This is a genomic window from Corynebacterium sp. MSK195 (genome assembly GCF_030228885.1).
Classification (GTDB): Bacteria; Actinomycetota; Actinomycetes; order Mycobacteriales; family Mycobacteriaceae; genus Corynebacterium.
This window is the reverse complement of record NZ_JASPGT010000001.1, coordinates 230686-288356: the sequence shown is the minus strand read 5'-3', so window position 1 is coordinate 288356 and position 57671 is coordinate 230686. Positions and strand designations below refer to the sequence as shown.

The following is a 57671-nucleotide window of genomic DNA, read 5'->3' as shown; positions in this document are numbered from 1 at the left end:
TTTTTCTCATTGGATAGCGGCCACCAATTCCTTAACAATTTTTTCCGGAGCCCCGTGAGCGGTATAGCCCGCGGCCGGTACATGTCCGCCGCCCCCGAAGGTAAGCGCTACCGAAGAACAATCAATGCGAGAAGAACGCAAGGAAACCGCCCACACCTCCGGAGCTTGTTCCTTAAACACCACGCCGACGGTGGTTCCTTCAAGCGCGCGAACGAACTCCACCAAAGATTCAACGGCCGAATCAGAGTGTCCCTGGATATCTTCCAGCCGCGCGACGAGAATGCCTAGGGTGTGCTCCCCTGCTTCTTCGAGGCGCAAACCGGCCAATACCCTACCGATCATCTGAAGATCGTCCGGCGTGGTGGAATCTAAAAGGTCAGCTGCGATCTGCTTGGTATCGAGATCGTAGTGCATGAGGCGGGTGGCAATATCGTGCATAGCCGGCCTGCCCCAGCGGAAGCTGCCAGTATCGGTCATCAAACCGGCATATAAGCAGTGCGCAATATGACGGTCAATCTGAATCTCCAGTGAATCCAGGATGCTCAGCAACACCACGGTGGTGGATTCACATTCAGTGTCCACCACATTGATGGCACCAAACCCTGGATTAGAAGAATGATGGTCAATGCACAGAACTCGGCCCTGCTGGGCTAGCTGCTCAATCCGGTCCGCAAAAAAGCCCGTCCGGTCTAAAGAACCACAATCAACGGTGACGTAGAGGTCATAGCCTTCCGGCAGCTCACGACTAGTGGTGACGTCGTCGGCGGCAGGAATGGTGTACAGATTACGGGAAATCTCCCGCTCCTGGCCCACAACGGCACACACATCTTTGCCCCGTTGGCGCAGCGCGAGCAGCAACGCCGCAGCAGAGCCGATGGCATCGGCATCCGGCCGCAGGTGCGTCACAATGCAGATGCTATGCGCATCATGCAAAGCGGCAACTGCCGGCTGGTATTGCTTCTTAGTCACTTAAGCCTCGTCTTCATCGGAGGTCTTATACGGGTTCGCATCCCCTGCCGGCTGGGCGTTTTCCTTCAGCTTTGCCAGTTCTTCATCGCGGGCGCGAGCACGAGCCAGAAGCTCTTCCATATGAGCAGAGGCCTCCGGAACGGTATCGACCTCGAAGGTTAGCGTCGGGGTAAACCGCACCGAGAGCTGATCGCCCACAATCTTGCGCAGCTGACCTTTAGCGCGCTTGAGGGCTTCTTCTGCTTGTGCAAAGTCCGGCTCTGAATCAATGTCCTTTCCGCGCACGGTATAAAACACGGTGGCATCGTGCAGGTCGCCCGTGACTCGAGTATCCGTAATGGTCACCAGCTCGAGGCGGCGATCCTTAATCTGGCGTTCGATGGCGCTCGCCACGATTTCCTGAATGCGCTTGGCCATGCGCGCTGCGCGTGCGTGATCGACCATGTGAACCTCCCAGCTCAATAAGAATCTATCTCTAAAATTACCGCCAACCGGTACAAGAAACCACCAGTTTAGTGCCGAATCCCGGACAATGAAAACCCGTCGCGGCAGCGCCTGTAGGTAGCGGCGCCCACGGTGCCCCCAACTCACAGACGCAGAAAAAGCACAAGGCCCGCTTCCAATCTCCCCGGGCCTTCCCTACTGAGTGCTGGCAGCACATTCAGTGGGGACGGCGGGAGCGGAAGCGGGCCTTGAGACGGCGACGTTTAGTCGCGCGGAACCTCGACCTCTTCGTAGGCCTGGATGATGTCGCCTACCTGGATATCCGGGTAAGAGAGCACCATACCGCACTCGTAGCCGGCCTTGATCTCGGTTGCGTCGTCCTTTTCGTGACGCAGGGACTCAATCTTGGCGTCGGCAGTGATGACGTTGTTATCGCGCAGCAGGCGAACCTTGCCGTTGCGGACAACCTTGCCCTCGGTAACCATGCAGCCGGCGATGGTACCCACCGCGGAGGACTTGAACAGGGCGCGGATTTCGGCCGCACCGGTGTCGCGCTCCTCGTAAATCGGCTTGAGCATGCCCTTGAGCGCAGCCTCGACCTCTTCGATGGCCTTGTAGATGATCGTGTAGTAACGAATATCCACGCCCTCTTGGGTGGCCATCTCCGTCGCCTTGCCTTCCGCACGAGTGTTGAAGGCAATAATGACGGCGTCGGAAGCCGCTGCGAGAGAGACGTTGGTCTCGGTCACAGCGCCCACACCACGGTCGATGATGTTGAGCTCGACTTCGTCCTCGGTCTTGATATCCAGCAGGGCATCTTCCAGTGCCTCGACGGAACCGGCGTTGTCGCCCTTGAGGATGAGGTTGAGGGTCGAAGTCTCCTGCAACACCTTGTCCAGATCCTCCAGGGAGACGCGCTTGCGCTGCTTTGCCTGCAGGGCAGAGCGCTTGCGAGCATCACGCTGGTTAGCAATCTGGCGGGCAACGCGGTCATCTTCCACCACGAGCAGGTTATCGCCTGCACCCGGCACACCGGACAGACCCTGGACCTGCACCGGACGGGATGGGCCCGCCTCTTCGACGTCTTCGCCAAACTCATCGAGCATGCGGCGGACACGGCCGTGCGCATCGCCAACGACGATGGAGTCACCCACGTGCAAGGTACCGCGCTGAACGATAACCGTTGCCACCGGACCGCGACCGCGGTCCAGGTGAGCCTCAATGGCCACGCCCTGTGCGTCCATGTCTGGGTTAGCGGTCAGCTCCAAGGCCGCATCCGCGGTGAGGATGACCGACTCAAGCAGCTGGTCAATGTTCTTGCCCTGCTTCGCGGAGATATCCACGAACATGGTGTCGCCGCCGTACTCTTCCGGAACCAGGCCGTACTCGGTGAGCTGGCCACGGATCTTATCCGGCTGAGCTTCCGGCTTATCCACCTTGTTCACAGCCACGACGACCGGAATATCGGCAGCCTTGGCGTGGTTGATGGCCTCCACGGTCTGTGGCATGACGCCGTCATCGGCAGCAACCACGAGGATGGCCAAGTCGGTGGACTTAGCACCACGGGCACGCATGGCGGTAAAGGCCTCGTGACCCGGGGTATCCAGGAAGGTGATGGTGCGCTCGCCGTCCACGTCCACCGTGGTCTGGTAAGCACCAATGCCCTGGGTGATGCCGCCTTCCTCGCGGGCGCCCTCGTTGGTCTTACGGATGGCGTCCAACAGGCGGGTCTTACCGTGGTCAACGTGACCCATAACGGAGACGACTGGAGGACGATTCTCCAGTGCTTCCTCGCCGCCTTCGTCCTCGCCGAACTTCAGGTCGAAGGACTCGAGCAGCTCGCGGTCCTCGTCCTCAGGGGAGACAACCTCGACGTTGTAGTTGATCTCGGAGCCGAGCAGCTGCAGCGTATCTTCCGATACGGAAGCGGTTGCCGTCACCATTTCACCGAGATTGAACAGTGCCTGCACCAACGATGCTGGATCCGCACCGATCTTCTCGGCGAAGTCAGACAGGGATGCACCACGACGCAGGCGGACGGTTTGGCCCTTGCCGTCTGGCAAGCGCACACCGCCTACTACATGCTTCTGCTGCTCCTCGTACTCATGGCGCTTCTGACGCTTGGACTTCTTGCCCTTACGTGGAGCGCCACCTGGACGGCCGAATGCACCCGCGGTGCCGCCACGACGTCCGCCGCGTCCACCGCCGCGGAAACCGCCTGGACGGCCGCCACCTGGGCCACCGTGACCCGGTCCGCCGTGACCGCCGCGACCGCGGCCGCCACGTCCACCACCGCTCGGTGCCTTAGACGGCATCGACGCAGGGTTCGGGTGGGACGGCATCATGGCCGGGGATGGACGGCGACCGCCGCCACCCTGGATATTGCCACCCTGGCGGTTATTTCCGCCCTCGTTCTGGCCGCCGCGCTTACCGCGGTTATCGCCTGGCTTATTTCCGCCACGCTGACCCTTGGAGCCACCTGGGCGTGGGCCCGGACGGTTGTCGCCACCACCCGTGGAGAACGGGTTATTGGCTACGCGACGGGAACCGCCTGGCTTCGGCATTGGACGAGGCATGGAATTGCCTGGGGTCGGACGCTCGCCCGACTTCTTGCCGCCAGCCTGGCCTGGTTTCGGTGCGCCCTGGCCAGGCTTCGGTGCGGCAGCCTTAGCACCAGGCTTCGGCGCCTGAGCACCCGGCTTCGGGGCAGCTGGCTTTGCACCGGGCTTAGCAGCACCCTGTCCCGGCTTCGGTGCGCCCTGGCCTGGCTTCGGTGCAGCGGCCTTCGCGCCTGGCTTTGGCGCCTCTGCGCCCGGCTTGGGGGCAGCAGATTTCGCACCCGGCTTAGGGGCGCTCGCCTTTGCGGTGCTCTTAGCGGCACCCTTGGCAGGCTTATTTTCTTGCTTCTTCTCGGCGGCGTCATCGCCGCCGGACTGTGCTTCATAATGTGCTCGCATCTTCTTAACCACCGGCGGTTCGATGGTGGAAGAAGCAGTCTTTACGAACTCACCCTGTTCCTTCAGCGTGGCGAGCAGTTCCTTGCTGGTTACTCCGAGCTGCTTTGCGAGCTCGTGAACACGTAGCTTTCCGGGCACTTGTCTCCTCTTGGTATCGACTAGGAGTCAAGGCCTCGGAAACTGGCCTGACCCCTAGTTAGGTGTGTAGGACTTTCATCGCTGATGCTTCATCGTTGTGCGCTCATCAGTGTTCGGTCTTCCTTTGTAACTCTGGTTCGTACGAATCTAACGCGGCGTTTTCCGCGCTAGGTACCTGTCCGCTATGTGCTTCCAAGTACTGCCGTACCTGACCTGTGTCCACGGGTGCGGACGTGCGAAGCGCGCGCTTGAAGGCGCGTTTGCGCTCCGCTAGCTCGAGTGCAGATAGTGTGGGGCTAATCCACGCCCCGCGGCCGGGAAGCCGGCGGTGTGGATCTGCTACCAGACGGCGGCCGTGCGGATCATCACGGTCGATGACCACCCGTAGCAAGTCCGTATCTGGCAGGCGGCGGCGAGTAGCGATGCAGGTCCGGAGTCGTTGCCTCTCAGACATTCATCTCCTTACTTTTCGCGTCGCCAATATGCCCCAATCTGCAACTGGGCCGTTTACTAGCCTACGCTACAAAAGCGCAGATCCTTAATTAGCGTCAGCGTCCGAGTGAATATCGATCTTCCAACCGGTCAAACGGGCAGCAAGACGGGCATTCTGGCCCTCTTTACCAATAGCCAGGGACAGCTGGTAATCCGGCACCACCACGCGTGCGATCTGCGCCTCGTTGTCCACAACGGTGACCTTGACCACCTTCGAGGGAGCCAAGGCATTGCCTACGTAGACCGTGGGATCCTCGCTGAAGTCGATGATGTCAATCTTTTCACCGCCGAGCTGGCGCATGATGTTATTGACGCGCTGACCGCGCGGGCCAATGCAGGCTCCCTTGGCATTCAGGCCCTTGGCATGGCCCACAACAGCCACCTTGGAACGGTGGCCTGCCTCGCGGGCAATGGCAATCATTTCTACGCTGCCATCGGCAACTTCTGGAACTTCGAGCTCAAAAAGGCCACGCACCAGCTCCGGGTGAGTGCGAGAGAGATTGATCTGTACCTGGGCGCCATTGCGATTAACGCCTACGACATAGGCCTTAATGCGGTCACCGTGCTCGAGCTTTTCACCCGGAATCTGCTCGGCAGGCAGCAAGATGCCATCCTGGGACTCCAGCTCGGAGCCCAGCTGGACCACAACGATGCCGCGGGCATTAGCGCGCGCATCGCGCTGGACGATGCCGCTGACAACACGGCCGGTGAGCTCAGAGTAGGAATCATAGGTACGCTCTGCCTCGGCCTCGCGCAACTTGCGCAGAATAGCCTCGCGCACGGCCTGTGCGCCCACGCGTCCAAAGTTTTCCGGGGTGTCATCGTATTCGGTGGTTACTTCCCCAGTTTCTGGGTCGCGCTCCGAGACAATGACGCTGACTGCACCGGTGGTGGCGTCGATATCGACGCGGGACTTGGCGCCTTCTACCTTGCCGCCAGCGTTAGACTCGCGGTAATCCAGGTAGGAATACAACAAGGCACCCGCAATCGCTTCCAGCAAGTCCTTTACGGGGACGTTGCGCTCGGACTCGATGGTACGAAGTGCCTGTAGATCAATATTCACTTGTCATTCCTCTCGGTTGCCGGTTAGTTCTCGGCTTCTTCAAACGTCTTGCGCACTGCCTCTAGCTCCTGTTCGGACGGCTGTGCAAACTCAATTTCTACCACTGCCCTGGCAATGTTTTCCAATCGTTCGGCGCGCGCCTGCACGTCCTTTTTGCTTGCCGTGATGAGGATTACGGAATCGGCGGCGTCGTTAAGCGCGCCAATACGCGCCGATTGAGTCTTGCCATCGCCAAGGTCGAAGGAGACCTTGCGCCCCCGATTGCGGCGCCAGTGGCGCGGGGCGGTGAGCGGCAAGTCCACGCCGGGGGTGGAGACCTCCAAGGTATAGCCGGCGCCGAAGTTCAGCTCTCCTTGCGCTTCCTTGTCATCAAAGAAGGCAGAAATTTCGTTGGAAACTTCCTCCAACACATCGGAGCTAGGGCGCTTATCGCCATCAATACGGATAATGACCTGGGATTTCTTTCCCGCCTTGGTGGTTTTAATGTCTTCTACGTCCAATCCCCGCTCAGCCAGTTTGGGTTGCAGGAGATCGGTCAATTCTTGTGCATCTGGGAAAGCCATGTGCACTAGCCTACGTGCTACGGGGTACAGTCTTTTGCGTGAACCGCCGACGTATAGCTTTAACCCTCGTAGCCACAACCGCCACCCTGCCCGGCTTGGCTGGGTGCCAAGCGGTTGATTCCGTCGTCGACTATTTTGGCCCGCGGCCAGAAAGCAGGCTGCTGGCGCTTGCCGACGCCGCCGCCACCGACGCCTTGTCCCTCAGCGGCGTCGATGACCATGCCGCAGGGCTGCGCAGCTCCCAGGCGGACGCCCTGTATGCCGAAATTACACGGCTATGCGGCACGGACGATGCCGGCAATCCCCCACGCTCCTGCGAGGTAGAGCGCCCTACCGAGGCCAATCACGCGGCAGACTCTGGTGAAATTATGGAAAATGCCGCCTCGGCTACCACCGAGGCAGCCGATGAGGTCACTGTTGAATCGCGCACCCTAGTTACCGAGCAGGCCATCGCGCTCAATGCTTGGCTGCCTGGCGATGCCCCCGACATTCCCGAGCTTTCCCAACCAGAGCAAAAAAGCGCTGCTGATCTCCTGAGCTGGGAGTATGAGCAGGTATACGGTCTAGATTTCGCCCGCGCCTACGTTGGCCCCGAGCACGAGGACAAGGTGGATCATCGCCTAGCGGTTCATCATCGCCGCATCGACGCCCTCCAGGATGCACTAGCCCGCTACGGCAACATTCCGCAGCCGGAGTCGGCCTATACTTCCGGAGAGCAAGAACTACCCCACGATTCTGCTTCCGCGCTGGGCTTTATCGATGGCCTTGCCGAACACGACGGCCGCAAGTGGTCCGCCGCCGCCACAGGTGCAGCGCAAGAAGAATCCCCGGATCAGGAATGGGTTACTTGGCTCATTGGTATCGCGGCGGAGTCCCACGGAATGCGATAATTCAGGCTGACCGCCTGTAAATCCCCTGAAGACCAGTCAGCGAAATTGCAGCGACCTTTACGGCATGATGCATTGCTTTCGCTCCGCAAGCGTGCGTAGGTTGGGTCACCATGAGCTTGCAGGAGATTCCGCAAGCTAAACAGACACAAAGAGAAGGAGTTTCCTCTCAATGCGTTTTAAGAAGACCATGTTGACCGCATCCGCCGCAGCACTCGGCCTTGCTGGCTTGGCCGCGCCTGCTGCTACCGCCGCACCGGCTAGCGCCTGGGATCAGGTAGCCGCCTGCGAGTCCGGCGGTGATTGGCACATCAATACCGGAAACGGTTACCAGGGCGGCCTGCAGTTCAACCCGCAGACTTGGGCCGCCAATGGCGGCACCCAGTACGCCCCGACGGCTGACCAGGCGACCCGCGAGCAGCAGATTGCCGTGGCCGAAAGCGTCCTAGCCACCCAGGGTGCTGGCGCTTGGCCTAACTGCGGCGGCCCCGTCGCCGGCTAGTTTTTGCCTCGGCATTTAACACGAAACCGGCCTCCTCCCCATCCCGCGAAACCCCGCGGAGTAAGGGAGGAGGCCGGTTTTGTGCTTGACCTAGCTGGCTAGCATGCAGCCAAGGCGGCTTTAGGCCTCATGCTTGGCGATATTCCAGGCATACATCATCAACAGCACCTGCAGCGGCTGGCGGATGATGTGGTAGAGCTTCTTTGGCCACCCTGCCTTGCGCTCAATCCAGGCGTGGTACATATTGGCCGGCCACACCACAGCAAAGAGTGCGAGTGCGGAAGCACCGCCGAAGCCGCGGGTGGCGCGGCGGCGAAGCAAAGCACCGGTGGCGATCTCCCACAGGCCCGAAGCAAAGTTATAAAAGCGCGCAGGGCCTGGCAGTTGCGGCGGAACAATGGATTCGAAAGTCTTCGCCTTCACAAAGTGCAGTACGCCCATTGCTGAAAGCACCGTGGAAAGCCCATTCTTTTGAAAGTTCATGCCTTCCACGGTACCCCGCCGCGCAGAGTTGGGTCCTATTTAGCCATGCACGAGCTCGAGGATCTTGTCCACGATGTCCTCGGCTGGAACCTCGAGGGTCTCTCCACCGCGGATGCGCAGCTCAATCTTGCCTTCCTTGAAGGCACGGCCCAAGATGGCTACGAAGGGCATGCCAAGGAGCTCTGCATCCTTGAACTTCACACCTGGGGAGACCTTTGGGCGGTCATCGAAGAGCACCTCGAGCCCCTTGGCGGACAGCTCCTCTACCAGCTTATCGCCGGCCTCCATGGCGGCGGCGTCCTTATTAGCCACGGCTACGTGAACCTGGTAAGGAGCAACGGCAACCGGCCAGTTGAGGCCCTTGTCATCATGGCGCTGCTCGGCCAGAACAGCCAGCATGCGGGTAATGCCAATGCCATAGGACCCCATGGTAGGAACGGCACGCTTGCCGTTTTCATCCAAGATTTGCACGTCGAAGGCCTCGGTGTACTTGCGGCCCAGCTGGAAGATATGGCCAAGCTCAATGCCGCGCTCCAAGGTCAAGGTGCCTTGGTTATCAGGAGCCAGGTCGCCTTCTTTAACCTCTGCAGCCTCGATGAACTCATCCACGGTGAAATCGCGGCCAGCCACGCAGCCCACCACGTGGCGCTCGCTCGCATCGGCGCCGATAATCCATTCCGTACCCTTGACCACGCGCGGATCGGCCAGGACCTTGATGCCATTGGCGTTCAAAGCGCGCGGGCCAACATAGCCCTTGACTAGGAAGTCATTGTCTGCAAAGTCCTTGTCCCCTGCCAACTCAAACTCCACCGGCTCGAGTGCGGCCTCAAGGCGCTTTTCATCCAGCTCGCGATCGCCAGGAATGAGAACGGCCGCCAACTCGGACTCGCGTTCTTCGCTCTCCACTGCCGGGTGGAAGAGCTTTATCATCATGCACTTGAGGGTATCTGCAGCGGTAACCTCGCGGCCGTCGACAGTAATGCCTGCACCCTGGGCCCATTCGACCAGCTTCTCAATGGTCTCTGCTCCCGGGGTGTCATACTCCTGTGCCTCTGGCTGGCCCTCAACATCCTTCTCCGCCGGTGCTGGGGTCACCACGGCCTCGACGTTGGCTGCGTAGTCGCCCTCGGTGGAGCGCACAAAGGTATCCTCGCCCACCTCAGATACGGCGAGGAATTCCTCGGAGGCGGAGCCACCCATGGCACCAGAGGTGGCCTTGCAGATGGCGTAATCGATCTCGAGGCGGTTGAAGATATTCTGGTACGCCTTGCGGTGGCGGCCGTAGGACTCATCCAAGCCCTCATCGGTCATGTCGAAGGAGTAGGAATCCTTCATCGTGAATTCGCGGCCGCGAAGCACACCAGCGCGGGGGCGCTCCTCATCGCGGTACTTGGTCTGAATCTGATAGAGCGTGACCGGGAAATCCTTATAGGAGGAGTACATATCCTTGACCGCGCTGGCAAACATTTCCTCGTGGGTAGGGCCAAGCAGCATATCTGCGTTCTTGCGGTCCTTGAGGCGGAAGAGGTTATCGCCGTATTCAACCCAGCGGTTGGTCTTTTCATAAGGCTCGCGCGGCAGCAGAGCAGGAAATAGCATTTCCTGGCCGCCAATGGCGTCCATTTCCTGACGGACTACATCTTCAATCTTGCGCAGGGTGCGCAAACCCAACGGCAGCCAGGTATACACGCCCGGCGCGACGCGGCGTACATAACCGGCGCGGACGAGCAGCTTGTGGCTAGGGACCTCGGCATCGGCGGGGTCCTCACGGAGGGTACGGAGAAATAGTTCAGAAAGGCGGGTAATCATGCACAAAAATATACCCCGCTACCCTGTATATATGCTCATTATCCTCCCTCCTTCAGAAACTAAAGCCCACGGCGGTACGGGACAGCCCCTTGACTTCGGCCAGCTTTCCTTTCCGCAATTGCATGCCACCCGGCAAGAAATTGCCGCTGAGCTGCAGTCTCTTCCGGTAGACGAGGCCATGGAGGTACTCAAGCTCTCGGAAAAGCTGCGCGGTGAGGCCGAATCCAATCAGGGGCTTTTTACCACCCCCACCATGCCGGCCGTGTTGCGCTACACCGGCGTGCTTTTTGATGCGTTGGATGCCCCTTCCCTGCCCACGTGGGATCGCCTTGCTATTGGCGACGCCCTCTTTGGCGTCCTCCGCGCCAGCGACCCCATTCCGCATTACCGGCTTTCGGGTGGCTCCAAGCTCGGCGGCCGCACCATGAAGTCGCGCTGGGGCACACAGATTACCCAGGCGCTCGAGGGGGTAGACGAGCTTATTGTGGATCTGCGCTCGGGCACTTACCAGCAGCTCGGCCGCGTAAAGGATGCGGTAACGGTACGGGTGGAAAGCGTGCAGGACGATGGATCGCGCAAGGTGGTCAGCCACTTCAATAAGCACTACAAGGGCCTTTTAGCCCGCGAGTTGGCGCTCTCGCCTGCCGACGCCTATAGCGCCGCCGACGTTGCCGCCATCGCGCGCGCCGCGGGTATGACCGTTGAGGAGCCAGGGCCGGGATCGAGTGAGCTTACGCTCGTCGTCAAGCGCTAAGCCCAACGCTGCCCGCTTAGCGCAGCTGTGGGTTATACAGCAGGCTATTGCGCTGTACCGAGCATTCGGTAGCCACGCGGATCGAGCGGGCAACATGCCCGGACTCGCGCAGGGGATAAAGCTGGCTTACTACCCTATCGCGCAGATCCCAGGGCGAGATAGTGTTGAGGTAGATCTTGGTACCGCCTTCGAATCCGGCAAGGGTAGAAATGCGCAGCTTGATGAGGATGCGCCATGGCTGAGCAACGTCGACGTCGGCCGGCTTGTGGTGCCACTCCTCATTGCAGGGAACCTCGCGGCCGACAGCAGCGTGGGCGGCATGGACGAGGTCGCTCATGGCGCGTATTTCCTCTTCCGACTGCCGCCAGGGCTCACAGGTCGCGGACTTGGAGTAGACCTCCAAGGTGGGATAGCGATGCCCAAAGCCGGCGAAGAGAACAGCATGGTCATTTTCTGCAACGATGAGGTTGCGGCTAGCGGCATAGTCCACGGCCCACTCGTTGTACATGTTCATATTGCTGCGCAGCATCTGTACCTCCCGGTGGGAGGCCATGCCGCGGTCATCGATGGCAACGAGTTGCTTGTGCAGGTGCTCAAAGGAGGCGCCGGCTGGCTGCAGCCAGTTTTGGAAGGCCACCACATAGGGGGCGTAGCGGTTGCGCTCGTAGAGGTCGCGCATGGCGTCGATAGTCAGCTTCATAAAGAGCAGGTGCTCTTCGGCACTCAAGGTGCCTGAAGATACCACGTGGGAATCATCTTGTGCACCGCGCTCAAAATGGCGGCCGGCCACGATGACGTCGTGGCCTCCTGCGAAAAAGCCCGCCGCCTGTTCTAAAAGTTCCTCTTCGCTGGCCTCGGGCAGGTGCGCCGCCTTCCGCTTCGTGCGCACGATCTTGAGCACATGTTCCCGGCCGACAGGATCGGCAAGGTAGTTGTCCATGCGTTGGCGGGTCTCCGCATCCATGTCGAAGCCGTAGTTGGCGTGCCAGTAGTCATAGGAGACGATTTCAAACAGATTGGGAATGCGGCGAAAGGCCGGGACGGTGTGGCCGTATTCGTTCAAGGGCAATCCACGCACAATCCCGCCGGATGGCAGGATGCGGGCCTTTTCCGGCGGGGTATCAGTCATGCGCCCAGAGCAAAAGGCGCAGCGGTGGGTGAAGTCTTCTTCGTGCAGAGGCTGCGGGTTAGCCACCGGTGTGGACAGGGGGCGGTTGCCGCGACCTGGCACGGTCCATACCTCGGTCCCGGAGAACGGGTTGACCTGCTTGACCGTGCCATCCCGCATGGTCTGGATGGGTTCTATGCGGGCAAAAAGTGCATCACTCATGCCCACCAGCGTAGCTAGTTCTGGGCGCTATTTGGCGACAGACCGGCGGCGGGATACTACGCACGCGCCGCCGACGCAGACTGCCAGCGTTACGCCCAGAATCAAAGCAGACACAGCGCGGGAATGATCCAAGGGACCTGAATCGCTACCCACGACCAAGGTCTGCATATTGACGAAGGGCAGGCAGCTCAACAACGTTTCTGCCCACGAGGCGTCAAATGCCATAAGCGCAGTTTCAAGGACAAAGAATTCCACCACTAGGATCATCGCGGCAAATGTGCCGCTACGCAAGAGGTAAGCCAACCCCATAGCCAGCAGGCTAAAGCCGGCCCATTCCAGGTAAGCAAACACTACTCGGTTGCAGTCCGGCCACTGATAAAAGCTCGCGAAGTTGATATCGCCGCCGAATGCTGCAATCAGCAAGGTTCCCACAGCCATGCCCAGCGTGGCCGCAAGCAAGAGTGATACCAAGATGACAACGAATTGGCTAAGCACTATGCCAACGCGGCGATTGGAGGAAAGATAAGACCATGCAACGGTTCCCTTTCCCAGGTCACCTCCGACCATCATCGCGGATGCAAAGATCATCACCACCATGGCGAGTTCACTAGCTGATAAGACATCACTGGATTGAAACTTGCCGTCCGCGGTGCCGTTGAAGTCATAGCCCCAGGCCGTAAGCACGCCGCCGGCGGCCATGCCGAGTGCCACGATGGCGAGGTAGACCCAGGTAGAGCGCAGGGAAAAGAGTTTGCGGGATTCTGAAACCACAGTATTCATAGAAATCTGTCCTTAAAGGTTGGGTTGTGCGTTTAGGCGGAGCGGTAGGCCACGTGGTCGGCGGTCGCGCCGAGGTAGGCTTCTTCCAGAGAGGGCTGTTTGCGTTCCAAGCTGGAGATAAGAATGCGGTTATCCAGGCAGATGCGGCCGATGTCGGAGCCTTCGAGGCCGCGCACGCGCAGGACTTCACCGTCAAAGGAGGTTTCCGCATCGGTGCCGTGCAATAGGCGCAGGAGTTCATCGGGCTGGTCAACGATGACTTCGAGGCTTGCGCCTCCCGTGCCGTTGACGAACTCTTCCACGGTGCCCTCGCCCAGCAGCTTGCCTTTGCCGATGACTACGAGGCGGTCGGCGGTGAGCTGCATTTCCGAAAGTAGGTGGGAGGAAACCAGCACGGAGCAACCGGCCTCAGCGAATTCACGGATACGGGCACGCATCCAGTGCACGCCTTCGGGGTCGAGGCCGTTGACGGGTTCGTCGAGAAGCAAGTGCTTCGGCTCGCCGATGAGCGCACAAGCAAGGCCCAGGCGCTGCTTCATGCCTAGCGAATAGCCGCCCACGCGCTTAGTGGCTACCTGGGTAAGGCCGACGCGGTCCAGGGTGTCATCCACGTGGTTCATGGACACGCCCTGCAACGCGGCCATGTAGCCCAGGTGAGCACGGGCGCTGCGGCCCGGGTGAAACCAGTTGACATCCAGCAAGGTGCCCACCGTGGTAGCGGGATTGGATAGTTCGCGGAAAGGCGTGCCATCAAAAGTCGCGGTGCCGGAAGTCGGATTCTCCAACCCCACGCACATGCGCATGGTGGTGGATTTGCCAGAACCATTCGGTCCGAGGAAGCCGGTGACTTGACCGTCTGGAACCTCAAAGGAGAGGTCATCTACTGCTTTAAAGGAACGGAAATTCTTGGAAAGGTGTGAAACTTTGAGCATGGTTTCCATCGTGCCGCCTGACCGGCACGAAGTAACCATCCTTGGGAGTGATTTGGCAGGTCATACCTAGGGATGAGACAGCAGCTCCTCCACCGAGACCACGCCATGAGTAAGGGCGTAGAGCACAGCATGCACGCGGTCGCGCGAGCCGGTTTTCGTCAAGATATGGCGTACGTGGGTCTTGACCGTGGCCATGGAGACAAACTCGCATTCCGCGATTTCGGTATTCGAATACCCCAGTGCCATTAGCTTGAGGACGTCCAGCTCGCGTGGCGTGAGATCTTCAGCCGGAGGGGCGGTAGCTGCTGCCGCAACGGGGGTGGCATGTGAATCGGGCTGTGACGCGGACTGCTCGCTGCGCAATTGCTGCAGTACCTGTGCGGTAATGCGCGGTGAAAGGACGGCCTCGCCGGAATGTACGGTGCGAATGGCGGCGAGGAGTTCCTCCGGTTCGACGTCTTTGAGCAGGAATCCGGAAGCCCCGGCGGAAATCGCGCCATGGACAAAGTTCTGGTCATCGAAGGTGGTAAGCATAATGACCTGGGTCTCCGGAAACTCTGGCAGCAGCCTTTCGGTGGCGGCGATGCCATTGACGCGGGCCATCTGGACATCCATGAGCACAATATCGGCAGGCTGCGCGCGGGCAAGGTCGAGGACTTCATCGCCATCGGATGCCTGCCAGGCAACGTCCAAATCCTCTTGGGAACCGAGGAGCATGGCGAACCCAGCGCGCACGAGGGGCTGGTCATCAACCAGGCCGATACGGATGGGGCCAGCAGGCGCAGCTGTTGGCTGCTCAGGGTTAGTCATTGGGTACCTCCACGGTAATCAAGAAGTGTCCGTCCTCTGTGCGGGTAGCAACGCTGCCGCCATAGGCCCTAACGCGCTCGCTCATCCCGATGAGCCCGTAACCGGGCTCGTGATTGTCCGGCGTGCGTGCGGCCGGGTTATCGGCGCTCAATACTAGGCCGTTTCCAGTAGAGCGGAAGCGCAGCACTCCCCTTTTATCGCGGGAATGCTTGAGCATATTGGTCAAAATTTCTTGCACCACGCGGTAGACAGTGAACTGATAGAGCTCGTCGCTTTCGGTCGGCAGGTCCTCCAGCCCGTGCACGGTGATATCGAAGCCGCTGCGGCGGGCTTCCGAGATAAGGCCGGCAATATCGCTCGCGCCAGGCGCTTTGGTATCGGCGCGGGAATCGCCATCTCGCAGCACGGAGAGCAATCCGCGCATCTGCTTGAGGGAATCGCGGGAGGTAGAGGCGATGGTTTCTAAGGCTTCTGTGGCCGCTGCGGGATTTTTGGCAGCGGCGAACCGGGCGCCGTCGGCAAGAGCGATAACGCCCGCCAAGTTATGCGCGACAATGTCATGCATTTCGCGGGCAATGCGGTTGCGCTCTACCGCGCCGGCCATTTCCGCGCGTTCTTTCAGCAGTTGCTGGTCTTCGCGCTTTTTGCGGTCATTGGTGCCTAGCAAGAAGAAAAAGCCCATAACGGGCCACGCGATGATGACGACGGAGGCGAAGGCAGGAAGCGGGCCAACAGTGGTGTCTTCGAGGCCAAAATCGATGCCGCTGATGATCCTCCGGCCGTATAGGTCCGCTGCGGTGGCCGCCAAGGAGCCTAAGGCAATCCACCCTATCCAGATTCGCTGTAGTCGTTTGGGTGAATGTGCGCCTATCAGAAATACGCAGTAGGCCAAAGGGAAAAAGTGAGCGTTGCCCATTGCAGCAAGCGGGGTAAAGATGCACACCGTTAGCGTGATAGCAGTGAACCCGATGGCATATTCCCTGAGCTTGGGGTGTAGCCAGAGTGCTAGTGGAATACCGACTGCATAAACTACGAGAACCAGCTCCTGGAAAAGCGAGGTTCTATCAATAACACCTTCTGCCGCCGGCACCGAAGAACCCCAGAAAAACAGCGGAATGATAATTCTCCACGGTGGGCCTACCCACGCGCGAAGTGCATCGGGCCATAGCTTCTTCATGGCTTTCTAGGCTAGCGCAGGCTCTAGGCCATAGTCCTCATCCCTGGGGCTGACTAGACTGGCGAGCATGCAGCACGAGTTCTTTGAGGTTGATGTTTTTGCCACGGGTGCCTTTAACGGTAATGCCTTGGCGGTGGTTGCGGGCGCCGATGGCCTAAGTACCGAGCAGATGCAAGCAATCGCGAACTGGACCAACTTTTCTGAGACTACCTTTTTGCTCGAACCTAACGACGCCCGCGCGGACTACCGCGTGCGCATTTTCACCGCGTACGAAGAGTTTGATTTTGCCGGCCACCCCACCTTGGGCAGCGCTGCCGCGTGGCGGGCACTAGGCAATCAGCCACGGGAAGAGGGACGCATCGTCCAAGAATGCGGCGTGGGCTTGGTAACCGTCCGCCAAGAGGGCGAAGTCTTGTCCTTTGCTACCCCGCCGCTGCGCCGCGATGAACCGCTAAGCCCGGCGGATCTGAAGGAGGCCTGCGGTGGGCTGGGGCTAGATAGCGCGGATATTGTTGACCATGGCTGGGTGGACAATGGCCCGGGCTGGCGCCTGCTTCAATTACGCGATGCCGCGGCGGTGCGCGCGGTTGAGCCTCGATCCGAGCGCCCCAAGGTCGGCGTAGTGGGCCTTAATCCCAACGCCGCAGAGGGCGAGTCGGCCTATGAGGTTCGGGCCTTTACCACCCAATTCGAAGACCCAGTCACCGGTTCTTTCAACGGCGGCGCCGCGCAGTTTATGCGCTCGCGCAACTTGGTGCCGGCACGCTATACCGCAGCACAAGGCAGCCAGATTGGCCGGGCAGGCGAAGTTTTTATCAACGATGACGGCACGGATATTTGGGTGGGCGGTCGCGCCCAGATTCGCGTGCGCGGAACACTGGAGGTTTAGGTGCAGCTACACCACGATTTTGCCCAGAAGCTTCCCCACTTGGTTCGCCCCACCGAGGGCGAGGAGCAGCCGAACCCAGAGATGGTCATACTCAACGAGGAACTGGCCAGGCAATTGGGCCTTGACCCGAGCTGGCTGCGCTCCTCCGAGGGCATAGATTTCCTTACCGGCCGCGCGGGCGGCCACGCCATGGCCTATTCCGGCTTCCAATTTGGTGCGTTTAACCCGCAAATGGGAGACGGCAGGGCCATGCTCTTGGGCGAGGTGGAAAAGGACGGGCGGATGTGGGATCTCCATGCCAAGGGAACTGGGCTTACTCCCTTTTCCCGCCTCGGGTCCGATGGCCGTGGAACGCTGTCTTCCATGTTGCGCGAGTACCTAGTCTCTGAGGCTATGCATGCCTTGGGTGTTCCCACCACCCGGGCGCTGGCGGTTATTTCCACCGGACGGCCCATTCAGCGCGGGCACGTGCAACCGGCCGGCATTGTGGTACGCGTAGCGGCCAGCCATATCCGCGTCGGCACTTTCCATCTTGCCGCGCAGACGGATTACACCCGACAGTTGGCCGACTATGCCATTGCGCGCCACTACCCTGGAGCGGACTACCAGGAGTTTTTCACCCAGGTGATGGATGCGCAGATCCGCACCGTGTCCCACTGGATGCGCTTGGGCTTTATTCACGGCGTGATGAATACGGATAACACCACCATCTCTGGCGAGACCATTGACTATGGCCCCTGTGCCTTTATGGAGGCCTATTCGCCATCAACGGTCTTTTCCAGCATCGATAGGCAGGGCCGTTATGCCTTTGGCAATCAGCCCTCCATTCTGGGATGGAACCTGGCCCGCTTGGCGGAATCCCTCCTGCCGCTTTTTGATATGGACATGAATAAGGCCATGGACTTTGCCCAAGAATCCATCAACGGCTTTAGCGACCGCTTTGAGCACCAGCACAGGGCAGATTTGGCACAGGCTTTGGATACCTCTCGAGAGGTCGCTTCTTCTTATGCGGCTGCCATGCAGCTCAATGGCCCAGATATCACGCTGGCTCACCGCGCTCTTGCCGACGCCGCCGCGGGCCACCCCACCCACGCCCGCGAGCTCTTTGCCAAGGGAGACTTCTTGGATGACTACCTTGCGTCCTCGCCCGATCCTTCCCGCGTCGATAACGCCATGCCGAGGGTTATCCCGCGCAACCTCGCCGTAGAATCCGCACTGGATGCTGCCGAACGCGGGGAGTTGGGCCCGTATCAGGAGCTCCTCCACGCGGTCACCCACCCGTGGGAGCCCCACCCAACGTTCGAATCGCCGGATCCTAATGGTCTCGAGGGCTACCTCACCTACTGCGGAACCTAGGGCTGCCATTACCGGCCTAGGACGCACGAAACCCTCGCACCGTCACAAAGGCGGTGCGAGGGTTTGTGAGGCCGAAAGCTAGCTCTTAGCGGTCCAGCTTCAGGGTCTTCTGGGTGTACTCCCACATTTCGTCGTACAGCTTCTCATCGTTGCGCAGCTTGATGCCATAAGACGGAACCATCTCGCGGATCTTGTCTGCCCAATCAATCATGTGCTCGCCGAAGCAACGCTCCAGCAGCTCCAGCATGACGGCCGGGGCAATGGATGCACCCGGGGAAGCGCCGAGCAGGCCGGCGATATTGCCCTCCTGGTTGTTCACCAAGGTGGTGCCGAACTCGAGGGAGCCGAACTGCGGAGCACCAGCAGGCTTAATCACCTGGACGCGCTGGCCAGCGATAACAGTCTCCCAGTCGCTTTCCTTTGCTTCCGGTACGTACTCGCGCAGGGCTTCCACGCGGTCCGAGAAGCTCTTGCGCACCTCATCCACCAGGTACTTGGTTAGGCCGAACTCCTGCACGGCAACGCCGAGGTAAGAGGTGATGTTGTCTGGGCGGATGGACTTGAACAGGTCCAGGTAGGTGCCCTTCTTCAGGAACTTCGGGCTCCAGCCACCGTAAGGACCGAAAAGCAGGCCCTTCTCGCCGTCGATAACGCGGGTATCCAGGTGCGGCACGGACATTGGCGGCGCGCCCACAGCAGCCTTGCCGTAGACCTTTGCCTGGTGCTGCTCGATAAGCTCCGGGTTCTTGGAGCGCAGCCACAGACCAGATACCGGGAAGCCTGCGTAACCGGCAACTTCCTTCACCTTTGCCTTGCGCAGCAGGTCCAGGGCGTAACCGCCGGCACCAACGAAGACGAACTTTGCCTTAACTACGGTGATGTCGCCGGTGTGCTTGTTCTTGGAGTACACCTTCCACGCGGAACCATCACGCTTGATGTCGATGACCTCATGTCCATAGCGGATCTCGGTGCCGGAAGCCTTAGCCGCGGTCAGGAACTGCTTGGTCAGTGCGCCAAAGTTGACGTCGGTACCAGCGTCGGTCCAAGAAATAGCCACCTTATTGGAGAAATCACGGCCCTTCGCCATCAGCGGCAGCTTCTCAGCAAAGTCGGAATCGTCTGCGGAGAACTGCATGCCCGGGAACATATGCTTCTCGCTCAGCACATCATAGCGGCGCTTGAGGTAATCTACCTGGATTTCACCCTGTGCGAAGGACACGTGCGGAACCGGATTAATGAATTCGCTCGGGTCGGTGAGAATACCGTTGTTGAGCTGGTGGGACCAGAACTGGCGAGACTTCTGGAACTTCTCGTTGATGCCCAGGGCCTTGGAGATATCAATGCGGCCATTCTTCTCCGGGGTGTAGTTCAGCTCGCACAGTGCGGAGTGGCCGGTACCGGCGTTATTCCACGGGGAGGAGGACTCCAATGCGGGGCCATCGAGGCGCTCAAAGACCATTTGGGTCCAGCTGGGCTCCAACTCGCGGAGCATAGCACCCAGGGTGGCGCTCATGATGCCAGCACCGATAAGTGCTACATCGACCTCGTCTACAACCTGTGCTGTCTTCTTAGCGGAGGACACTGTGTTATTACCTCTTCGAATTGAAAATAGATATCCATCGGCGCGGTCTACGCCTTGATTTTTAGCGCTTAGCGCCCCGCGCCACCATCGCTGCACTATGACAACCTGGCGGTGCGTCACGCATTAAGGCCTTACTCTACGCTTTTCTCATCCAATTTGGGATTTCTCCCCCAGACCAGTGGCGAAAATGTGGGAATTTCCGCCCCCACTATTTACACCCCACCGGCAACACCATAAATTCTTCATTGCACCTAGAATCGAGGCATGGTTACACACTCCCCGGTATGGGGCCCAGACAAACTTGGCCCTGACTATGAAGCTGCCACCATTGACTTGGGTACAGACCCCGATGGCGAGGGCGACGTGGTCACCACGCTGGTGCACTACGCGCCGGAGCACGCGGGTGGTACTGCACGTGAATCAGCCGCCCCGTCACGCCCGGCGGTGGTGTGGCTACACGGTATGACCGATTATTTCTTCCACACTCACGTAGCCGAGCACTTTTCCGCCGAGGGTTATGACTTTTATGCCATCGATCTGCGCAAGTGCGGCCGCTCGCGTCGCTCGGGCCAGTCGTGGCACTATGCTTCGGACCTGGCGCTGTACTTTACAGACCTCACCGCCGCACTTGATGCGATCCCCAATGAGGAGGTCATCTTCATCGCCCACTCCACCGGTGGCTTGATCGCTCCGCTGTGGATGGATCATCTGCGCCGAACCGACCAAGAACGCCACCAGCGCTTGGCGGGCCTCATCCTCAATAGTCCGTGGCTCGACATGATGGGCGTACCCGGCCAGGTTCTCACTCCCCTCAAGCCATTGCTCTATGCTCTAGGCCGCAAGGCTCCCATGATTCCCCTGCCTGGTGGCAACCTCACTGCTTACGGCGAGTCCGTACACCGAGACTTTTACGGCGACTGGGATTTTGATCTTCGCTTTAAGCCATTGGCCGGCCATAAAAAATATGTCGGCTGGATAGCCGCGGTATTCCATGGCTTTGATGCTATCCACAGCGGCCGCGTTGATGCCGGCGTACCGATCTTGACCTTGCAGTCCACTCGCACTCAATTGGGCCAGCCCTACTCCGACAGCGTGAACCACGCAGATGTCATCATCGACGTTGCGCAAACGCGGCGCTGGGCAAAGGAACTTAGTGCCCACTACACCTTGCATCCCATCAAGGGCGCTAGGCACGATGTATTCCTATCGCTTCCGGACCCGCTCCAAGAAGCTTTTGACGCCTGTGACGAGTGGCTGCCCACCGTCCTAGATTCTCCACAATCTACTCAGTAATTTAGTCCCTATATATAAGGAATAAACGTGACTACTTCACACCAGTCCCACACGCCCGCTGCCGAGGAACATTTCGACCTCATCATCATCGGCACCGGCTCCGGAAACTCCATCCCTAGCCCGGATTTTGATAACCAGAAAATCGCCATCATTGAAAAGGGCACCTTCGGCGGCACCTGCCTCAACGTAGGCTGCATTCCCACCAAGATGTATGTCTATGCCGCCGATATTGCCCTAGCGGCGCGCGAGGCCGGCCGGCTGGGCCTCGATGCTCAGGTCACTAGCGTGAATTGGGGCTCCATCGTGGACCGGGTCTTTACCAACCGCATCGACCAGATTGCCCAGGGCGGCGAGCAGTACCGCCGCGGTGAAGAAACCCCTAATATCACCGTGTACGACGAGCACGCCCGTTTTGTCGGCCCGAAGACCATCCAGACCGGTGAGCATGTCATCAGCGGCGACCAGATCGTCATTGCCGCCGGCTCCCGTCCGGTGATTCCGGAGGTCTATGCCAACTCGGGCGTGAAGTACTACACCAATGAAGACATCATGCGCATGGACCACCAGCCAGAAAGCCTCATTGTGGTAGGCGGTGGCTATATCGCCATGGAGTTTTCCCATGTCTTTGACGGCCTCGGCACCCAGGTGACCGTGGTCAATCGCTCCGAGACCTTGCTGCGCCACTTGGATGATGACCTGTCCAGCCGCTTCAACCAGATTGCGCGCGATCGCTTCGACGTGCGCATAGCCAATGGCACCAAGCTCGAAAAGACCGACAATGGAGTGCGGTTGGAGCTCGACAACGGTGACTCCGTGGAAGCAGAAGCGATTCTAGTTGCTACTGGGCGCACCCCCAATGGCGACCAGATGGATGTGGACAAGGCTGGCATTGAGCTACTTGCCGACGGCCGAATTGCCACCGATGAATTTGGCCGCACCGCCGCCGAGGGTGTTTGGGCGCTTGGCGATGTCTCTTCTCCATATATGCTCAAGCACGTAGCCAATGCGGAGACCCGCGCCGTGCAGCACAACCTGCTCCACCCAGAAGATCTCCGCCCACTGCCCCACGACAATGTCCCCGCCGCCATCTTTACCCACCCACAAATCGCCACAGTGGGCCTAACTGAAAAGCAGGCACGCGAGGAAGGCTTCGATGTCACCGTCAAGGTGCAAAACTTTGGCGACGTTGCCTACGGCTGGGCTATGGAAGATACCACTGGCATCTGCAAGCTGGTAGCAGACCGCGGGACTGGGCAGCTTCTCGGCGCTCACCTCATGGGCCCACAGGCCTCTACCTTGATCCAGCAATTGATTACCGCGATGGCCTACAAGTTGGACATGCGGGAGTTCACTCGCAACCAATATTGGATCCACCCTGCACTGCCAGAAGTAGTGGAAAATGCCCTTTTGGGACTGGAGTGGAATAAGTGAACTGTTACGTGATCCTTCTCACATCCTTCCAGTTTATTCCCAGGTTTTAGGACGTTTTCCCACTTCACGCCAAGGAAGGGATATTCACAATTTCAGGAAAATTACCGCCATAAAGGGGTCCAAATTAATTTAATCGCTGAAATTCCGGTCTTTGACGTGCAAAAGGACGGGAGTTTTACTAAATTCACTTGGGACACCGGCTCGAGCCGATACGAACACGGCTACCGCGTGTTTATGAATACCGCCTGTGTATTCAATAACACTTTGGTTTCCCAGTGCGGAAGCCTTGCAAGTACGACTTTTAAGGAATTTTGATATGCGTATCCGCAATGCAGCAATCGCTGGCGCAACCGCTCTCGCCGTTGCTTTCGGCGGCACCACCGTTGCCGTAGCAGCTGAGGGCTCTTCCGACGCCGCTCAGACCGCCCCTGCAACCAACGAGGGCTCCTCCCAGCAGGGCTCCTCCTCCGAGGGCCAGAGCTTCCCTAACAAGGTTGACCAGGACCTGGAGCTCGAGGGCGAGAAGGAAGCTGACGGCACCAAGATCTTCGGTTCCTCCAAGGACTTCTCCGAGCAGCCGGTATGGGCTAAGGTTCTGTACTCCCTGACCATCCTGGGCGGCATCGGTGCTGTTCTGGGCGGCGTCATCGGCCCAGTCTTCAACTTCATCAACCACGGCCCTTCCTTCTAAGCAACAGCCATACGGCTTCATCAAAACTTCCGAAAGGTAATTTTCACAATGCGTAACTTCCGCACTGCAGCCGTTGCTGCTGCTACCGCTGCTACCGTCGCTTTCGGCGGCGTCGCTGTCGCTTCCGCTGAGGACACCACCAACGAGCGTGCTTCCCTGGGCGAGAACCTCTCCTCCGTTATCAAGGACACCAAGGCTGACGAAGGCGAGTACCCGACCCTGTCCTCCAAGATCGGTGCTAACGCTGACAAGGATAAGAAGGTAACCGGCCACGACCTTCTGGGCGAGAAGAAGGGCGAGAACAACCCTCGCTGGGGCGAGATCTGGCGCGACGGCACCGTTGCTCTGGGCATCACCTCCGCTATCGGCGCCCTGATCGGTGCTTACAACTACGCCGTATACAACGGCTTCATCCCTCACGTTCTGGACCCAATCTTCCGCTAATTGCTAGCTAAAGATTGGCTCTAGATAGCTAGGGCTTGCACAGGGCCTCGTTCTTAGAACGAGGCCCTTTTGCTATACGCCGGTTCACTCCTGAGACAGAAGGATTGCCTCACACGGGGCGTCGTCAAGCATGCACAAGGCCGCCTCCACTTCCCTGCCTAGAGTCGTGTGGAGGCGGCCTTTGTTAAATAGTTCTAGTCCTCATCTGGAATGGTAAGGATTTCATTGCCATCTTCGGTGATAACGAGGGTGTGCTCAAACTGGGCGGTGAACTTGCCGTCGGTGTTTTGGACGGTCCAGTCATCATCCCAGATCTCGTAATCCAGGGAGCCAAGATTAATCATCGGCTCGACAGTGAGCGTCATACCAGGCTCAAGGATGTCGCGGTACACGGTCGAGTCATGGTGAAGGACAACAAGACCGTTGTGGAAGGTTGGGCCGACGCCGTGGCCGGTGAAATCGCGCACGACGTTGTAGCCGAAGCGCTTGGCATAAGACTCAATAACGCGGCCGATGACGTTGATCTCGCGGCCCGGCTTTGCGGCCTTGATGCCACGCATCGTGGCCTCCTTGGTGCGCTCTACTAGCAGGCGGTGTTCCTCGGAGACATTACCGGCGAGGAAGGTGGCGTTATTATCACCGTGGACGCCATTCTTATAAGCGGTGATATCGATATTGACGATGTCGCCATCCTCAATCACCGTGGTATCCGGGATGCCGTGGCAAACAATCTCATTGAGGGATACACAGCTGGACTTGGGGAAGCCGCGGTAGCCCAGCGTGGACGGGTAAGCGCCGTGGTCGCACATGTACTCGTGCGCAACGCGGTCTACATAATCAGTGGTTACGCCCGGCTGTACGGCCTTGCCAGCCTCCTTGAGGGCGTTTGCCGCAATCTTGCAGGCCTCACGCATCTTCTCGATGACCTCTGGGGACTGGACGTAGGGCTCGCCAATGCCCTCCTGCACCTCGTCCTTCCACGCGTACTCTGGGCGCTCGATGCTCTCCGGCACGGTGAGGATCGGAGTGGGCTTGCCTGGCTTTAGCTTTCCTCGATTACTCATGGTTTCCCATGGTAGTCCTCTGCGCCCATAATGCAGCAGCCGGGGTCAAAAGACAGGGCCATAGCTCCAGCTCTGAGTCTACGTCTACCCTTCGGCCGGCGGAGCCGCACCCTCGTGCGGTCCGGACCGGTAGTCATCGACCTTCTGCAAGAAATTGCTAGTGATATTGACCGAGACATCGGAGCCGCCGCCCAAAACCACGAGGGTGGCAAAGGCGATATCGTCTTCTTCCCGGTAGCCGGTAAACCAGGCGTGCGAGCCTTCGTTAATCTCGGCCTCACCGGTCTTGCCGTAAATCGTGCCGCCAGCCGCCATGCTGCGGGCAGTACCGTTGGTGACCACTTGGCGCATCATGCTGCGGACGTTATCTAGCACGGGCTTGGAAATCTGCTGCGGCTTATCGGAGGCTTTGGTCTCATGGCCTTCAATCAGCGTAGGTGTTGGCGTTTTGCCATTGGCTACCGTGGCAGAGACCAGCGCCATGCCGAAAGGGCTCGCCAAGTCGTAACCCTGTCCATAGCCAGCTTCAGTGCGCTCCAGTGGTTCTTTGCCCTCCGGAATGGAACCGGTAATGGTAGTAAGGCCTGGGATTTCGTATTCCACGCCGAAGCCAAACTTTTTGCCCATATCCTTCAACTCACCAGGCTTAAGCTGGGTGGAAATATCCGCGAAGGTAGTGTTACAGGACTGTGCGAAGGCTTGGCTGAGCGGAACGCTGCCTAGGGCGAAAGCATTGTAGTTGGTCACCACGCGGCCAAAGATATCCATGGTGCCAGGGCACGGAACGATGGTATCGGTATTAAGCCCCTGCTTTTCTACGCCGGCCGCGGCGGTGAGAATCTTAAACACCGAGCCCGGAGGGTACTGACCTTGGAGGGCTACGTCGCCATCTTCATCGGCCTTCTCGGTTTGGGCGACGGCCAAGATATCGCCATTGGAGGGACGGATGGCTACGAGCATAGCCTGGGAGTCTGCGCGCTCATTGACCGCCTCTTGCGCGGCACGCTGCACATCGTAGTCCAGACCTACCTTGATCGACGGCGCCGCATCAGGGTCGTGCTTTTCCACATCAGAGAGCGCCGCACCATTTTCATTGACCACAGAAATGGACCAGCCGGTTTGGCCATCGACCTCATCTTGGACCGCAGATCGCACGCGCGACATCAGATCGGGTGCCAGGCCACGGTCGCGGGTGACCAGAGCCGGTTCTTCATTGAGGCGCACGCCGTCCATGCCTTCCACCTTGGGGCGCACAGCCTTGGCTTGATCCTCCGTAAACATGGTGACGGAAAAGGAGCCGTCTGCATCCTCCAACTCTTTGGCCAGATCCTTGGCATCCATCTCCGCAATGGAGTCATCCTGGCGGTGAGCGGCAGCTAGTGCGCCGCTGATCTTGGAAGCGGTGGGATGCACATCATCCAGCGAGCTGGTATCTACCACCAGCCGGTAGTTCAGCCCCGGGCTCATCAATTCCACCCCATTGGAAGAAACCACGCTGGCGCGCTCTGCTTCCAGTGCGCGCAGTTCCAGGTGCTGATTTGCTCCCAGGTCGGGGTGGATTAAGCTCGGCTTCCACCGCACCGTCCACTCATCCTCAGTCTTGGTCAGCGTCATCTGCGTGTCATAGCTCAAGGTACGTTCCTTGGGCAGGTCCCAGGTGACCTTGTAGTTGGCCGTGGCGAGGTTCTCATCTTGGTCCACGCCTTCAAGCTCAATGTCGAGCCCCTCGGCCTGCAGGCCGGAGTAGGTGGCATCGAGGGCGGAGGTGGCGTCGGAGGGGGCGTCGGTAAGCGCGGCTAAACCGTCATTATTGCGGGACTCCATCCCCTGGAGGAATTCTTCTGCGACCGGTTCCGCAGAGACCGGCTTCGGTGTACAGGCAACCACGCTGGTGGAGGCGAGCGCGATAGTTGCAACCAGCGCGACCAACTTCTTCATGTCTTGGCACTCTAGCAGCGCAAGCGTCAAAAAAGACTGCCCCACACCGAAGTGCGGGGCAGTCTGCTCAAAGTGGGCAAATTACTGGGTTACGCGAACCTCAGCCTTGGCGCCTTCTACGGCTTCCATACCCTGCTCATCGGCAATGCGCATGGCCTCTTCAATGAGGGTCTCCACGATCTTGTCTTCCGGCACGGTGCGAACGACCTCGCCCTTAACAAAGATCTGACCCTTGCCATTGCCGGAAGCAACGCCGAGGTCGGCATCGCGGGCCTCACCCGGACCGTTGACAACGCAACCCATCACGGCAACGCGCAGCGGGAACTCCATGCCGTCCAAGCCGGCGGTAACTTCCTCCGCCAGCTTATAAACGTCCACCTGGGCACGGCCGCAGGACGGGCAGGAGACGATCTCCAGTTTGCGGGGGCGCAGGTTGAGCGACTGCAGAATCTGGTCGCCCACCTTGATTTCCTCTACCGGCGGAGCGGACAGGGACACGCGAATGGTATCGCCAATGCCCTCTGCCAGCAGTGCGCCGAAAGCCACCGAAGACTTGATGGTGCCCATGAACTTCGGACCAGCCTCGGTCACGCCGAGGTGCAGCGGGTAATCAGTCTTTTCCGCCAGCTGGCGGTAGGCCTCCACCATCAAAACCGGATCGGAGTGCTTAACGGAAATAGCGATATCGCCATAACCGTGCTCCTCAAAGAGGCCAGCCTCCCAGATAGCGGACTCGACGAGTGCTTCCGGGGTGGCCTTGCCGTATTTTTCCAGCAGGCGCTTGTCCAAGGAGCCACCATTCACGCCGATGCGAATGGGAATGCCGGCATCGCCGGCTGCCTTAGCAACTTCCTTTACGCGACCGTCAAACTCGCGGATATTGCCCGGGTTCACGCGGATGGCGGCGCAGCCCGCGTCGATGGCCTGGAAGATGTACTTTGGCTGGAAGTGGATATCCGCAATCACCGGGATCGGGGACTTCTTGGCAATGGCCGGAAGTGCCTCCGCATCAACAGGCTTAGGGCAAGCCACGCGCACGATATCGCAGCCGGAAGCCGTCAGCTGCGCGATCTGCTGCAGCGTGCCGTTAATGTCGTGCGTCTTGGTATTGGTCATCGACTGCACCGAGATGGGTGAGTCAGAGCCGACGCCGACCGGGCCCACCTGCAGCTGACGAGTCTTGCGGCGCGGGTGCAGGACTGGTGGTGGGCCGTCTGGGATTCCTAGACCGATGGGGGTCGACATGAATTCTCCTTGTTGAAGCACAGTAAATACATACGGTGGGTGATTAACGCCCCCACTCTAGCACTGCTTGCTTTATGCCTGAAGTGCGCGCAGCGGGGGCTGCGTCGGCTAGCCAAATAGCCGTATGGGGTTGACCACATCGGCGACGATGACGATGGCGCCGACGCCCATCAGCAGCGCGGCCATGACATAAGTCACCGGCATCAACTTGGTGTAATCGGCCGGCCCCAGAGCTGGCTTGCCCGCCAGTTTGCGGATGCCATCGCGCAGCTTTTCATAGATGATGACGGCGATATGTCCGCCGTCGAAAGGCGGCAGCGGAATCAGGTTAAAGAGTGCGAGGAAGAAGTTCAGCGTGGCCAGCATCATAAAGAACATCGACCACAGGGAACGCTCCGCCAATTCGCCGCCCACGCGAGAAGCGCCGACGACGGACATCGGGCCATCGGCCTCGCGTTCGTGGCCGAAGATGGAGGCCACCACACCCGGAATTTTGCCCGGGAATTGCTTCAGCCCGTCGACCGTTGCGTCCAACGAGTAGGTGCTAAAGCGCCAGGTTGCCGGTAGGGCGTCGACGGCGCCGTGCTTTTCGACGACATCGATAAGCTGATTGCTCAGCCCGATTGAGCCAGCATCCACCAGCTCGCCGTCTTGGTTCAACCGCTTGACCGTATCGAGGTGGACTGTGAAGTCCCTGTCTTCCCCACCGCGCTCAACCGTCAGCGTGATGGTCTCGCCGGGGCGCTGCATTACCTCATCGCGCAGCTGGGTAAAAGAATCCAGCTTCTGACCATCGAGAGCCACAATAATATCGCCCTCCTGCACGCCGGCCTTTCCAGCGGGGCCTTTACCCGTGCACGCCTCTAGCTCTTGGTTCGGCTTCTGATTGGCCGAGCACGTCACCTCACCCACGCGCGGGCGCACATCAGCATCCGGGTTGGGCAAACCAGCCGTCATCGCCACAAAGTAGAGGATGACAAAGCCCAGAATCAGGTTGACACCGATGCCGCCGGCCATCACGATTATGCGCTGCCACCACGGCTTTTTATACATCGCATGGGGCTCTTCTTCCTCGGTGAGGAATTCATCCTGCGCGGTCATGCCAGCGATATCGCAAAACCCGCCTACCGGGAAGGCCGCAAGTCCATATTCGGTGTGGCCCTTCCGGAAGGAAAATAGGCGCGGCCCAAAGCCAATAAAATAACGGCGCACGCGCATGCCAAAGGCACGCGCGGTGAGCATATGGCCTGCTTCGTGCAACGCTACGGTAAGCCCGATGCCAAAGGCGAAAAACACAATGCCCAGCAAGTTTGCCATGATGTGAAAGCTTTCTAGTCAGCCAGCGAATCAATCAGCGCATTCGCGCGCCTGCGCGCCTCGCCTTCTACCGCGAGGATTTCATCGAGGCTAGAGACTACACCAGCAAACTCGGATGCGGAATCAAGGATCGTGCCCACGACGTCCACAATTTCCGGGAAATGGATGCGCCCGGACAAGAACGCGGCCGCAGCTTCCTCATTAGCGGCATTATAAATGACCCCTGTTCCCTCGGCCGCGGCCCGGCGGGCGAGGCTGACGGCGGGAAAGGCGGCATCGTCAAGCGGCTCAAAACGCCAATCATGCGCCTGCGCAAAGTCCAAGGCCGGCTGGGCGCCTGGTACGCGGTGCGGCCAATTCAGTGCCAGCGAAATAGGCAGTTTCATCGATGGCGGCGAGACCTGAGCGATAGTGCAGCCGTCTTTGAAGGTGGCCATGGAGTGAATGATGGACTGCGGGTGCACGGTGACGTCGATGCGCTCCGGGGCGATGTCAAAGAGGAGCGTTGCTTCAATCAGCTCGAGGCCCTTGTTAATGAGGGTGGCAGAGTTGAGGGTATTCATCTGCCCCATGGACCACGTAGGGTGCTGCGCTGCCTGCTCAGGGGTCACGTCCCACATCTCTTCGCGTGACCAGCCGCGGAAAGGGCCACCAGAGGCGGTAAGGACCAACCTATTCAGCTCCCCTTCCTCGCCGGCACGCAGGCACTGCGCCATGGCGGAATGTTCCGAGTCAACAGGGATAATCTGGCCAGGGCGCGCCTTTTGCGTAACCAGCGTGCCGCCCGCGACGAGGGATTCCTTATTGGCCAAGGCTAAGTACTCGCCCATTTCCAGTGTGGCCACGGTGGCCTTGAGCCCCAAAGAACCCACCAAGGCATTGAGTACCGTATCGGCCGGGGTCGAGCGCACTAGGTGCTCTGCAGCGTCGGCGCCACTCAAAACCGAACCGCCTAAAGCGGCCGACACCTCGGCCGCGGCGGCCTCGTTGGCCACGGCAACGTGGTCAAACGAAAGGTTGAGGCTACGGGCTTGTTCGATGATGAGCTGCGGGTTAGAGCCACCCGCAGCGATTCCCACGACGTCGAATTTATCAGGATTATCCGCAATGACTTCCAGAGCCTGCGTGCCGATTGAACCGGTGGAACCAAGAATGAGTATTCGCTGAGTAGTCACGCCTCCACCCTAGCGCCCACCACCATTGCGCGGGCGCGGCAGGTACGCCGCACTGCGACGGGGGTGTTTAATCGCCATCTCAGGTGCGATGTTTTAGAATGTGTAGCAGACAAATGGCATTGGTGTGCCCGCATGCCCATCGCGCAGACGGACACACGCAGAAGCGAAGGAGAACAAGTGTCTTCCCACAAGCCGGTACCGCAGGTATTTGACGGTGTTTCTACTGAGGACGTTCCATCCGCAGGATTCGGTTGGTCCCGCATCAGCCGCTCTGGCGTACAGATCGCCGGTTGGATTTCTGTCCTGTTCCTGCTTGCCTACAACTTTGGCAACCACCACGGCCACGTTGAGACCATCTGGCTCATTGCCTTGGCTATCTTGATCGCCGTTGGTCTGCTCATCCACGCCTTCCAGCCTAAGTTGCACCAGGTTCGCACCGTAACCGCCCGCAACCAGCCGGTGGGCCACCAGGAGCCGGACTGGGTCTACGACCAGAAGACCAACACCGGCGTATACGCCGAGCTGACCGATTCCCAGCTGCGCGCCCTCAACATTGAGCCTTCCCGCGTTTCTCACCTGCGCGTTGAGCCAGGCACTAACAACGCCACCCCGGTTACCTCCGGCAAGCACGCGCTCTAAGCTTTTAGTACGCTTTAGCGGGTTAAGGGTCAAAATGTGTGTCTGGCTCGGCGTGTCGCGGGGGTTAGATTTGGCCTTTTTGAATGCCGATTGAGTGGGTGTAGTCGGTGTCGATAGCGTTGTCGTAGAGGGCTGGGCGTCCTGTTTCGTGGTCGGCTTGGTTCTCGGTTTGGGTCAGGGTGGATACTTTGGCGAGTTGGCCCTGGCCCCAGTCGGACTGCCTGGCGATTCGTACTGGATCGTCAGGCAGTTCCGTTTTTAAGTAGAGCCACCAATCCAGCATGCGGCGTTGTCGTTCGCCTGATCTGCCGCGGTGGGTTCTGGCGAGCAGTTTGAGCTGGGCGTTGATGCCGCCTTCTAAGCTGTTGGTGGTGGATTTGATCCGCTCGGGCGCAAGGACTCCTGCTGGCGGGTTGAGGTAGACAAACAGCATCTCGGACCGCCAAAGATGGTTGAGGCTGTTGTAGGCCTTGCGCACGTTGTGGTGGGTCCACACGCGGGTCCATGCACCTGTTTTGGGGTCTTTGATCATGGTTTTCTCGTTCATCCATTCCCGGTAGATCGTTGAAAACTCGTGCAGTTGCACACCCCACGCGGCGGCTTCATCCAGTGTGGTGATCCGGGTCAGTTTCAGCGCAAGTCGGTAGATGGTGCGCCCGGCATCGGTGCGTGGGTTGGTGGTGGTGTAGCGGCGGACCACGCGTTGGGCGTGGACGAGGCAGCGTTGAATTTTCGTAGTCGGCCAGCACTTTTTGATTGCGCTGTATGCGCCTTGGCCGCCGTCGATGACGGCGATGAGTGGGGCTTCGATGCGTTCAAGCAGCAGTTGGTAGTCGCGGGTGGTTTCGTGTTTGCACCAGTGCCAGGCGATCACGTGGTCGATGGTCGCCGCGACGATCAGGCAGCCACCGGCGGTGTAGGTGCCATCGAGAAATACCTGGTCGTAGATCCGCTTGTGGTGGCCGGCGGTGGGGTCAGGCACATCAACGAGCCAGCACCACTTGAAGCGCCGCTTCATGGTGGCGCGGCTAACACCGTTTCGTTTGGCTAGGTCGTCGAGTGATATTGCGGTGGTGCAATGCTCGATGAACTGGGTGAACACTGCCGCGTTGGTGATGTCGTTTCGACGTTTGACGCTGGAGGCGCCGCATTGTTTGCAGCGCCATCTGGTGGTGCCTTTGCTGGTGGTGCCGTTGCGTTTCATTTCACCGCCGCAGTGGCAGCGTGGTTGGTTCTTCGACATTGCGACACCACACCACGCCGCGCATAGCACATCACGGCTGCCACACCGAGGATTTCCCGTCGGGGGCTAGATATATGCTTCCGGAGCATATACTTTCCGGAAACCTACAGGTCAATCCGTGAAAATCCGCGATTCCGGACACACTTTTTGACCCTTAACCCAGATTGCACGCGTGGGGATTGAGGGTGTGAATCCCACTGTCGTGGGTTTGATGAGGTAGTCGATGTTGCGGAAGCTTTGGCATCGGCGTGCGTTGTGCTCCGTACGTTGTTTCAAAAACGGGTTTCATCAAACGGAACAAAACCTGGGACACTTCATATCCCACCCCAGGCCTAATGACTTGGGTGCAGCGGCAACGCTCATCCGATTTAGGCAGAGTCGTTGCAGGATCCAGTGGGTCACCTGGTCCGTGGTCTTTGAATTGTCGGGCGCGCAGGCAAGGCCAGCACGGAAGATCTTCTGCAAGCAACGCTTGTTGGTGCACCGGTAGCGTGGAAGGCGCACATGAAGTTGTTGGGTGGCCGACGATGGGCAGATCGACCAGGCTGCGGATGACGTGGTCGCGGAATACTCCAGGCTGCCCGCAGGTAGGGCATTCATTGATCGGCTCGACGGGTTCGGCTTCAATAACAGTGACGTCACCGTTTTCTGTGGCACCGGTGATAGTAGTTCCTAGTTTTGCGGTGCGGCAGATGGTATCGACGATGACATTTCCGTTAGGCTGCACAGTAGGTCCTTAGTTTTGTACGGATGGATTAGATACCTTTTTCCTACAAAGCCAAGGACCCCAATATCTTGTGCCACGCCCGAACCCCCGGCGAACTAATCAATGCACTCTAAAACCGGAAGAGCCCTTTTAGTACTACTGGTGGATTTCGGTTTTGGTGGGGATTAACGCCGCCGGCTTCGGTTTTTCCGTTGAGGAGGTCGTTGACTACTTCCCGATGGTGAAATGGGTCGATGGTGAGGTAGAGAGGAACCAGTCACCTGGAAGAGATCGATCCAGTCGTTGGTGTGCAATCTGGGAGGTAGGGTCGCGGGGTCGATTCCTCGCGAGCGCAACCATGATTGTGTTTCTGAACGTGATGAAAACAACCCTGCCCTTCGGAGAATTTCCCCTATCCCGCGTCCCCGGGCAGTGAAAACGGTGTGCACCATCGCCTGAAAGGCTTTGCGCTGCCCTATCGGAATCTTCGGGTCACCCACCCGGCGGATCACTAAGATCCCCCCGTCAACGTTTGGCTGTGGCCGGAAAGCAGTCCTTGGTACCCGAGAACCCAGGTGAAATGTGAACCATGGGGACCACTGAGCCGTCATCATCGTGCTTGCGCCTACCCCGGCCCGGCGGCGAGCGACTTCCCACTGCATGAGGAGTACAGCGTCAGTCCATGCTGGCGCATGCAGCAACTTTCGAAGAATGGCAGTGGTGAGGTGAAAGGGAATGTTTCCCACAATGACGCAGGGAGTGGCGGGTAACCGGAAGTTAAGGAAATCATCATGGACCACTTCGACCGCCGCCGAGGAGGTTTCTTGTGTGATTTTGGCAGCTAGTTTTGCGTCCACTTCAACTGCCGTTATCGCCCTCCCCAAGTGGGCCATCGGGTGAGTGAGGGCACCGCTTCCTGGTCCGATCTCAATGATGGGGCCGGAGGTTTGTTTCACAAGGTCGATGATGGAGTTGATGATCTTGTGGTTGGTGAGAAAATTTTGGCCATGCTCGTGACGGCCGTGTCCGTATGCAGACATCAGGTGTGCTCCTTGGATTTGAAAGGGAGCCGGGCATGACAAATAGCCGCCCGGCTAAAGGACCGGAGCGGTTTTTAACCTACGGGGTAGGAAACCGCCTTAGCGGTTGGTGCGCAACCGCAAGAAAGCGGTACCTGAAATCAACATGGGTCTAATTATATCCATTTAAAGGGTTAAGGGTCAAAATGTGTGTCTGGCTCGGCGTGTCGCGGGGGTTAGATTTGGCCTTTTTGAATGCCGATTGAGTGGGTGTAGTCGGTGTCGATAGCGTTGTCGTAGAGGGCTGGGCGTCCTGTTTCGTGGTCGGCTTGGTTCTCGGTTTGGGTCAGGGTGGATACTTTGGCGAGTTGGCCCTGGCCCCAGTCGGACTGCCTGGCGATTCGTACTGGATCGTCAGGCAGTTCCGTTTTTAAGTAGAGCCACCAATCCAGCATGCGGCGTTGTCGTTCGCCTGATCTGCCGCGGTGGGTTCTGGCGAGCAGTTTGAGCTGGGCGTTGATGCCGCCTTCTAAGCTGTTGGTGGTGGATTTGATCCGCTCGGGCGCAAGGACTCCTGCTGGCGGGTTGAGGTAGACAAACAGCATCTCGGACCGCCAAAGATGGTTGAGGCTGTTGTAGGCCTTGCGCACGTTGTGGTGGGTCCACACGCGGGTCCATGCACCTGTTTTGGGGTCTTTGATCATGGTTTTCTCGTTCATCCATTCCCGGTAGATCGTTGAAAACTCGTGCAGTTGCACACCCCACGCGGCGGCTTCATCCAGTGTGGTGATCCGGGTCAGTTTCAGCGCAAGTCGGTAGATGGTGCGCCCGGCATCGGTGCGTGGGTTGGTGGTGGTGTAGCGGCGGACCACGCGTTGGGCGTGGACGAGGCAGCGTTGAATTTTCGTAGTCGGCCAGCACTTTTTGATTGCGCTGTATGCGCCTTGGCCGCCGTCGATGACGGCGATGAGTGGGGCTTCGATGCGTTCAAGCAGCAGTTGGTAGTCGCGGGTGGTTTCGTGTTTGCACCAGTGCCAGGCGATCACGTGGTCGATGGTCGCCGCGACGATCAGGCAGCCACCGGCGGTGTAGGTGCCATCGAGAAATACCTGGTCGTAGATCCGCTTGTGGTGGCCGGCGGTGGGGTCAGGCACATCAACGAGCCAGCACCACTTGAAGCGCCGCTTCATGGTGGCGCGGCTAACACCGTTTCGTTTGGCTAGGTCGTCGAGTGATATTGCGGTGGTGCAATGCTCGATGAACTGGGTGAACACTGCCGCGTTGGTGATGTCGTTTCGACGTTTGACGCTGGAGGCGCCGCATTGTTTGCAGCGCCATCTGGTGGTGCCTTTGCTGGTGGTGCCGTTGCGTTTCATTTCACCGCCGCAGTGGCAGCGTGGTTGGTTCTTCGACATTGCGACACCACACCACGCCGCGCATAGCACATCACGGCTGCCACACCGAGGATTTCCCGTCGGGGGCTAGATATATGCTTCCGGAGCATATACTTTCCGGAAACCTACAGGTCAATCCGTGAAAATCCGCGATTCCGGACACACTTTTTGACCCTTAACCCGCTTTAGCTACCGCCGCCCTTCCCCGCGAAGGCCGGCGGTTTCTTTATTACCTAGCCGAGCACTTGCGCTTGGCGACGCCCCGCGGCGCAAGCAATCTCCCCATACTCCACAGCCGGCACGCACTCCAGCAACTACGGTGAGGGTGCTACTGTGCGCGCGACTGAATTGCTTGGCCAAGCAACAAAGCCAAGAAAACATTAGAACTACACTCGCGGGTTAAGATACCCAGTGCCTGACCTTGGAGTAGATTTCAGGCAGCGTTTCATCCACACGTTTACCGCTTACCTGCAAGGCAACGATATAGCAGACGACGGGGACCGCGATTACTAAGACAAACCCCAACGCGAGCAATACGGAATTTGAACCGTACCCGAGGGCCATTGGGATAACACCGGGAATAATCGGGGTCCAGCCTATGAACAAGCTCAAAATGGCGCTTACGAACGCGCTGGCCGAGTAACCGGATTTATCCGCCCACATATTCCCGCCGGGCCGCGCGGTAGCAAAGGGATTAAAGGTAGTGAGAAGAAGAGATAGCCCTGCAGAAGAAATGAATATGCCCGTAGCCGCAGCGATAAAGCACACAGACTGCAGCTTGTCTGCGCTTAATATATAGAGGACTATAGCCAATATCACGAATACGATTACCGAAAGCACCAAGTGAGCCCAGTGACGCGCATAGAGCAGCGTACGGGGGCGGACCGGAGCAGCCAGCTTCACCCAGAGACTAGGCCCGTCATAGCCGAAATCGTTGGTAGCCAGCAATCCACCGAAGAGACCCAAAAATAGTATGCCTATTGTGGGCAGCTCGGAATCAGAGTTGATCCCCTGAAAGATGAAAATAAGCGCAAGGATCGGTTGCATGATGATGCTGCCGATAAGACGCGAATCGCGGAAGATATAACGAAAAGAGCGCGTAAATTCCATCGCCTCCGGACTGCGGTAGGAAAATGATCCCAATGAAAACCGGCTGATCCCCTTGGCCTTCCCGCTGCGCTTATGCTCGCCAGCCGCAAGGGTGCGGCGTTCGTACTGCAAGCGCAGTAAGCGCTGCCAGGCCCATGCGGCCACACATAGCGAGACCACGGCTATAAGAAACTGCGCGATGGCTGCTACCAGCTCGCCTTGGCAAAGAGATAGCGCCCATCCCACTGGCGCACCTAAAGGGGTCCACGCAAGAACCCCTCCCACTGTACCCAGTGGGAAATCAGAATCCATAAGGGAAGAAAGACGGTTCGAGCCAAAAATAAGCAAGACTACCGCCACTGAACCTAGCACTTTCAGCGTAGTAGAGCTTAGCTCCGCGGCGGTGGCGCCAACATAAACCGCAAGGTCCGCGAGAACCAACGTCAGCACTAACGCAAAGATCATTCCTAGGACAAAGGGCAAGATAAGCAGAGCTTGTGCGTTGGCGGCTAAAGTCACACTTCCAATGACTGTGTACGCAATGGTCAGCAGAACCGGCACCGGTGCGCGCAAGTTGAGTACCGAAGCTATTGCAAGTGCTGGGGTAATGTCTTTCAGGCGCAACGGCAACGCGGAAAGCTCGCGCGCAGATAGCTGGTTTTCCCCGCTGGGCATGATGAGCGTGATGACCAGAAAAGCGAGGGTGCCTATTGCAGGGGCGGCAGTAAGTGCATGGAAGTTTCCGGTACCAGAATCACTGGAGATATCTGCCGCCGCCAATACAGCGAGCGAGGCCATGCCGATGAGTCCGTAGAGCAACAGGCAGATTGGAATCAAGACCGCTGAGGCATTGGACTTTAGGTTCCGCACCCACAATGTGCGATGAAGTTTTAGCAGCGTAGAGGTCATAAGGACTAAAACTCCCCTCCCCTACGTTGCGGCTCGTCGCTATCGCGCCGCAGCCAATCAAAGGAGCCGGCATCAAATTCACTGCCGCCGGCGAAGTGGATAAAGGCATCCGTGAGGCTGCCTTCTTGGCGCACCTCCTCTACGTGTCCAGCAGATAGCACTTGGCCACCGGCAATAATGGCTACGTGGTCGCACAGCCCCTCCACCAATTGCATGACATGGGAGGACAAGATAACCGTGCCACCGCGGTCAACGTAGGCACGCAGTAGTTCCTGAATGAGTTTGCCTGATACAGGATCCACGGCCTCCAAAGGCTCATCAAGAATCACAACTTCTGGGTTGTGCAATAGTGCACCAGCTAGGAGGATCTTTTTGGTCATGCCAGCGGAGTAGTCTGCGATGGGCTTATCGGCGGCGTCGGCAAGCTGCAAGGCATCCAAGAGTTGCGCGCTGCGGTGTTCCGCCTCCGTTTGATTCATACGGCGCAATGCCCCGAGATAGAAAAGGAATTCCGGTCCTGACAAGCGGTCGAAAACTGGAGCACCATCGATAAGAAGGCCCATTGCCGCCTTCGCTGCGAGCGGGTCCTGCCAGGTATTGTGCCCGGCGATAAAGGCCTCGCCGCTATCTGGCCGCAGTAAGCCGCAAGCCATGGTGAGCATGGTCGTCTTGCCAGCGCCATTCGGTCCGACGATGCCATAAATAGAGCCCCGCGGGATGTCGAGGCTCAAATTCGACACCGCGGGGCGTCCAGCGAAAGATTTATTCAGACCGCGCACGGCCAAGGCCTGCGAGGTGGGGTCATCTGCAAGCGGCGGATAATTCGGAGTAATCATATCCGCCAATCTTATCAGTTAGGCGGACTTATCTTCTCGTTCATCCGCTGCGAGCTGACCACAAGCTGCCGCAATCTCATCGCCCTTGGTATCGCGCACCGTGCAAGGAACGCCTTGGGCCTGTACGCGGCGCACGAACTCGTCTTGGCGGTCCTGCGGGGCCGCATCCCACTCCGAGCCCGGCGTGGGATTGAGCGGAATGACATTGACGTGAACCTTGGAGCCCAGCTTCTGATGCAGCTTGCGGCCCAGCATATCCGCGCGGAAATCTTGGTCATTCTTATCGCGAATCAGGGCATACTCAATAGACACGCGGCGAGCAGACTTATCCGCGTAATAACGCGCAGCATCGAGCACCTCATCGACGGACCAACGGTTATTGACCGGCACAAGGCCATCGCGCAGCTCATCATCCGGAGTGTGCAAGGAAACGGCGAGCGTGCAGGCCAAATCCTCGTCCGCCAGCTTACGGATTGCCGGAGCCAAGCCCACGGTGGACACAGTCACGTTGCGCTGAGAAAGACCAAAGCCGGCACCATCCTGGCCAGTAATCTGCCGCACGGCCTGCACCACGCGCTTGTAGTTGGCCAGTGGCTCACCCATGCCCATGAAGACCACGTTGGACAGGCGGCCGCCTTCTGCCGCCATTGCGGCTGCAGCATGGCGGAACTGCTCAACAATCTCGCCCGTAGACAAGTTACGGTCCAGACCGCCCTGGCCGGTAGCGCAGAACGGGCAGGCCATACCGCAGCCGGCCTGGGAAGAAATACACAACGTAGCGCGTCCTGGGTAGCGCATCAGAACCGACTCCAGCAGTGTGCCATCATGCAAACGCCACAGGGACTTAGTGGTCTCGCCGTCATCCGTGGAAGTAGTCCGGATAGGCTTCATGAGCTCAGGGAAGAAGGCTTCCTTAACTGCTTCGCGTTTGCCGGCGGGGATATCGGTCATATCCTCCACATTGTCGGTAAAGTGCTCGTAATAGTGCTTAGCCAGCTGCTTTGCACGGAATTTAGGTAGGCCAATTTCTGCGAGCTTATCAATGCGCTCGTCTTCGGTCAGGTCGGCGAAGTGCTTAGGGGGAAGTCCGCGGCGCGGGGCGGAGAAGTTAAGTTTCACTGGTTGAGCCATAATGCTGCCCATCTTTCCACGGTCTGCGTGGGTTTTTCCAATTGAAAGCCGTGCCAAGTGGCATAATCGACAGGTTTAAAGAAATAATGGATGCATGACAAATCCGAATTACCCCGCAGATGACTTTTCTTCTTCCGACGCAAACCTCTCCTCGACGGAGATGAACGCTTCTGCACCGGAGACCGGTTCTAGCCTAGAGCCGACGGTCTCTGACTCTACTTCTCACTCCACCCAGCCTTCCGGCAAGGCGAAGGGATCTTTCGCAGCCAGCACGTGGATCGCGCTCATCGTAGGTTTCCTGCTACTGATTGTTCTCATTGTTTTCATCATGCAAAACCAGCACGCGGTTCCCATGAATTTCCTAGGCTGGTCCGGTGAGTTCCCTGCTGGAATCGCTTTCCTCATCTTCGCCATTGGCGGAGCACTCATCATGGCGCTAGTGGGTGGCTGGCGCATGTTTGAGTTGCGCCGCCAACTGCGCAAGCAGGCTCAGCAGGTATAGGTCTTAAAAAGCCGCCTCTCCCCCTGTCCTGCCTCCTTAGGAGACGGACTATTGGGGAGAGGCGGCTTTTGCGTACCCGCTGCTTCTATGGCGTGAATGTTGCCAGGAAGCTAATGGCGACCCAGGTGACCATGGCGGAAGGCAGCATGCCATCTAGGCGGTCCATCAGGCCCCCATGGCCGGGCAGCAGGGCCGACATATCCTTGATTCCGAGCTCACGCTTAAACTGTGATTCCACTAAGTCGCCCAAGGTGGCGCAAATGACAAGGCCAAGCCCCATCAGGCCGCCCACCCAGGCATCGTGATGGAGCAGGAACTTAACGGTAAGCGCGCCGGTGACCACGCCAAAGAGGATGGACCCGGCAAAGCCCTCCCACGATTTCTTTGGGCTTACTGCAGGGGCCATGGGATGCGAGCCAAACATCACGCCAGCGATATAGCCACCAGTATCGGAGGCCACCACGCACAACATGAAGACCACGATGGAGGCGGCGCCACTGGCAAATGGGGTCGACACCAGCGACAGCATTGCTGCGAAGGTGGCAAAAAGCGGAATCCATGTCAGCACAAAAATGCCGACGGACATATCCCGCAGGTAGTTAATTGGTGGGCGATGGCGACCATTATGGAAGAGGCGACCAAACATAAGCGCCAGCACAGCGGTGACATAGACCGCGACAAGGCCGGGCGCGCCCAGTGGCCACGAGACCCACACCATAGCTTGGCCCAAAATAATGAGCAACGTGCGCGGGATATAGTAGGAATGCTCCCGCAGGCGGCTGAGCACCTCCCACATAGCAACGCCAACTGCAAGGGCCACAAACGCGTACCACGCGAGTGGGCCGGCCCATACGGCGAGCACGACAAGTGCGCCGAGGCCTACGCCGACGCCGATAGCGGCCGGCAAATCGCGGCCTGCGCTATTCTTCGGCTGAGGCAATCGGCGGTTAATGGCGTCACTCACCATGACCGGCTCCTTTCGCTGCTTCTTTCGCGCCCCCTCGCTAACTTTCCACTGCTCGACCTCCCCTACTCCACACTTCGGAGCTGTAGGCCGCGGAACAGAAAAAGCGCCGCCGGCCGGGGACGGGCACGGCGGCAATGACGGGAGGTCTTAGACCTCCATCAGCTCGTTTTCCTTATTTTCTACCAGCTTGTCCACCTGCTCGATGTAGCCGGAAGTAATCTTTTCCATTTCCTTTTCCGCTGCGATGACCTCGTCCTCGCCGGCGTCGCCGTCCTTCTGCAGCTTCTTCAACTGCTCCATGGCCTTGCGGCGAATATTACGGATAGCAATCTTGCCGTCCTCGCCCTTGCTCTTGGCCAGCTTCACCATTTCCTTACGTCGCTCCTCCGTCAGCTGCGGAACGGTCACGCGCAGAACCTGACCATCGTTGGTGGGATTCACGCCCAAATCCGAGTTGCGGATGGAGTTTTCGATCTCATGAATCATGGACTGCTCATAAGGCTTGATGAGCAGCATGCGCGGCTCCGGTACGGAAATGGTAGCCATCTGGGTAATCGGGGTAGGTACACTGTAGTATTCGGCTACCAAGCCGTTGAACATAGTGGGATTCGCGCGGCCGGTACGAATGGTCACCAGCTGCTCGCGGGTGTGCTCGACGGAAGCGGTCATGTGCTCTTCTGCTTCGAGCTGAATCTCATCGATCATGAGGTTAAATCATCCTTAAACGAATAGGGGTGGCTGTATAAAAAGGTAGCAGGTTCGCAGCCCTTACAGTATTAGGACTGCACCAGCGTGCCGATAACTTCACCGCCGGCGGCGCGGGCGATATTACCTTCTTCCAGCAGGTTGAAGACCAAAATTGGCATATCATTGTCCATGCACAGGCTAAAGGCCGTGGCATCCGCAACCTTAAGGCCCTTTTCAATGACCTCACGCGGAGTGATTTCAGAGTACAGTTCCGCATCCGGGTTGGTGCGTGGGTCATCGGAGTAGACACCGTCGACTGCCTTGGCCAAGAAAAGAACCTCGGCACCAATTTCCAGGGCGCGCTGCGCGGCAGTGGTATCTGTGGAGAAGTACGGCATGCCCATGCCGGCGCCAAAGATAACCACACGGCCCTTTTCCAGGTGGCGGTCAGCGCGCAGCGGCAGGTACGGCTCGGCAATCTGCGCCATGTTGATGGAGGTCTGCACGCGGCAGTCCACGCCTTGCTGCTTGAGGAAGTCCTGCAGTGCGAGGGAATTCATTACCGTGCCCAGCATGCCCATGTAGTCCGAGCGAGCACGATCCATGCCGCGCTGGGAAAGCTCGGCGCCGCGGAAGAAGTTTCCGCCACCGATAACCACTGCAATCTCGATTCCCTGGCGGGAAACCTCGGCGATTTGGCGGGCTACGTTTTCAACCACATCTGGGTCGATGCCGACCTTGCCGCCGCCGAACATCTCACCGCCCAGCTTCAGCATTACTCGCTTGTATCCGGTTCGCTTAATTTCTGCAGCAGTCACGCCTACTTCGTCTCCTTAACGCGGGGCAGTTTCAATCTCCGCCCTATCTTACCCATATATCTTTCGCTTCCTCACACCGCCCGCCGGTGCAGGCCAGTAGGCAATTGCTACGTGCCGGTCCCTCTCCTGCGAATAGACAATCCGCACTAGTCGGCACGGTGAGCGCACGACAAAGCCCACGAAGGATAGTCCTTCGTGGGCTAGTCGTTAAAACAGGGGTGGGCTTAAGCGCCAACCTCGTAGCGAACGAAGCCGGTGATGGTGGTGCCAGCTTCTTCAGCAACCTGCTTTACGGTCTTCTTGTTATCAGACAGGGAAGCCTGCTCCAGCAGAACGATGGACTTGAAGAAGCCGTTCAGGCGGCCTTCCACGATCTTCGGCAGGGCTGCCTCTGGCTTGCCCTCCTCACGAGTGGTGGCCTCAGCGATCTCGCGCTCCTTTTCAACGACCTCTTCAGGAACGTCCTCGCGGGTGAGGTACTCAGCGTTCATGGCAGCAATCTGCAGGGCTGCAGCGTGAGCGCCTTCCTCGCTGCCCTCGTAGGAAACCAACACGCCCACTGCTGGCGGCAGATCAGCAGAACGCTGGTGCAGGTAAACGGCAACGTTGTCGCCCTCTACGGTAACGGCACGGCGTGCCTGCAGCTTCTCACCGGTCTTTGCGGACTCCTCGTCCACGACCTCGGAGACCTTCTTGCCGTCGATCTCAATGTTGTTGAGCTCGTCAGCGGAGTTTGCCTTGGCCTCAGCAGCAGCGTCAGCAATCTTGGCTGCGAAGGTCTTGAAAGCCTCGTTCTTAGCAACGAAGTCGGTCTCACAGTTGATCTCGACCATGGTGTTGCCAGAAACGGCGATGAGGCCCTCGGTAGCCTCACGGTCAGCGCGCTTGGAGACGTTCTTAGCGCCCTTGATGCGCAGGTACTCAACGGCCTTATCGTAGTCGCCGTTGGACTCTTCCAGAGCCTTCTTGCAATCGAGCATGCCGGAGCCGGTAGCTTCGCGCAGTGCCTTGACGTCTGCAGCAGTGTAGTTCGCCATAGTTGGGGCGATCCTCCTTGAAAATCAAACAGTGTTCGTTCAAACAGCGTAGTCGACGCGGTGAAATCGCGCCGCTTTAGGGTGGCAGAAACCACCCCTTCCCACCTACGTATGAAAGTGGAGCTGGTTTCAGCAGAACCCAGCATAGATAAAACCAACCCCCGCCGCCGTTACAGCACGGTGGCGGGGGTTGGTAAACAGCCTTGGGCAGGAATTACTCCCTTGCTGCCCCACACCAAAAGTGCGTGGGGTATTCAGTTAAACGCAGGTGAGGAAAATTCCTAGCGAGAAGTTAAGACTACTTCTCGGCCTTGTCTGCGGATGCTTCCTCAGACTTTTCCGCGGAAGCCGGGTCGGAAGCTGCGGCAGCCGCCTCAGCATCGCGCTTTTCCTTCTCAGCGGAGTCGCCGGCAGCTTCCTTAGCTGCAGCCAGCTGGCGCTCCTCGCGCGCCTTCTTGCCTTCCTCTACAGCGGAAGCAACGATGCCGGAAAGCAGCTTGGTGGAGCGGATGGCGTCGTCGTTGCCTGGGATCGGGAAGTCAACTTCATCCGGATCACAGTTGGTGTCCAAGATGGCGACTACCGGAATATTCAGCTTGCGAGCTTCCTTAACCGCAATGTGCTCCTTGTTGGTATCAACAATCCACAGCGCGGACGGGGTCTTTGCCATATCGGAGATGCCACCCAGAACGCGCTCGAGCTTAGCGCGCTCACGGTTGAGCATGAGAACTTCCTTCTTGGTGCGGCCCTTGTAGCCGTCCTCACGCTCATCCATTGCCTGAAGCTCCTTCATGCGCTTCAGACGCTTGGAAACGGTCTGGAAGTTGGTGAGCATGCCGCCCAACCAGCGGTGGTTGACGTAAGGCATACCGACGCGGGTTGCTTCCTCAGCAACTGCTTCCTGAGCCTGCTTCTTGGTACCAACGAACAGGATGGTGCCGCCGTGTGCAACGGTTTCCTTGACGAACTCGTAAGCCTCGTCAATGTAGGTCAGCGTCTGCTGTAGGTCGATGATGTAGATGCCGTTACGGTCGGTGAAGATGAAACGACGCATCTTCGGATTCCAGCGACGGGTCTGGTGGCCAAAGTGCACACCAGCGTCGAGGAGCTCGCGCATGGTTACAACTGCCATGATTCGCTCGCTTTCTTTTATCTTGTCTTTCGGTTTTCCAATTGTGCGGTGTTTTATTCCGCACCCTAGCAACGAAGGCCCTGCTGACACCTTGTTTCCAAGGACCACGTCAGCCGTCAGGCTGTCTCTTCCTTCCAGCAGGAAGCGACAACTTCGCCGCGCGTAGTCAATGCCTCCACGAGGTGGACACACTGCTGCCCCAAAGAATAATCCCCTTACGCTGGTTTTTCCAAACCGAAGACAGCTTATCCACAACTTTGCCGCAGCCACTTTGCATCAATCGTCACAACCGACTCAATCACATCATGCAACCCAAGTTGTCCACAGCTAAAGGAGAACGGACTTCCGAAACGCTTCTTTCCGGCTGACACTGTGCCCATGAATCAGCTTCTTTCCTCCTCCGCATTTCCCGCTTGCCGACGCCCCACCTTCCTCCCTACCACTTTCCTCACCCTTCTTTCGCTTCTTATTCTGTGTTGCCCACCGGCCACGGCCTATGTCGACCCTGCCTCCGGCAAACCTAGACCGGCGCGGGTGTTGCGTGGATTCGACGCCCCGGAACAAAAGTGGAGCCCTGGCCACCGCGGCGTCGACATGGCCCTATCCGTAGGCTCGCCGGTAGTAGCCGCCGAAGACGGCAAAGTCGCCTTTGTGGGCACGGTGGCCGGCAAACCAGTTGTCTCCATTGCCCACGCGGATGGAGTGAGAACGACGTATCAGCCCGTGCACGGCTCCGTAAAGCAGGGCCAAGAAGTCCGCGAGGGTCAAGTGATAGGCCGTTTAGGCAATCCCGTCGATGGTTATCCCGGACTGCACTGGGGCGCACTCATCGCAAAAGATACTTACATCGATCCTTTAACCCTGCTGGATATGCCGGTAATTCGCCTCAAACCGCTTTAGGCTCGGGGGTGGGCTTGGTCGTATACGCGCTGCAAGCGCTGCGCGGACACATGGGTATAAATCTGCGTGGTATTGAGCGAGGAGTGCCCCAGCAGTTCTTGCACTACGCGCAAATCTGCCCCACCTTCCAATAGGTGGGTTGCGGCAGAGTGGCGCACCCCGTGCGGGGTAAGCCCCTGTGTACCAGTGACTTTGGCGGCCTTTTCCACAATGCGGCGCACCTGGCGTTGATCGATGCGCCCTCCCCTGCTGCCGACAAAAACCGCTTCAGTTTCAGCCGTGGCGATTTCTCCACGGCCTTTGTCAATCCACTGCTTTAAGGCGTCTTCCGCTGCGTGCCCGAAAGGCACTACGCGCTGCTTATTGCCTTTACCGGTAACGTGCAAGGTACCGCGTTGAAAATCAATATCGCCTAGGTCCAGCCGGACCAACTCCGCCACGCGCATACCGGAGGCATAGAGCAACTCCAGGATGGCGCTATCGCGAAGGAAGTGGACTTCATCCGCAGAGACCGCATTGCCCATAAGCTCGCCGGCCTGCTCCGGAGCGAGAACCGTGGGAAGATGACGACCCACTTTAGGAGTTACTAGGCGGGCAGCAACGTCTCGCTTCAGGTGCCCTTCGCGCACTGCCCAAGTAGAAAATCCCTTCGCTGCCGCGGTGCGCCGCGCCAGGGTGGAACGCGACTTTCCTTCCGCAACAGCCTCTGCCAACCATTGGCGCAGGCTGTTGAGGTCAAACTCCGCGAAGGTAGGCACACTGCGTGCAAGGTCGCGCAAGTCAGAGCGATACCCACGCACCGTCGCTTCTGCGCGACCTTTGACATGTAGTTGGAAATCCGCGAAGTCCTCAATGGCCTCAGCCATCTGCCCCTCAACTTTCAGAGCCTTCGCGGACTTTCCATCTTCACTCATGCCACAGCAGTGTACTCGCTCTTATTCCGTTTCCCGGCGCGCCCAGGTATTGCCATGCCGGACGACAACGCACATCTTTTCCAGTGCCAGTAGTAAGTGAACTGTCAGCGGTAAACGGAATCCCGCTTCGCGGGCTATGTCTTCTGCCGTTGCTTTCTCCTGTCCTAGCGGTGGCGTCGCATCAAAGACGCGCAACTCATTGCGGGAGAGGCGTTGGGTCATGGTTGCTGCAAAATTGATTTCGTACTGTGCGCCTGGGTCTACTTCCCCGGCGCGACTTACTAGCGCGCGAATTTCATCGGCACTGGTAACCAACTGTGCGCGGCCTTCTTGAATGCGCTGGTGGCAGCCCAACGAACCGCTAGTAGTTATCGGCCCCGGCACCGCCATCGCAACTCGCCCAAGCGCTTCTGCCCAGTTGAGGGTGTTCAACGCGCCAGATCGAAATGCCGCCTCCATAACTACGGTACCGTGACTCAATGCTGCCACTAAGCGATTGCGCGTTAAGAACCGGTGGCGCTTCGGCGCGGTTTCCGGCGCGAATTCAGAGATGATGCAACCATTGTCCGCAATCTTGGCGAATAAGTTGGCATTGCGGGCTGGGTAGTCCCTATCGATGCCACACGCTGCTATGGCTACCGTGCGCCCGTTGTTGTGCAACGCTGTTTCGTGCGCGACAGTATCCACTCCCAGCGCGCCGCCGGATATTGGAGTCCATTCATGCTGAACCAATCCGGACACGACGTTGTGGGTGGCCTGCCAGCCATAGCGAGAAATGGCACGAGTACCGACGATGGCCACAGCTTGAGCAACCTCTGCCTGCAATGGTGCACCGCGCACCCACAGGCTATGTGGTGGCAATGCTTGGTCATCAAAAGTAGCTGGGGCCTCCCCGCCGTGCTGATAGAAGCCGAATGCAGAGTCAAACTCCTCTGTGGGCCACTCTGGGCTTTCTGCCGTAATGAGCCGAGCCCCGACCCTTTCGGCTGCCGCCATATCTTCGGCCTGCCGCAACCAGTCATAGCGGGAGGCCGTGCGCGCCAAAAGCGGGCCAATCCAGTCGGCGCGATTGTAGATTCCGTGGGCGATTTCCTCAGCTGGGTATTGCGTAAGCAGGGCCTGCAAAGCAGCAGAGGGGCCTTCCACCACTCGATTGAGGTATACCCAGGTCGCATACGAAGAAGAGAGATCAAGGTCGCTCATGCTGCGAGCCTCCCGACGTTTATTGAGCCGCGCAGATCGAGCGCGCGCCCCACTTCGTCCAGGTCCGGCTGTGCCTTTCCTGCTAGATCGGCCAGAGTCCAAGAGAGTTTCAATACGCGGTCCACTCCGCGCTGGGATATTTCACCTTCAGCCAAGTAGGCAGACAACATGACCATCGCAGCCTCTGCAGCGGGTCTCTTTCGGCGCAAATAGGACGAAGGAACTTCCCCATTGGTGCGTGCGGTGATGCCATCCGCCCACCAGCGTGCGGCGGCGCGCTCACGGGCAGCGGCGACGCGCTCGGCGATGACTGCGGATTCCTCTTCACCGTCCGCGTTAATTGTTGCCGCCTGCCCGCTTAAGGTGACCACCATATCCAGACGGTCTCGCAACGGTCCGGAGAGATTGGAGAGGTAGTTCATTCGTTCATGGGGGTTGCATCTGCACTTAGACGGGTCTTCGGCCGCACACCTGCACGGGTTTGCCGCCATGACCAATTGGAAGCGAGCAGGATAGGTAACCTCGCGGCGCGAGCGCGCCAACCGCACGTGGCCTTCCTCCAGCGGTGCACGCAGACCATCGAGTACCGGCGCGGCTACCTCACTGGCCTCGTCGAGAAAGAGCACACCATTGTGAGCCAAACTCACCGCACCAGGGCGCGGATGTCCGGAACCGCCGCCAAGTAATGCCGCCCGAGTAACTGAGGCATGCGGGGCGATGAACGGGGCGCGCTCGATGACCTCACCTGGGGTTCCGGTCAGCGAATGAATTGCGGTGGTTTCGACCTGCTGGTCCGGGGTAAGTGTAGGCAGGATGGTGGGCAGGCGTGAGGCGATCATGGACTTTCCTGATCCTGGCGGCCCAATCATCATCAAGTGATGGCCACCGGCTGCAGCAACCTCGGCAGCCCATTTGGCATTAGCTTGGCCAGCGATATCGCTAAAGTCGAGTCGCGACGCCGCCGCAGGCGCGGGGCTGAGCGACCCCGAAAAGCTCGCCGCCTGCGGCAGCCCACGGTTTCCGCAGGCCCATCCGAAAGCTTCCTGCAACGACGAAGCAACCAGTACGTCCATGTCCGGCACCAGTGTCGCCTCGGCGGCATTGCCAGGCGGAACAAGGAGAGTTGTTATTCCTTGCTCCCGTGCGGCAAGGAGGGCAGGGATGATGCCTGCTACAGGCCGAACGGAGCCGTCGAGGCCGAGCTCGCCTAGGACCAAGGTGCGCTGGAGACGTTGGGCGGGCGAGGAAGTACTGCCATAAGACGGGAAGTCGGCCTCCGCCTGGGCCGCCAGAATCGCAAGCGCTATGGGTAGGTCAAAGTGGGACCCGGATTTGGGAAGCGACGCCGGGGACATGGAGACAACCACTTTCGTCTTGGGCCAGGGCAGATGGGAGTTAAAGGCTGCGGTCTTGATTCGGTCCCGAGATTCGGAAATTGCGGTATCCGTCTGGCCTACAACGTGAATGCCCGGCAGTCCGTGACCGACGTTCGCTTCCACGTCAACCAACTGGGCTAAGACTCCGTTGAGGGACATGGTCAAACAATTACCTAGAGCCATCTTCAACCCCCTTGAAGTGTTCCAGCGCAAACCCCTGCCCGCGCGCGACCAAGGCAATAACGTCGAATCGCACCCCAGATAGTGGCTTTCCATCAAGCCACTGTGCCGCGGCTTTACGCAGTCGCGCGAGCTTCTGCGGGGTTACGGCCTCAGCTACCCCGTAGCGGGAATTGGCGCGGGTCTTAACCTCAACAAAGACGATGGTTCCATCCGCCTCCCGGGCGATAAGGTCGATTTCTCCCACCCGATAAGTGACGTTGGCAGCAATTATTTCTGCCCCGCGTTCGCGCAGATAGCGCGCTGCGAAGGCCTCTCCCCTTTTTCCTAAGACTTGTTTATGACGGGGCTTCTTCGTGGCCAAGCGGTGTTCTGAACTAATGTGCATTGCGGTTTATCCTTGTGCGTCGAGAGAATCATTGACTAGCACAGGACACCGCAGGTGAAAGGGCCTACACAAGGGACACAAAAGCAAAAAGACCCTAGCTGTGGATAACTACGCTCTGCAGCGCTGTTATCCACAGCTAGGGTGCGGCACGTTGTACGCCAGCTTGACAAAGTTATTCCGGCATCATGAATTCCGGCTTATCCAGCTCCTCGATATTGACATCCTTGTATGTAATAACACGGACGTAGCGCACAAAGCGCGCGGAGCGGTACATATCCCATACCCAGGCATCCGACATGCGCACCTCGTAGTAGACATCAGGCCCAGAGGTATGCGGAATAAGCTCTACCGCATTAGCCAGATAAAAGCGCCGTTCAGTTTCAACGACATAGGAAAACTGGCTGACAACGTCCCGGTACTCGCGGTAGAGGGACAGCTCTACCTCAGCCTCGTAGTTATCGAGTTCCTCTGCACTCACGGTGGACCTCCAGGTTGTGGGTTAGCTCGCTATAGCTTAGCGCGAGGAAGGCTAGATTTTAGCTAGGCACGCGCGGCAAACTCCGCATGAGCACGGCGGACATTCTCGTAGCTCATCCGGTGCTCCGGACACGCTCCAAGCGCCGCAATTGCGGCCTCATGCGCCTTGGTTCCGTACCCCTTATGGCTGGCCAACCCGTACCCGGGGTACCGCGCATCCAGCTCGTGCATCAGGTGGTCACGGCTGACTTTGGCCAACACACTCGCCGCGGCGATACACCGTGCGGCCGCATCGCCACCGATGATGGGCAGGTGGGGTTGGATGAGGCCGGGGACAAAGAGGGCGTCGGTAAGCACATAGCCCGGACGTGCTTCCAGGCGCGCAACTGCCCTGCGCATGCCGGAAATATTGGCGTGCTGGATGCCGCGCTTATCAATGTCCCCGGCAGCAATATGCACCACAGACCAGTCCACAGCCTTGTCTTTAATGAGAGGAAAAAGCTTCTCGCGCTGTTTGGGGGTGAGCTTCTTGGAGTCAGTAAGCTCCGCCAACTCCTTGATCGGCCGCTCCGGCATCACACAGGCCGCGATGGTGATTGGTCCACAGCAGGCACCGCGCCCTGCCTCATCCACGCCAGCTACCGGACCTAAACCGGCCTTGCTCAATGCGACCTCGTAGGTGCGTCGCTGTTTAAGCCGCCGCATGCGAAATTTCCGGGTGCTCCACCCCACCCCAACGCGAAAGCGGCAAAATGACGGCCTCGACGCGCCCGCGGACATTGTCCACCGGCACGGTGCCCTGCAGATGGTCACCCAAGTGCGCACGGGAATCGAGGGAGTTGGTGCGATTATCACCCATCACCCAGAGGCTTCCTTCTGGGACGGTGACTGGGCCAAAATACTCACCGCCGCACTCTTGCGAGCCCACGCTGGGATCTACGGGAATCTCCGGCGGATCGAGGACGAAGGATTGCTCAATGGGCTTTCCGTTCACCATGACCGCAGGATCGCCAGCCTGACAACTCACCGTCTGCCCGCCGGTAGCAATGACGCGCTTTACCAGGATATTTTCCCCATTAGGAAGCAGCCCTAGGGCCGCCAAAGCGTTCTGCGCGCCGCGCACAAAAATATTGTGCGAGCGATTGACCTCAAACTCGTTATTCCATGAGTCGGGCCCTTCAAAAACCACAACCTCCCCGGGCTTGGGGTCCGTGAAGTAGTAGCTGACCTTTTGCACGGCAATGCGGTCATTTTTACAGCCGGGACACCCGTGCAGGGTCGGCTCCATCGAAGCAGAAGGAATGACATACATCCGCCCCACCAGCGCCTGCAGAAGTACTAGCAGGACAAAGCCTGCCACCACGGGGAAAAGAAAATCCCGGGTGCGCAGGCGTTGGGAGGAAGGCTTATTCCTGAATGTCCGGGTCATCGACCCCACCTATGCGGGTAAACGGCCAGAATACAAATTTCACCTTGCCGCGGACGTTTTCTACTGGAACCGTGCCATGGAACTTATCGGTCATGTGGTAGCGAGAATCGGCCGAAGCAGTACGGTTATCGCCCATCACCCAGATATTGTCCTCCGGTACCTCGACGGGACCAAAGTACGGACCACCGCAGGCCTCCGAGCCAGTCGATTCATCTACCGGGTAGGTTGGCGGGTCTTGCACGTAGTCTTGCTCGATGGGCTTGCCATCTACCATGACTGCAGGATCGCCCTCTTGGCAGGACACTGTCTGTCCTCCGGTAGCAACCACACGCTTGACCAGAGTATTTTCGTCTGGCGGCGCCAAGGATACGAAGCTCAACGCATCCTGCACGCCATGAATGACCGGATTGGACGAGCGCGGTGAGACGAAGCTGGAATTCCAGTCCTCAGTGCCTTTAAAGACGACGACATCACCTGGTTCTGGCTCGCCGTCACCGTAGTAAGAGATCTTTTCCGTAAAGATACGGTCATTTGTGCAGCCCTCGCAGCCGTGGAGGGTCGGCTCCATCGAACCCGATGGGATTACATACTGCCGGCCGATAAAGTTCTGGAATAGTCCGACGATCACGAGAACCGTCGCCACGACCAGAAGTGTTTCCAGCAGCCACGGCATATCTTTCTTCTTAGTCGCCTCTTTGCCTTGCTGGGTGACCTCGCCCTGTACTGGGTGGGCCCCCTCGCCTTCTGACGGCTGTTCCTGCGAGATGCTGTCTTTATTCACGCGCTAGATCCTAGCAACCCCACGCCCGATGTCCGGTCTTATCCCCCTCGCGGCAGGGGGATTCACAGACAACTTTCCGTTTAGATCATGCTTCCAACTTTGGAATAAGCGCCATTGGGCATTGAAAAATCCCCTTGCACCCACAGTTGGGTGCAAGGGGAAGCTGGCGCGCAGCGCGCTAGTACTAGCGGCGCTCCTTGATGCGAGCCTTCTTTCCGCGCAGATCGCGCAGGTAGTAGAGCTTCGCACGGCGGACGCGGCCACGGCGGGAGACCTTGATGGACTCCAGGTTCGGGGAGTGAACCGGGAAGGTACGCTCAACGCCGATACCGAAGGAAACCTTACGGACGGTGAAGGTCTCGCGGATGCCGGAGCCCTGGCGACGGATGCAGATGCCCTTGAAGAGCTGTGCACGCTCGTTGTTGCCCTCGATAACCTTTACATTAACGTCGAGGGTATCGCCTGGGCGGAAGGACGGGATATCGTCGCGCAGCTGTGCTGCATCGACCTTGTCAATAATGTTGGACATGCCAATATTCCTTTTCAGTTTGGGACAGAGGACCCTAGCGGCGTACTGCCTAACCGGTTCGTGCCCGTTACATAGAACGGTGTACTACTTTTCCATATTCGCCAGCAAGAACCAAATTCCTCTATAGCTGGTCCTGGCCCCACCCAAACTATGCCACCGCAGTGGACTTTGCACGAAATAGGTGTTCATCAACAATTTTTGCAGTACCTAGGTGACGCGCGCGGAAAACCGCTTGAGACGCTAAAAGCGCAAGCAGTGCGGTCACGACCAGCACCCCCATGCCGGTCCAGAAGGTCGTATCATAAATTCCGTCAGTAGCTCGCGTGAAGGCATCCTTTGCATAGGTCATCGGATGGAGGGGGTGAACAGCGCTGAGCGGCCGCGGAATAGCGGCTACCGGCCACACACCGCCGAAGACCATCACGCCTAAAGCGAAGAGTCCCGCGGCAAACACACCACCTACCTTTCGCCCAAACGTCACCAAGAAGAACTGGTAGGTTGCCGCGCCTGCTGCAGCTATCGCCGCTATCACCCCAAGTATCATTGGCCAGCTTTCAGGCACCCAGCCCAGCGTCGCAGACATGAGTGCCATAAATGCCAGAGCAAGAAAGTTGAGAATAGTTAGTATGCCAAAAGCTCCAAGTATTCCGCGCGCTGGATGCACCGCACGGACTCCCCGTCGACCTAAGTAATACGGAAGCATCAGAGTTACAAGCAGCATGACGAGGAAGCCAAAGACAAGGATCAAAAGGAGTGAGGCACCGCCGGTAATGTCCTTGCGAGTAGGGTCCAAGGGATTTACCACGGTTTGAACCGGATGCACATTGGACGCCGTGAAGTTGATAGGCACGGCCATGTTCTGTGCCGATTTATCGGGCTTGGAAATAGTTGGTGCTTTGGCTACTCCCTCCGCCAGCTTTTGGGATAGTTCACCGGAGCCAGACTTGAGCTTATCCATACCGCCTTTAAGCTCGGCACCTCCGGCCGCTAACCGGTCGGTTCCTTCTTTAAGAGTACCGGTGCCTGCATGAAGGCGGGTGGCACCATCGTGGAGCTGCGAGGCTCCATCGCTTAGCTCTCCCACGCCTCCACGTAGCTGCTTGGTTCCATCCGAAAGACGATGGGCACCAACATTGAGCTTATTCATTCCCCCCAGATACTCCGAGTTGGGATCTGAAAGGTTGTAATAAAGCTGACCAGTCCCCTCCGAAAGCTGCTCGAGTTTATCCACCATGTTTCCGCTCGCTTCAGGGTCAAGCTTGGATACGAGCGAATTAAGTTGGTCCGCCTGCTGCTCCATACCTAAATTGCGCAATGCCCCCACCAGCTGCGACAGTGCTGGGACCACAATCTGGGCCTGCTTAAGCACTGGAGTAAGCATTCCCGTGAGCTGATTGACTCCACCATCAATCTGGCCGGCACCGTCAGCAAGACGGCCAGTTCCAGAAAGCAGTTTATCGGATCCTGTGGCAAGCTGAGCCGCACCTTCATCGAGCTGAACCGCGCCCTCATCGAGGCGCCCAACTCCTTCATTGAGGCGAGCGGTTCCATCGACCAACGACGAGGTTCCGTCATTAATCTTTCCGGCACCAGCTCCCAATTCTTGGATTCCACCGACAGCACGGCTACCGCCCTCCTGAAGCTTCCCAGCGCCCTGATCGAGACGCCCAGCGCCGTCGGCGGCATTGCCTAGGCCGTCACTTAGTTTGTTGAGCCCCTCAATTACCTGGTCAGCGTATTTCTTCGAGATCGCGTTTTCCACACTGGTTTGCACCTGGGGAATCAGACTTGAGGAGATGACGGAACCATTGGACCCGTAATAGTCGTTACTAGCAAAATGGATTTCAGGTTTGACGGGATTGTCACTGATGATGGTCACCGCCTGCTGGGAAAAATCTTTGGGGATGGTCACCACCATCAAATACTTGCCCTTGATTAGACCTTCATCACCCTCAGTCTTTTCCACCTCTGTGAAATTGAGGTAGTCGGTATCTAGCAATCCTTCTACCACCTGGTCACCGTAGTTGGTGTACGTGTCCTGCTTATCTACGCCCACGTCCTCATTGACCACCGCCAAGTCGATCTTGCGCATGTACTTGGAAGGGTCCCACATCGCCCACATCATGGTCCCGGCAATAATGATGGGCGCAACCAAGAAGAACACTATGCATACTCGGGCCACCACGCTGCGGGGCCGCCAATCGAGTAGGCGGTGCCAACCCAATACTCCCCTGCCGTAACCTCTTTTAGCCCCGTTGCTCATTTCTTTCTCCTTGCACTAAACAGTGACTCGAACGATCGGATATTTAGTTTTGCCAAACTTACCATTTTGGGTTGATATCCGCGCATATTGAACACCAATCCATTCAAAACTTGTATCCGAACAGGAAAAGCTCCCATCGCCTACGGCGATGGGAGCTACACAGCTGGGCGAATCAGGGCTTCCCAACGGCAGTTGAAAGCGGTTAGAATCCTGCCTTCTTCAGGGCATCGGCCATAGCTCCGCCACCACCGGCGCTACCTGCCCCACCCGTGCGGCCGCGCGAGCCACTCCGGGATCCGCGCCCAGAGTTGTGGCCGGAGCGCTTTCCTTCTCCCCTGCCGCCGGACTTAGCGGAACCACGTGGGGAATCACCGCGGCGCTTGGGAGCCGGCTGCCCCGGTTCATCATCCAAACGGAGGGAGAGACCGATGCGCTGGCGCTCCACATCAACCTCCATGACCTTCACCTTGACCACCTGGCCAGAGCGCACGACCTCGTGCGGATCGGAGACAAACTTGTGGCTCATGGCAGAAACGTGGACGAGACCATCCTGATGGACTCCGACATCCACGAAGGCGCCGAATGCCGCCACGTTTGTCACCGTGCCCTCAAGAATCATGCCCGGGGTGAGATCGGAAACCTTATGTACGCCCTCTTTAAAGGTGGCGGTCTTGAACTCAGGGCGCGGGTCGCGTCCGGGTTTATCCAGCTCGGCGATGATATCGGTCACCGTAGGAATGCCGAAAGTCTCGTCTGCAAAGTCTGCTGGCGCCAGCGTGCTAAGTACGCGGGTATTGCCAATAAGTTCAGAAATACCCAGGCCCGTCTTCTCCGCGATGCGGGAGACGACAGGATATGCCTCAGGGTGTACGGCAGAGGAATCCAGCGGATCGGTACCGCCGTTGATGCGGAGGAAGCCTGCAGATTGCTCAAAGGCCTTAGGCCCAAGACGCGGTACCTTCTTCAGTTCCTTGCGGGAAGCAAAAGAACCGTGTTCATTGCGGTAGGCCACAATATTGGTAGCGATGGTGGAATTGACACCAGCTACGCGCTCAAGCAGCGGGACGGAAGCGGTATTGAGATCAACGCCCACGCCGTTTACCGCACTTTCCACGACGCCATCAAGAGTGCGGGCGAGCGCCGTCTGATTAACGTCGTGCTGGTACTGCCCCACACCAATGGCCTTCGGATCAATCTTGACCAACTCAGCCAAAGGATCCTGCAAGCGGCGTGCGATGGAGACCGCGCCGCGCAGTGAGACATCCATGTCGGGGAATTCCTCCGCCGCAAGCGGCGAGGCTGAGTAAACCGAAGCTCCGGACTCCGATACCACTACAGGAGTGGGTCGCTGACCGCCGGCTTGCTTGATGAGGTCCGCAATTTCCTGGGCAAGCTTCTCGGTCTCGCGGGAGGCAGTGCCGTTGCCGATGGCCATAAGGTCTACAGAATGCTTGGCGCACAGGGTCGACAGCGTCTGAACTGCTTGGCTCCACTGGTTCTGCGGCTGATGCGGGTAGACAATGGCGGTGTCGAGCACCTTACCGGTTTTGTCCACTACCGCGCACTTCACACCATTGCGGTAACCCGGATCCAAGCCGATGGTGGCACGTTGGCCAGCAGGTGCCGCGAGCAGCACGTCGCGCAAATTGGTGGCAAAGATCTTCAGCGCGCCTTCCTCCGCAATCTCTTTGAGCCGCATGCGAACGTCCAGGCTAGAGGAAATATAGAGCTTGGTGCGCCATCCCCAATGGACGGCGTTGGCGAGCCACTTGGAGGAGCGATCCAGCTCGAAGCGGGAGGCGATTACATCCTCGTAATCGGCGTCATCGCCGGCATCTAGCTGCAACTGCAGCACGCCCTCATTCTCGCCACGCAGCAGCGCCAAAATGCGGTGCGAAGGCAGCTTGTGGAAGGGCTCGTTGAAATCAAAGTAGTCCTTAAACTTCGCGCCTTCGGCTTCCTTGCCCTCAACAACGCGCGCGCCCATGGAGCCCTCAGTGAACATACGCTCGCGCACTTCACCCACCAGATCCGCGTCGAGCGCGAAGCGGTCCACCAAAATGGCGCGGGCGCCGTCGAGTGCCTTTTTGGTGTCCTCAAAGCCCTCGGTGGTAAAGGCCTGTGCCAACTCTTCTGGAGCGGCGTTGGGATCCGCAATGAGCTTATCGGTCAGCTCCTCAAGGCCGGCTTCGCGGGCAATATCGGCCTTCGTTTTGCGGCGCTTTTTATACGGCAGATACAAATCTTCTAGGCGCGCCTTGGATTCGCAGGCAAGGATTTGTTCCTTGAGGGCGTCGCTAAGCTTGCCCTGCTCTTCAATCGCCGCAAGGATGGTCTCCTTGCGCTCCTGTAGTTCTTTTAAATAATTCGCGCGCTCTTCAATGGTGCGCAGCTGGGAGTCATCCAGCCCACCGGTGGCCTCCTTGCGGTAGCGGGCGATAAAGGGCACTGTATTGCCCTCCGCAAGCAGCTGCAACGCGGTAGAAACCTGCGATTCCTTGACGTTGAGCTCGGCGGCGATAGTGGCCGCAATATTCACGTGGTCTCCTCACTCTTTCTCGAGGCTTGGGATTAGACCCACCCAATTTACCGCACGTCCCCTTTACT

The 57671-nt window shown here is 58.5% G+C and carries 54 protein-coding genes and 1 pseudogene; 12 read left to right on the top strand and 43 right to left on the bottom strand.

Annotated features, from left to right (window positions below; genetic code table 11):
* Window positions 1-6: 6 nt before the first annotated feature.
* The 6 genes from QP909_RS01345 to rimP form a co-directional block, all read right to left on the bottom strand.
* Complete coding sequence (locus QP909_RS01345) at window positions 7-969, bottom strand: DHH family phosphoesterase (RefSeq protein ID WP_284765862.1); 963 nt, start codon at window positions 967-969, stop codon at window positions 7-9.
* A complete protein-coding gene (rbfA, locus tag QP909_RS01340) occupies window positions 970-1413 on the bottom strand; it encodes a 30S ribosome-binding factor RbfA (protein ID WP_239194447.1) in 444 nt (147 codons plus the stop codon).
* Between the two features lie 263 nt (window positions 1414-1676).
* Window positions 1677-4508 carry a translation initiation factor IF-2 gene (gene infB / locus QP909_RS01335; protein WP_284765861.1) on the bottom strand — a complete coding sequence of 944 codons (2832 nt, stop codon included), beginning with the start codon at window positions 4506-4508 and terminating at the stop codon, window positions 1677-1679.
* Window positions 4509-4614: 106 nt separating this feature from the next.
* The gene (locus QP909_RS01330; RefSeq protein ID WP_284765860.1) at window positions 4615-4962 is read right to left on the bottom strand and encodes a YlxR family protein; all 348 of its coding nucleotides are present in this window, start codon (window positions 4960-4962) and stop codon (window positions 4615-4617) included.
* Between the two features lie 84 nt (window positions 4963-5046).
* A complete protein-coding gene (gene nusA / locus QP909_RS01325; protein ID WP_005328685.1) occupies window positions 5047-6063 on the bottom strand; it encodes a transcription termination factor NusA in 1017 nt (338 codons plus the stop codon).
* A gap of 23 nt (window positions 6064-6086) precedes the next feature.
* Window positions 6087-6626 (bottom strand): ribosome maturation factor RimP, encoded by a 540-nt coding sequence (gene rimP / locus QP909_RS01320; RefSeq protein ID WP_284765859.1) that lies wholly within the window; start codon window positions 6624-6626, stop codon window positions 6087-6089.
* A gap of 38 nt (window positions 6627-6664) precedes the next feature.
* Here rimP and QP909_RS01315 point away from each other — a divergent pair, with 38 nt between their 5' ends.
* Window positions 6665-7516, top strand: coding sequence for a DUF4439 domain-containing protein (locus QP909_RS01315; protein WP_284765858.1), 852 nt, complete (start codon window positions 6665-6667; stop codon window positions 7514-7516).
* A 169-nt stretch (window positions 7517-7685) separates the two neighbouring features.
* Window positions 7686-8015 carry a transglycosylase family protein gene (locus tag QP909_RS01310; RefSeq protein ID WP_239277479.1) on the top strand — a complete coding sequence of 110 codons (330 nt, stop codon included), beginning with the start codon at window positions 7686-7688 and terminating at the stop codon, window positions 8013-8015.
* Window positions 8016-8135: 120 nt separating this feature from the next.
* Here the strand turns inward: QP909_RS01310 and QP909_RS01305 are convergent, their stop codons facing one another.
* Together QP909_RS01305 and QP909_RS01300 are read right to left on the bottom strand one after the other, a co-directional pair.
* On the bottom strand, window positions 8136-8498 hold the full coding sequence (locus QP909_RS01305) for a DoxX family protein (protein ID WP_284765857.1): 363 nt from the start codon (window positions 8496-8498) through the stop codon (window positions 8136-8138).
* Window positions 8499-8537: 39 nt separating this feature from the next.
* Window positions 8538-10307 carry a proline--tRNA ligase gene (locus tag QP909_RS01300; protein WP_284765856.1) on the bottom strand — a complete coding sequence of 590 codons (1770 nt, stop codon included), beginning with the start codon at window positions 10305-10307 and terminating at the stop codon, window positions 8538-8540.
* A gap of 31 nt (window positions 10308-10338) precedes the next feature.
* On the opposite strand from QP909_RS01300, the gene yaaA reads away from it, so the two are divergent.
* Window positions 10339-11061 carry a peroxide stress protein YaaA gene (gene yaaA, locus QP909_RS01295; protein WP_284765855.1) on the top strand — a complete coding sequence of 241 codons (723 nt, stop codon included), beginning with the start codon at window positions 10339-10341 and terminating at the stop codon, window positions 11059-11061.
* A 16-nt stretch (window positions 11062-11077) separates the two neighbouring features.
* Here yaaA and QP909_RS01290 read toward each other — a convergent pair whose 3' ends face one another.
* The 5 genes from QP909_RS01290 to QP909_RS01270 all read right to left on the bottom strand — a co-directional run bounded on the left by QP909_RS01290 (window position 11078) and on the right by QP909_RS01270 (window position 16090).
* On the bottom strand, window positions 11078-12391 hold the full coding sequence (locus QP909_RS01290) for a DUF4921 family protein (RefSeq protein ID WP_284765854.1): 1314 nt from the start codon (window positions 12389-12391) through the stop codon (window positions 11078-11080).
* A gap of 27 nt (window positions 12392-12418) precedes the next feature.
* Window positions 12419-13171 (bottom strand): ABC transporter permease, encoded by a 753-nt coding sequence (locus QP909_RS01285; protein WP_284765853.1) that lies wholly within the window; start codon window positions 13169-13171, stop codon window positions 12419-12421.
* 32 nt (window positions 13172-13203) lie between these two features.
* Complete coding sequence (locus QP909_RS01280; RefSeq protein ID WP_284765852.1) at window positions 13204-14103, bottom strand: ABC transporter ATP-binding protein; 900 nt, start codon at window positions 14101-14103, stop codon at window positions 13204-13206.
* A gap of 66 nt (window positions 14104-14169) precedes the next feature.
* Complete coding sequence (locus tag QP909_RS01275; RefSeq protein ID WP_284765851.1) at window positions 14170-14913, bottom strand: response regulator; 744 nt, start codon at window positions 14911-14913, stop codon at window positions 14170-14172.
* Complete coding sequence (locus QP909_RS01270; RefSeq protein ID WP_284765850.1) at window positions 14906-16090, bottom strand: sensor histidine kinase; 1185 nt, start codon at window positions 16088-16090, stop codon at window positions 14906-14908. The genes QP909_RS01275 and QP909_RS01270 overlap by 8 nt, the downstream gene beginning before the upstream one ends.
* Window positions 16091-16157: 67 nt before the next feature.
* On the opposite strand from QP909_RS01270, the gene QP909_RS01265 reads away from it, so the two are divergent.
* Complete coding sequence (locus QP909_RS01265; protein WP_284765849.1) at window positions 16158-16979, top strand: PhzF family phenazine biosynthesis protein; 822 nt, start codon at window positions 16158-16160, stop codon at window positions 16977-16979.
* Window positions 16980-18335, top strand: coding sequence for a protein adenylyltransferase SelO (locus QP909_RS01260; RefSeq protein ID WP_284765848.1), 1356 nt, complete (start codon window positions 16980-16982; stop codon window positions 18333-18335).
* An 85-nt stretch (window positions 18336-18420) separates the two neighbouring features.
* On the opposite strand, the gene mqo is transcribed toward QP909_RS01260, so the two are convergent.
* Window positions 18421-19917: a malate dehydrogenase (quinone) gene (mqo, locus tag QP909_RS01255; RefSeq protein WP_005325195.1), complete on the bottom strand. Its 1497-nt coding sequence runs from the start codon at window positions 19915-19917 to the stop codon at window positions 18421-18423.
* A gap of 264 nt (window positions 19918-20181) precedes the next feature.
* On the opposite strand from mqo, the gene QP909_RS01250 reads away from it, so the two are divergent.
* The 4 genes from QP909_RS01250 (at window position 20182) to QP909_RS01235 (ending at window position 23776) form a co-directional block, all read left to right on the top strand.
* Window positions 20182-21210 (top strand): alpha/beta hydrolase, encoded by a 1029-nt coding sequence (locus QP909_RS01250; RefSeq protein ID WP_284765847.1) that lies wholly within the window; start codon window positions 20182-20184, stop codon window positions 21208-21210.
* 27 nt (window positions 21211-21237) lie between these two features.
* Window positions 21238-22641, top strand: coding sequence for a mycothione reductase (gene mtr, locus QP909_RS01245; protein WP_284765846.1), 1404 nt, complete (start codon window positions 21238-21240; stop codon window positions 22639-22641).
* Between the two features lie 316 nt (window positions 22642-22957).
* Window positions 22958-23332, top strand: coding sequence for a hypothetical protein (locus QP909_RS01240; RefSeq protein WP_284765845.1), 375 nt, complete (start codon window positions 22958-22960; stop codon window positions 23330-23332).
* 48 nt (window positions 23333-23380) lie between these two features.
* The gene (locus QP909_RS01235; protein ID WP_284765844.1) at window positions 23381-23776 is read left to right on the top strand and encodes a hypothetical protein; all 396 of its coding nucleotides are present in this window, start codon (window positions 23381-23383) and stop codon (window positions 23774-23776) included.
* Window positions 23777-23970: 194 nt separating this feature from the next.
* Here the strand turns inward: QP909_RS01235 and map are convergent, their stop codons facing one another.
* The 5 genes from map to dxr form a co-directional block, all read right to left on the bottom strand.
* Entirely contained in the window at window positions 23971-24840 is an 870-nt protein-coding gene (gene map / locus QP909_RS01230; protein ID WP_269945426.1) for a type I methionyl aminopeptidase, read from the bottom strand.
* An 84-nt stretch (window positions 24841-24924) separates the two neighbouring features.
* On the bottom strand, window positions 24925-26778 hold the full coding sequence (locus QP909_RS01225; RefSeq protein WP_284765843.1) for a penicillin-binding transpeptidase domain-containing protein: 1854 nt from the start codon (window positions 26776-26778) through the stop codon (window positions 24925-24927).
* An 81-nt stretch (window positions 26779-26859) separates the two neighbouring features.
* Window positions 26860-28023 carry a flavodoxin-dependent (E)-4-hydroxy-3-methylbut-2-enyl-diphosphate synthase gene (ispG, locus tag QP909_RS01220; RefSeq protein WP_239277458.1) on the bottom strand — a complete coding sequence of 388 codons (1164 nt, stop codon included), beginning with the start codon at window positions 28021-28023 and terminating at the stop codon, window positions 26860-26862.
* A 108-nt stretch (window positions 28024-28131) separates the two neighbouring features.
* On the bottom strand, window positions 28132-29340 hold the full coding sequence (locus QP909_RS01215) for a M50 family metallopeptidase (RefSeq protein WP_284765842.1): 1209 nt from the start codon (window positions 29338-29340) through the stop codon (window positions 28132-28134).
* 14 nt (window positions 29341-29354) lie between these two features.
* Complete coding sequence (gene dxr / locus QP909_RS01210) at window positions 29355-30515, bottom strand: 1-deoxy-D-xylulose-5-phosphate reductoisomerase (RefSeq protein WP_284765841.1); 1161 nt, start codon at window positions 30513-30515, stop codon at window positions 29355-29357.
* Window positions 30516-30647: 132 nt separating this feature from the next.
* On the opposite strand from dxr, the gene QP909_RS01205 reads away from it, so the two are divergent.
* Window positions 30648-31154, top strand: a complete 507-nt coding sequence (locus QP909_RS01205) for a DUF2631 domain-containing protein (protein WP_269953089.1) — start codon at window positions 30648-30650, stop codon at window positions 31152-31154.
* Window positions 31155-31218: 64 nt separating this feature from the next.
* Here QP909_RS01205 and QP909_RS01200 read toward each other — a convergent pair whose 3' ends face one another.
* The 8 genes and pseudogenes from QP909_RS01200 to rlmN form a co-directional block, all read right to left on the bottom strand.
* Window positions 31219-32397 (bottom strand): IS256-like element IS1249 family transposase, encoded by a 1179-nt coding sequence (locus QP909_RS01200; protein WP_005323424.1) that lies wholly within the window; start codon window positions 32395-32397, stop codon window positions 31219-31221.
* A gap of 309 nt (window positions 32398-32706) precedes the next feature.
* A pseudogene (locus tag QP909_RS01195) lies at window positions 32707-33124 on the bottom strand (transposase family protein); the annotation flags it as partial.
* 164 nt (window positions 33125-33288) lie between these two features.
* Window positions 33289-34143 carry a 23S ribosomal RNA methyltransferase Erm gene (gene erm, locus QP909_RS01190; protein ID WP_284765840.1) on the bottom strand — a complete coding sequence of 285 codons (855 nt, stop codon included), beginning with the start codon at window positions 34141-34143 and terminating at the stop codon, window positions 33289-33291.
* A 99-nt stretch (window positions 34144-34242) separates the two neighbouring features.
* Window positions 34243-34290, bottom strand: a complete 48-nt coding sequence (locus QP909_RS11870) for an erythromycin resistance leader peptide (protein ID WP_011116968.1) — start codon at window positions 34288-34290, stop codon at window positions 34243-34245.
* Between the two features lie 68 nt (window positions 34291-34358).
* Window positions 34359-35537: an IS256-like element IS1249 family transposase gene (locus tag QP909_RS01185; protein WP_005323424.1), complete on the bottom strand. Its 1179-nt coding sequence runs from the start codon at window positions 35535-35537 to the stop codon at window positions 34359-34361.
* A gap of 378 nt (window positions 35538-35915) precedes the next feature.
* Window positions 35916-37514 (bottom strand): hypothetical protein, encoded by a 1599-nt coding sequence (locus QP909_RS01180; RefSeq protein WP_284765839.1) that lies wholly within the window; start codon window positions 37512-37514, stop codon window positions 35916-35918.
* Window positions 37515-37519: 5 nt separating this feature from the next.
* A complete protein-coding gene (locus QP909_RS01175) occupies window positions 37520-38350 on the bottom strand; it encodes an ABC transporter ATP-binding protein (RefSeq protein ID WP_269953091.1) in 831 nt (276 codons plus the stop codon).
* An 18-nt stretch (window positions 38351-38368) separates the two neighbouring features.
* Window positions 38369-39481 (bottom strand): dual-specificity RNA methyltransferase RlmN, encoded by a 1113-nt coding sequence (rlmN, locus tag QP909_RS01170; protein ID WP_479415321.1) that lies wholly within the window; start codon window positions 39479-39481, stop codon window positions 38369-38371.
* Window positions 39482-39575: 94 nt separating this feature from the next.
* On the opposite strand from rlmN, the gene QP909_RS01165 reads away from it, so the two are divergent.
* Window positions 39576-39983, top strand: coding sequence for a LapA family protein (locus tag QP909_RS01165; RefSeq protein WP_284765837.1), 408 nt, complete (start codon window positions 39576-39578; stop codon window positions 39981-39983).
* 85 nt (window positions 39984-40068) lie between these two features.
* Here the strand turns inward: QP909_RS01165 and QP909_RS01160 are convergent, their stop codons facing one another.
* The 5 genes from QP909_RS01160 to rpsB form a co-directional block, all read right to left on the bottom strand.
* Window positions 40069-40950, bottom strand: coding sequence for a phosphatidate cytidylyltransferase (locus QP909_RS01160; protein ID WP_269953094.1), 882 nt, complete (start codon window positions 40948-40950; stop codon window positions 40069-40071).
* Between the two features lie 147 nt (window positions 40951-41097).
* Entirely contained in the window at window positions 41098-41655 is a 558-nt protein-coding gene (frr, locus tag QP909_RS01155; RefSeq protein WP_284765836.1) for a ribosome recycling factor, read from the bottom strand.
* A 71-nt stretch (window positions 41656-41726) separates the two neighbouring features.
* On the bottom strand, window positions 41727-42413 hold the full coding sequence (pyrH, locus tag QP909_RS01150) for a UMP kinase (RefSeq protein ID WP_023027755.1): 687 nt from the start codon (window positions 42411-42413) through the stop codon (window positions 41727-41729).
* 266 nt (window positions 42414-42679) lie between these two features.
* Entirely contained in the window at window positions 42680-43492 is an 813-nt protein-coding gene (gene tsf, locus QP909_RS01145; RefSeq protein ID WP_284765835.1) for a translation elongation factor Ts, read from the bottom strand.
* Between the two features lie 298 nt (window positions 43493-43790).
* Complete coding sequence (rpsB, locus tag QP909_RS01140; RefSeq protein ID WP_049377474.1) at window positions 43791-44624, bottom strand: 30S ribosomal protein S2; 834 nt, start codon at window positions 44622-44624, stop codon at window positions 43791-43793.
* Window positions 44625-45002: 378 nt separating this feature from the next.
* Between rpsB and QP909_RS01135 the strand changes: the two genes are divergently transcribed.
* Window positions 45003-45524 carry a M23 family metallopeptidase gene (locus QP909_RS01135; protein WP_284765834.1) on the top strand — a complete coding sequence of 174 codons (522 nt, stop codon included), beginning with the start codon at window positions 45003-45005 and terminating at the stop codon, window positions 45522-45524.
* Here QP909_RS01135 and QP909_RS01130 read toward each other — a convergent pair.
* From QP909_RS01130 to QP909_RS01080, 11 genes are all read right to left on the bottom strand, one after another.
* Complete coding sequence (locus tag QP909_RS01130; RefSeq protein ID WP_198491627.1) at window positions 45521-46438, bottom strand: tyrosine recombinase XerC; 918 nt, start codon at window positions 46436-46438, stop codon at window positions 45521-45523. The genes QP909_RS01135 and QP909_RS01130 overlap by 4 nt on opposite strands.
* 21 nt (window positions 46439-46459) lie before the next feature.
* The gene (gene dprA / locus QP909_RS01125) at window positions 46460-47641 is read right to left on the bottom strand and encodes a DNA-processing protein DprA (RefSeq protein WP_284765833.1); all 1182 of its coding nucleotides are present in this window, start codon (window positions 47639-47641) and stop codon (window positions 46460-46462) included.
* Window positions 47638-49200, bottom strand: a complete 1563-nt coding sequence (locus QP909_RS01120; protein ID WP_284765832.1) for a YifB family Mg chelatase-like AAA ATPase — start codon at window positions 49198-49200, stop codon at window positions 47638-47640. Before QP909_RS01120 ends, dprA begins: the two co-directional genes overlap by 4 nt.
* Window positions 49187-49585 (bottom strand): YraN family protein, encoded by a 399-nt coding sequence (locus tag QP909_RS01115; protein ID WP_284765831.1) that lies wholly within the window; start codon window positions 49583-49585, stop codon window positions 49187-49189. The genes QP909_RS01120 and QP909_RS01115 overlap by 14 nt, the downstream gene beginning before the upstream one ends.
* 172 nt (window positions 49586-49757) lie before the next feature.
* Window positions 49758-50063, bottom strand: a complete 306-nt coding sequence (locus QP909_RS01110; RefSeq protein WP_005325239.1) for a DUF2469 domain-containing protein — start codon at window positions 50061-50063, stop codon at window positions 49758-49760.
* Window positions 50064-50125: 62 nt separating this feature from the next.
* A complete protein-coding gene (locus QP909_RS01105) occupies window positions 50126-50767 on the bottom strand; it encodes a ribonuclease HII (RefSeq protein ID WP_284765829.1) in 642 nt (213 codons plus the stop codon).
* On the bottom strand, window positions 50754-51491 hold the full coding sequence (lepB, locus tag QP909_RS01100) for a signal peptidase I (RefSeq protein WP_284765828.1): 738 nt from the start codon (window positions 51489-51491) through the stop codon (window positions 50754-50756). Before lepB (QP909_RS01100) ends, QP909_RS01105 begins: the two co-directional genes overlap by 14 nt.
* On the bottom strand, window positions 51469-52272 hold the full coding sequence (lepB, locus tag QP909_RS01095) for a signal peptidase I (protein ID WP_284765827.1): 804 nt from the start codon (window positions 52270-52272) through the stop codon (window positions 51469-51471). Before lepB (QP909_RS01095) ends, lepB (QP909_RS01100) begins: the two co-directional genes overlap by 23 nt.
* Window positions 52273-52456: 184 nt before the next feature.
* A complete protein-coding gene (gene rplS / locus QP909_RS01090; protein WP_005325245.1) occupies window positions 52457-52801 on the bottom strand; it encodes a 50S ribosomal protein L19 in 345 nt (114 codons plus the stop codon).
* Between the two features lie 148 nt (window positions 52802-52949).
* Window positions 52950-55064, bottom strand: coding sequence for a YhgE/Pip family protein (locus QP909_RS01085; protein WP_284765826.1), 2115 nt, complete (start codon window positions 55062-55064; stop codon window positions 52950-52952).
* A gap of 202 nt (window positions 55065-55266) precedes the next feature.
* Complete coding sequence (locus QP909_RS01080) at window positions 55267-57603, bottom strand: Tex family protein (RefSeq protein ID WP_284765825.1); 2337 nt, start codon at window positions 57601-57603, stop codon at window positions 55267-55269.
* Window positions 57604-57671 lie beyond the last annotated feature (68 nt).

Excerpts from the sequence above, each read along its gene's own strand:
- map (WP_269945426.1), bottom strand. The coding sequence starts at position 24,840 with ATGAGTAATCGAGGAAAGCTAAAGCCAGGCAAGCCCACTCCGATCCTC.
- QP909_RS01180 (WP_284765839.1), bottom strand. The coding sequence starts at position 37,514 with ATGACCTCTACGCTGCTAAAACTTCATCGCACATTGTGGGTGCGGAAC.
- lepB (WP_284765828.1), bottom strand. The coding sequence starts at position 51,491 with ATGACCCGGACATTCAGGAATAAGCCTTCCTCCCAACGCCTGCGCACC.
- QP909_RS01165 (WP_284765837.1), top strand. The coding sequence starts at position 39,576 with ATGACAAATCCGAATTACCCCGCAGATGACTTTTCTTCTTCCGACGCA.
- QP909_RS01115 (WP_284765831.1), bottom strand. The coding sequence starts at position 49,585 with ATGCACATTAGTTCAGAACACCGCTTGGCCACGAAGAAGCCCCGTCAT.
- pyrH (WP_023027755.1), bottom strand. The coding sequence starts at position 42,413 with ATGCTGAAGCTGGGCGGTGAGATGTTCGGCGGCGGCAAGGTCGGCATC.
- frr (WP_284765836.1), bottom strand. The coding sequence starts at position 41,655 with ATGATCGATGAGATTCAGCTCGAAGCAGAAGAGCACATGACCGCTTCC.
- rplS (WP_005325245.1), bottom strand. The coding sequence starts at position 52,801 with ATGTCCAACATTATTGACAAGGTCGATGCAGCACAGCTGCGCGACGAT.
- QP909_RS01290 (WP_284765854.1), bottom strand. The coding sequence starts at position 12,391 with ATGAGTGATGCACTTTTTGCCCGCATAGAACCCATCCAGACCATGCGG.
- QP909_RS01085 (WP_284765826.1), bottom strand. The coding sequence starts at position 55,064 with ATGAGCAACGGGGCTAAAAGAGGTTACGGCAGGGGAGTATTGGGTTGG.
- QP909_RS01275 (WP_284765851.1), bottom strand. The coding sequence starts at position 14,913 with ATGACTAACCCTGAGCAGCCAACAGCTGCGCCTGCTGGCCCCATCCGT.
- QP909_RS01240 (WP_284765845.1), top strand. The coding sequence starts at position 22,958 with ATGCGTATCCGCAATGCAGCAATCGCTGGCGCAACCGCTCTCGCCGTT.
- QP909_RS01200 (WP_005323424.1), bottom strand. The coding sequence starts at position 32,397 with ATGTCGAAGAACCAACCACGCTGCCACTGCGGCGGTGAAATGAAACGC.
- QP909_RS01265 (WP_284765849.1), top strand. The coding sequence starts at position 16,158 with ATGCAGCACGAGTTCTTTGAGGTTGATGTTTTTGCCACGGGTGCCTTT.
- rpsB (WP_049377474.1), bottom strand. The coding sequence starts at position 44,624 with ATGGCAGTTGTAACCATGCGCGAGCTCCTCGACGCTGGTGTGCACTTT.
- rlmN (WP_479415321.1), bottom strand. The coding sequence starts at position 39,481 with ATGGCTCAACCAGTGAAACTTAACTTCTCCGCCCCGCGCCGCGGACTT.
- QP909_RS01305 (WP_284765857.1), bottom strand. The coding sequence starts at position 8,498 with ATGAACTTTCAAAAGAATGGGCTTTCCACGGTGCTTTCAGCAATGGGC.
- QP909_RS01160 (WP_269953094.1), bottom strand. The coding sequence starts at position 40,950 with ATGGTGAGTGACGCCATTAACCGCCGATTGCCTCAGCCGAAGAATAGC.
- dprA (WP_284765833.1), bottom strand. The coding sequence starts at position 47,641 with ATGAGCGACCTTGATCTCTCTTCTTCGTATGCGACCTGGGTATACCTC.
- rbfA (WP_239194447.1), bottom strand. The coding sequence starts at position 1,413 with ATGGTCGATCACGCACGCGCAGCGCGCATGGCCAAGCGCATTCAGGAA.
- QP909_RS01330 (WP_284765860.1), bottom strand. The coding sequence starts at position 4,962 with ATGTCTGAGAGGCAACGACTCCGGACCTGCATCGCTACTCGCCGCCGC.
- QP909_RS01300 (WP_284765856.1), bottom strand. The coding sequence starts at position 10,307 with ATGATTACCCGCCTTTCTGAACTATTTCTCCGTACCCTCCGTGAGGAC.
- QP909_RS01250 (WP_284765847.1), top strand. The coding sequence starts at position 20,182 with ATGGTTACACACTCCCCGGTATGGGGCCCAGACAAACTTGGCCCTGAC.
- QP909_RS01120 (WP_284765832.1), bottom strand. The coding sequence starts at position 49,200 with ATGGCTCTAGGTAATTGTTTGACCATGTCCCTCAACGGAGTCTTAGCC.
- QP909_RS01175 (WP_269953091.1), bottom strand. The coding sequence starts at position 38,350 with ATGATTACTCCGAATTATCCGCCGCTTGCAGATGACCCCACCTCGCAG.
- QP909_RS01235 (WP_284765844.1), top strand. The coding sequence starts at position 23,381 with ATGCGTAACTTCCGCACTGCAGCCGTTGCTGCTGCTACCGCTGCTACC.
- QP909_RS01130 (WP_198491627.1), bottom strand. The coding sequence starts at position 46,438 with ATGAGTGAAGATGGAAAGTCCGCGAAGGCTCTGAAAGTTGAGGGGCAG.
- rimP (WP_284765859.1), bottom strand. The coding sequence starts at position 6,626 with ATGGCTTTCCCAGATGCACAAGAATTGACCGATCTCCTGCAACCCAAA.
- QP909_RS01285 (WP_284765853.1), bottom strand. The coding sequence starts at position 13,171 with ATGAATACTGTGGTTTCAGAATCCCGCAAACTCTTTTCCCTGCGCTCT.
- QP909_RS01310 (WP_239277479.1), top strand. The coding sequence starts at position 7,686 with ATGCGTTTTAAGAAGACCATGTTGACCGCATCCGCCGCAGCACTCGGC.
- QP909_RS01225 (WP_284765843.1), bottom strand. The coding sequence starts at position 26,778 with ATGAAGAAGTTGGTCGCGCTGGTTGCAACTATCGCGCTCGCCTCCACC.
- erm (WP_284765840.1), bottom strand. The coding sequence starts at position 34,143 with ATGTCTGCATACGGACACGGCCGTCACGAGCATGGCCAAAATTTTCTC.
- QP909_RS01135 (WP_284765834.1), top strand. The coding sequence starts at position 45,003 with ATGAATCAGCTTCTTTCCTCCTCCGCATTTCCCGCTTGCCGACGCCCC.
- ispG (WP_239277458.1), bottom strand. The coding sequence starts at position 28,023 with ATGTCGACCCCCATCGGTCTAGGAATCCCAGACGGCCCACCACCAGTC.
- QP909_RS01270 (WP_284765850.1), bottom strand. The coding sequence starts at position 16,090 with ATGAAGAAGCTATGGCCCGATGCACTTCGCGCGTGGGTAGGCCCACCG.
- QP909_RS01185 (WP_005323424.1), bottom strand. The coding sequence starts at position 35,537 with ATGTCGAAGAACCAACCACGCTGCCACTGCGGCGGTGAAATGAAACGC.
- QP909_RS01280 (WP_284765852.1), bottom strand. The coding sequence starts at position 14,103 with ATGCTCAAAGTTTCACACCTTTCCAAGAATTTCCGTTCCTTTAAAGCA.
- QP909_RS01215 (WP_284765842.1), bottom strand. The coding sequence starts at position 29,340 with ATGGCAAACTTGCTGGGCATTGTGTTTTTCGCCTTTGGCATCGGGCTT.
- QP909_RS01205 (WP_269953089.1), top strand. The coding sequence starts at position 30,648 with ATGCCCATCGCGCAGACGGACACACGCAGAAGCGAAGGAGAACAAGTG.
- QP909_RS01105 (WP_284765829.1), bottom strand. The coding sequence starts at position 50,767 with ATGCGGCGGCTTAAACAGCGACGCACCTACGAGGTCGCATTGAGCAAG.
- tsf (WP_284765835.1), bottom strand. The coding sequence starts at position 43,492 with ATGGCGAACTACACTGCTGCAGACGTCAAGGCACTGCGCGAAGCTACC.
- yaaA (WP_284765855.1), top strand. The coding sequence starts at position 10,339 with ATGCTCATTATCCTCCCTCCTTCAGAAACTAAAGCCCACGGCGGTACG.